The sequence below is a fragment of the Marinobacter halotolerans genome, assembly GCF_008795985.1.
Classification (GTDB): domain Bacteria; phylum Pseudomonadota; class Gammaproteobacteria; order Pseudomonadales; family Oleiphilaceae; genus Marinobacter; species Marinobacter halotolerans.
This window is the reverse complement of record NZ_VMHP01000001.1, coordinates 172,654-230,324: the sequence shown is the minus strand read 5'-3', so window position 1 is coordinate 230,324 and position 57,671 is coordinate 172,654. Positions and strand designations below refer to the sequence as shown.

47 protein-coding genes and 1 pseudogene (1 of these 48 running past the window's edge) are annotated in these 57,671 nt (G+C 51.5%); 41 read left to right on the top strand and 7 right to left on the bottom strand.

The annotated features are described in order from the left end of the window. Window positions 1-300: the 5' portion of a type IV-A pilus assembly ATPase PilB gene (pilB, locus tag FPL19_RS00990; protein ID WP_150909753.1), read on the bottom strand. The gene continues 1,419 nt to the left of window position 1, outside the view; the window shows 300 of its 1,719 coding nt (coding positions 1-300); the start codon lies at window positions 298-300; the stop codon falls past the left edge of the window. A 367-nt stretch (window positions 301-667) separates the two neighbouring features. On the opposite strand from pilB, the gene FPL19_RS00985 reads away from it, so the two are divergent. From FPL19_RS00985 to FPL19_RS00965, 5 genes are all read left to right on the top strand, one after another. Then, the gene (locus FPL19_RS00985; protein WP_150909751.1) at window positions 668-1,105 is read left to right on the top strand and encodes a pilin; all 438 of its coding nucleotides are present in this window, start codon (window positions 668-670) and stop codon (window positions 1,103-1,105) included. A gap of 218 nt (window positions 1,106-1,323) precedes the next feature. Further along, window positions 1,324-1,758 (top strand): pilin, encoded by a 435-nt coding sequence (locus FPL19_RS00980; RefSeq protein WP_150909749.1) that lies wholly within the window; start codon window positions 1,324-1,326, stop codon window positions 1,756-1,758. Between the two features lie 99 nt (window positions 1,759-1,857). Beyond that, on the top strand, window positions 1,858-3,753 hold the full coding sequence (locus FPL19_RS00975) for a tetratricopeptide repeat protein (RefSeq protein ID WP_150909747.1): 1,896 nt from the start codon (window positions 1,858-1,860) through the stop codon (window positions 3,751-3,753). Window positions 3,754-3,794: 41 nt separating this feature from the next. Further along, complete coding sequence (locus tag FPL19_RS00970) at window positions 3,795-4,667, top strand: glycosyltransferase family 2 protein (RefSeq protein WP_150909745.1); 873 nt, start codon at window positions 3,795-3,797, stop codon at window positions 4,665-4,667. A 58-nt stretch (window positions 4,668-4,725) separates the two neighbouring features. Then, a complete protein-coding gene (locus tag FPL19_RS00965) occupies window positions 4,726-5,799 on the top strand; it encodes a UDP-N-acetylglucosamine 2-epimerase (protein ID WP_150909743.1) in 1,074 nt (357 codons plus the stop codon). On the opposite strand, the gene FPL19_RS00960 is transcribed toward FPL19_RS00965, so the two are convergent. Together FPL19_RS00960 and FPL19_RS17805 are read right to left on the bottom strand one after the other, a co-directional pair. After that, the gene (locus FPL19_RS00960) at window positions 5,768-6,919 is read right to left on the bottom strand and encodes a glycosyltransferase family protein (RefSeq protein WP_150909741.1); all 1,152 of its coding nucleotides are present in this window, start codon (window positions 6,917-6,919) and stop codon (window positions 5,768-5,770) included. The genes FPL19_RS00965 and FPL19_RS00960 overlap by 32 nt on opposite strands. 147 nt (window positions 6,920-7,066) lie before the next feature. After that, a pseudogene (locus FPL19_RS17805) lies at window positions 7,067-7,267 on the bottom strand (pilin); the annotation flags it as partial. Between the two features lie 87 nt (window positions 7,268-7,354). Here FPL19_RS17805 and cysQ point away from each other — a divergent pair. The 33 genes from cysQ (at window position 7,355) to FPL19_RS00795 (ending at window position 47,691) form a co-directional block, all read left to right on the top strand. Next, window positions 7,355-8,137, top strand: a complete 783-nt coding sequence (gene cysQ / locus FPL19_RS00955; RefSeq protein WP_150909739.1) for a 3'(2'),5'-bisphosphate nucleotidase CysQ — start codon at window positions 7,355-7,357, stop codon at window positions 8,135-8,137. 129 nt (window positions 8,138-8,266) lie between these two features. Then, window positions 8,267-10,357 (top strand): type VI secretion system Vgr family protein, encoded by a 2,091-nt coding sequence (locus FPL19_RS00950; RefSeq protein WP_150909737.1) that lies wholly within the window; start codon window positions 8,267-8,269, stop codon window positions 10,355-10,357. Next, window positions 10,357-11,223: a DUF4123 domain-containing protein gene (locus tag FPL19_RS00945; RefSeq protein WP_150909735.1), complete on the top strand. Its 867-nt coding sequence runs from the start codon at window positions 10,357-10,359 to the stop codon at window positions 11,221-11,223. The genes FPL19_RS00950 and FPL19_RS00945 overlap by 1 nt, the downstream gene beginning before the upstream one ends. Continuing rightward, on the top strand, window positions 11,216-14,086 hold the full coding sequence (locus FPL19_RS00940; protein ID WP_150909733.1) for a toxin VasX: 2,871 nt from the start codon (window positions 11,216-11,218) through the stop codon (window positions 14,084-14,086). Before FPL19_RS00945 ends, FPL19_RS00940 begins: the two co-directional genes overlap by 8 nt. Beyond that, on the top strand, window positions 14,061-14,936 hold the full coding sequence (locus FPL19_RS00935; protein WP_150912344.1) for an AbrB family transcriptional regulator: 876 nt from the start codon (window positions 14,061-14,063) through the stop codon (window positions 14,934-14,936). Before FPL19_RS00940 ends, FPL19_RS00935 begins: the two co-directional genes overlap by 26 nt. Window positions 14,937-14,946: 10 nt before the next feature. Then, the gene (locus FPL19_RS00930) at window positions 14,947-15,798 is read left to right on the top strand and encodes a DNA ligase (protein ID WP_150909731.1); all 852 of its coding nucleotides are present in this window, start codon (window positions 14,947-14,949) and stop codon (window positions 15,796-15,798) included. 62 nt (window positions 15,799-15,860) lie between these two features. Further along, window positions 15,861-16,349, top strand: coding sequence for a transcription/translation regulatory transformer protein RfaH (rfaH, locus tag FPL19_RS00925; RefSeq protein ID WP_150909729.1), 489 nt, complete (start codon window positions 15,861-15,863; stop codon window positions 16,347-16,349). Between the two features lie 251 nt (window positions 16,350-16,600). Further along, the gene (locus FPL19_RS00920; RefSeq protein ID WP_150909727.1) at window positions 16,601-18,097 is read left to right on the top strand and encodes a capsule assembly Wzi family protein; all 1,497 of its coding nucleotides are present in this window, start codon (window positions 16,601-16,603) and stop codon (window positions 18,095-18,097) included. Between the two features lie 30 nt (window positions 18,098-18,127). After that, window positions 18,128-20,755 (top strand): SLBB domain-containing protein, encoded by a 2,628-nt coding sequence (locus FPL19_RS00915; RefSeq protein ID WP_225314242.1) that lies wholly within the window; start codon window positions 18,128-18,130, stop codon window positions 20,753-20,755. Next, a complete protein-coding gene (locus FPL19_RS00910) occupies window positions 20,755-21,678 on the top strand; it encodes a Wzz/FepE/Etk N-terminal domain-containing protein (protein ID WP_150909725.1) in 924 nt (307 codons plus the stop codon). Before FPL19_RS00915 ends, FPL19_RS00910 begins: the two co-directional genes overlap by 1 nt. 302 nt (window positions 21,679-21,980) lie before the next feature. Then, window positions 21,981-23,276, top strand: a complete 1,296-nt coding sequence (locus FPL19_RS00905) for a glycosyltransferase family protein (protein WP_150909723.1) — start codon at window positions 21,981-21,983, stop codon at window positions 23,274-23,276. Between the two features lie 3 nt (window positions 23,277-23,279). Next, window positions 23,280-24,443 (top strand): hypothetical protein, encoded by a 1,164-nt coding sequence (locus tag FPL19_RS00900; protein ID WP_150909721.1) that lies wholly within the window; start codon window positions 23,280-23,282, stop codon window positions 24,441-24,443. A 107-nt stretch (window positions 24,444-24,550) separates the two neighbouring features. Then, window positions 24,551-25,651 carry a glycosyltransferase family 4 protein gene (locus FPL19_RS00895; protein WP_150909719.1) on the top strand — a complete coding sequence of 367 codons (1,101 nt, stop codon included), beginning with the start codon at window positions 24,551-24,553 and terminating at the stop codon, window positions 25,649-25,651. A gap of 121 nt (window positions 25,652-25,772) precedes the next feature. After that, window positions 25,773-26,834, top strand: coding sequence for a UDP-N-acetylglucosamine--undecaprenyl-phosphate N-acetylglucosaminephosphotransferase (gene wecA / locus FPL19_RS00890; protein WP_225314241.1), 1,062 nt, complete (start codon window positions 25,773-25,775; stop codon window positions 26,832-26,834). A gap of 17 nt (window positions 26,835-26,851) precedes the next feature. Further along, entirely contained in the window at window positions 26,852-27,802 is a 951-nt protein-coding gene (locus FPL19_RS00885; RefSeq protein ID WP_150909717.1) for a Gfo/Idh/MocA family protein, read from the top strand. 2 nt (window positions 27,803-27,804) lie between these two features. Next, entirely contained in the window at window positions 27,805-28,380 is a 576-nt protein-coding gene (wbpD, locus tag FPL19_RS00880; protein WP_150909715.1) for a UDP-2-acetamido-3-amino-2,3-dideoxy-D-glucuronate N-acetyltransferase, read from the top strand. 30 nt (window positions 28,381-28,410) lie between these two features. Next, window positions 28,411-29,493, top strand: a complete 1,083-nt coding sequence (locus FPL19_RS00875; RefSeq protein ID WP_150909713.1) for a DegT/DnrJ/EryC1/StrS family aminotransferase — start codon at window positions 28,411-28,413, stop codon at window positions 29,491-29,493. Window positions 29,494-29,499: 6 nt separating this feature from the next. Further along, window positions 29,500-30,693 (top strand): glycosyltransferase, encoded by a 1,194-nt coding sequence (locus FPL19_RS00870; RefSeq protein ID WP_150909711.1) that lies wholly within the window; start codon window positions 29,500-29,502, stop codon window positions 30,691-30,693. A 22-nt stretch (window positions 30,694-30,715) separates the two neighbouring features. Then, window positions 30,716-31,726, top strand: a complete 1,011-nt coding sequence (locus FPL19_RS00865; RefSeq protein WP_150909709.1) for a polysaccharide biosynthesis protein — start codon at window positions 30,716-30,718, stop codon at window positions 31,724-31,726. Continuing rightward, window positions 31,719-32,846, top strand: a complete 1,128-nt coding sequence (gene wecB / locus FPL19_RS00860) for a non-hydrolyzing UDP-N-acetylglucosamine 2-epimerase (RefSeq protein ID WP_150909707.1) — start codon at window positions 31,719-31,721, stop codon at window positions 32,844-32,846. The genes FPL19_RS00865 and wecB (FPL19_RS00860) overlap by 8 nt, the downstream gene beginning before the upstream one ends. 18 nt (window positions 32,847-32,864) lie before the next feature. After that, window positions 32,865-33,800 (top strand): glycosyltransferase, encoded by a 936-nt coding sequence (locus tag FPL19_RS00855; protein ID WP_150909705.1) that lies wholly within the window; start codon window positions 32,865-32,867, stop codon window positions 33,798-33,800. Between the two features lie 34 nt (window positions 33,801-33,834). Further along, entirely contained in the window at window positions 33,835-35,250 is a 1,416-nt protein-coding gene (locus tag FPL19_RS00850; RefSeq protein ID WP_150909703.1) for a lipopolysaccharide biosynthesis protein, read from the top strand. Between the two features lie 58 nt (window positions 35,251-35,308). Continuing rightward, window positions 35,309-36,202 carry a dTDP-4-dehydrorhamnose reductase family protein gene (locus FPL19_RS00845; protein ID WP_150909701.1) on the top strand — a complete coding sequence of 298 codons (894 nt, stop codon included), beginning with the start codon at window positions 35,309-35,311 and terminating at the stop codon, window positions 36,200-36,202. Further along, window positions 36,199-37,311 carry a glycosyltransferase family 4 protein gene (locus FPL19_RS00840; protein ID WP_150909699.1) on the top strand — a complete coding sequence of 371 codons (1,113 nt, stop codon included), beginning with the start codon at window positions 36,199-36,201 and terminating at the stop codon, window positions 37,309-37,311. Before FPL19_RS00845 ends, FPL19_RS00840 begins: the two co-directional genes overlap by 4 nt. Further along, window positions 37,308-38,537 carry a glycosyltransferase family 4 protein gene (locus tag FPL19_RS00835; protein WP_150909697.1) on the top strand — a complete coding sequence of 410 codons (1,230 nt, stop codon included), beginning with the start codon at window positions 37,308-37,310 and terminating at the stop codon, window positions 38,535-38,537. Before FPL19_RS00840 ends, FPL19_RS00835 begins: the two co-directional genes overlap by 4 nt. Further along, complete coding sequence (gene wecB, locus FPL19_RS00830) at window positions 38,534-39,607, top strand: non-hydrolyzing UDP-N-acetylglucosamine 2-epimerase (RefSeq protein WP_150909695.1); 1,074 nt, start codon at window positions 38,534-38,536, stop codon at window positions 39,605-39,607. The genes FPL19_RS00835 and wecB (FPL19_RS00830) overlap by 4 nt, the downstream gene beginning before the upstream one ends. Beyond that, window positions 39,604-40,839 carry a glycosyltransferase family 4 protein gene (locus FPL19_RS00825; protein WP_150909693.1) on the top strand — a complete coding sequence of 412 codons (1,236 nt, stop codon included), beginning with the start codon at window positions 39,604-39,606 and terminating at the stop codon, window positions 40,837-40,839. Before wecB (FPL19_RS00830) ends, FPL19_RS00825 begins: the two co-directional genes overlap by 4 nt. Beyond that, window positions 40,836-41,783, top strand: a complete 948-nt coding sequence (locus tag FPL19_RS00820; RefSeq protein ID WP_150909691.1) for a UDP-glucose 4-epimerase family protein — start codon at window positions 40,836-40,838, stop codon at window positions 41,781-41,783. Before FPL19_RS00825 ends, FPL19_RS00820 begins: the two co-directional genes overlap by 4 nt. After that, window positions 41,780-42,334 (top strand): sugar transferase, encoded by a 555-nt coding sequence (locus tag FPL19_RS00815; RefSeq protein WP_150909689.1) that lies wholly within the window; start codon window positions 41,780-41,782, stop codon window positions 42,332-42,334. Before FPL19_RS00820 ends, FPL19_RS00815 begins: the two co-directional genes overlap by 4 nt. 92 nt (window positions 42,335-42,426) lie before the next feature. Next, a complete protein-coding gene (locus tag FPL19_RS00810) occupies window positions 42,427-44,367 on the top strand; it encodes a polysaccharide biosynthesis protein (RefSeq protein ID WP_150912341.1) in 1,941 nt (646 codons plus the stop codon). A gap of 56 nt (window positions 44,368-44,423) precedes the next feature. After that, a complete protein-coding gene (locus tag FPL19_RS00805) occupies window positions 44,424-45,821 on the top strand; it encodes an MBL fold metallo-hydrolase RNA specificity domain-containing protein (RefSeq protein ID WP_150909687.1) in 1,398 nt (465 codons plus the stop codon). Between the two features lie 35 nt (window positions 45,822-45,856). Then, window positions 45,857-47,119, top strand: coding sequence for a Vi polysaccharide biosynthesis UDP-N-acetylglucosamine C-6 dehydrogenase TviB (gene tviB, locus FPL19_RS00800; RefSeq protein ID WP_150909685.1), 1,263 nt, complete (start codon window positions 45,857-45,859; stop codon window positions 47,117-47,119). A gap of 203 nt (window positions 47,120-47,322) precedes the next feature. Continuing rightward, window positions 47,323-47,691: a histone-like nucleoid-structuring protein, MvaT/MvaU family gene (locus FPL19_RS00795; protein ID WP_150909683.1), complete on the top strand. Its 369-nt coding sequence runs from the start codon at window positions 47,323-47,325 to the stop codon at window positions 47,689-47,691. Between the two features lie 52 nt (window positions 47,692-47,743). Here the strand turns inward: FPL19_RS00795 and FPL19_RS00790 are convergent, their stop codons facing one another. Further along, a complete protein-coding gene (locus FPL19_RS00790) occupies window positions 47,744-48,712 on the bottom strand; it encodes a sensor domain-containing diguanylate cyclase (RefSeq protein ID WP_150909681.1) in 969 nt (322 codons plus the stop codon). A gap of 2 nt (window positions 48,713-48,714) precedes the next feature. Then, entirely contained in the window at window positions 48,715-49,725 is a 1,011-nt protein-coding gene (locus tag FPL19_RS00785) for a response regulator (protein ID WP_150909679.1), read from the bottom strand. Window positions 49,726-50,001: 276 nt separating this feature from the next. On the opposite strand from FPL19_RS00785, the gene FPL19_RS00780 reads away from it, so the two are divergent. Both FPL19_RS00780 and sbcB read left to right on the top strand, forming a co-directional pair. Continuing rightward, window positions 50,002-50,748, top strand: coding sequence for a hypothetical protein (locus tag FPL19_RS00780; protein ID WP_225314240.1), 747 nt, complete (start codon window positions 50,002-50,004; stop codon window positions 50,746-50,748). Window positions 50,749-50,794: 46 nt separating this feature from the next. Then, window positions 50,795-52,240: an exodeoxyribonuclease I gene (gene sbcB, locus FPL19_RS00775; protein WP_150909677.1), complete on the top strand. Its 1,446-nt coding sequence runs from the start codon at window positions 50,795-50,797 to the stop codon at window positions 52,238-52,240. Between the two features lie 109 nt (window positions 52,241-52,349). Here the strand turns inward: sbcB and FPL19_RS00770 are convergent, their stop codons facing one another. Next, entirely contained in the window at window positions 52,350-54,350 is a 2,001-nt protein-coding gene (locus FPL19_RS00770) for a tetratricopeptide repeat protein (RefSeq protein ID WP_150909675.1), read from the bottom strand. Window positions 54,351-54,445: 95 nt separating this feature from the next. After that, on the bottom strand, window positions 54,446-55,864 hold the full coding sequence (locus FPL19_RS00765) for a flagellin N-terminal helical domain-containing protein (RefSeq protein ID WP_150909673.1): 1,419 nt from the start codon (window positions 55,862-55,864) through the stop codon (window positions 54,446-54,448). Between the two features lie 384 nt (window positions 55,865-56,248). Between FPL19_RS00765 and FPL19_RS00760 the strand changes: the two genes are divergently transcribed. Further along, window positions 56,249-57,655 (top strand): flagellin N-terminal helical domain-containing protein, encoded by a 1,407-nt coding sequence (locus tag FPL19_RS00760; RefSeq protein ID WP_150909671.1) that lies wholly within the window; start codon window positions 56,249-56,251, stop codon window positions 57,653-57,655. Window positions 57,656-57,671: the final 16 nt, after the last annotated feature.

Sequence of the window (57,671 nt, the reverse complement as noted above, 5' to 3'; positions counted from 1 at the left end):
TTTGTAGAGAGGAAGCGCGTTGTGTTTGCGGATCAGTTTCTCGTCTACCGCCTTTTCCGGCATCATTTCCGGCATGAACGAGCTCAGGTCGAGCACTGAAACGCCGAACTCCATCGCCGCTGAAAAAGCCAGCCCACTGCTGTTGGCCAGATTGTTCTGAACCAGATAAGTAATCAGCGGAATGCGGTTCTGGGATGCCTGGATGAAGGCGTCTTTTGCGGTGGCCTCTTCCAGCAACCCGTCGTCGACAAATCGCCGGGCCAGGCCGGTGAGCGTTACGTTGTTCTTGTCAGTAGCCATAGGTGTTTAACAATGCTGCCTAAGTTGCTGAAATCGTGTTTTGAAATATTACCAGAGTTTAGATGGAAGGCCTGCGTTTGGAAAGCGATCAGGATTTTCGTTCACTGCAGAAAAAACTATTGAAGCAGGGAGGCGCGAGAACCTGTGACCGTTAAGAAGGGGTAGAGGGTGACAAAAAACGTCACCGGCTGACCATCATCGGCACATTTGTCCGGCGCAATGTAAGTCTTGTTCATAGGCGCGTCCATGGTATGTGGTTGATAATACGATGTAAGTTAGTGGAGGGTCCGAGTTGGCACGGCAGATGCTTTAGTCCATGCAGGCTGCTCCTTCAGGAGTATGACTTACAAGAATCTGGAGATAACACATGAAAAAAGTTCAACAGGGTTTTACTCTTATCGAACTGATGATCGTTGTTGCGATCATTGGTATTCTTGCGGCGGTTGCTATTCCGGCTTATCAGGACTATACGATTCGTGCGCAGGTATCTGAAGGTCTGAGTCTCGCTTCAGGCGCCAAAACAGCTTTGGCAGAGTTTTACAACCAAACTGGTCGTTTCCCCAGTGCTAACGGTTCGTTGGGACTCTCTGCAGCCGCTAATATTGACGGTTCGTATGTCAGTTCGGTTGATGCCGGAAGCGCCGGTGGAAATGGCGTTATTCAAGTCACATACGGCAACAACGTGAACACACAGATCCTCAATGACGTGTTGGAAGTCTCTGCTGTCACTTCTGCGGGAAGCATCCAGTGGGTATGCCGTTCAACTTCTCTAGAAGATAAGTACCTGCCTACAAACTGCCGGTAATCAAATCGGAGTCTGAACAGAAGGCCCGCTCAGCGGGCCTTTTTTTTGCTCAAAGTTGAAGTTCTCGGCGATGTCGTCGAGAGGTAAATCCGCCGATCAGGCCGCCACACACCGAAACAGCTGTGGATCTTGGAGCATAAAAAAATAGCCCCTATAAGATCTCTATGTAGCTCTTCTTGTGCTGTTTCATGATTTGAGATTTCGAGAGAGTAGAGATTATGAAGACATCCAAAGGTTTTACTTTGATTGAGCTTATGATCGTGGTTGCAATCATTGGTATTCTCACCGCAGTTGCAGTCCCAGTTTACCAGGAATTCACTATCCGATCTCAGGTGTCTGAGGGGCTTAGCCTTGCTGCTGGGGCGAAAGTTGCAATGTCTGAGTATTATGAGCAGCGTGGTAACTTTCCGGCTTCTAATGCTTCGCTGGGTTTGCCCATTGCTTCTGAAATTGACGGCACTTACGTGTCATCGGTGGATGCCGGGAGCGCGGGTGGAACTGGAGTAGTTCTAGTAACGTACGGAAACAACGTTAATTCCCAGGTTTTAGGTGATACTCTTGAAGTGTCAGCGGTTACATCTGTTGGAAGTATTAAGTGGGTTTGCCGGTCGAGTTCTTTGCCGGCCAAATATTTGCCCACGAATTGCAGATGAGCGGCTAGGTAATTTTTGACTCGTATTTATATGTAGAGCAACATGCAACACTTTTTCAACAAGAGAAATTTGACGGCTTCCGTATGTTGGATACTCGTCTTGATCATTGGTTACACAGTATACTATCCGGGGCTATCTGGCCCATTTCTATTTGATGATTTTCCGAACCTTCGAGCGCTTGGCCTTAATGGTGGTGTGGCCGATTGGGAAACCCTTCAGTCCTATGTTTTCGGTGGATTTTCAGGCCCCACCGGCCGCCCAATATCCCTTCTTACGTTCTTGCTGAATTCGAATGTTTGGCCAGCCGACCCATCGGGGTTTAAGTACACCAACGTCCTGCTTCATCTTTTGAACGGCACGCTCCTTTTCGCTCTTACCCTGAAAATTATGCAAGTCGGTGTTTGCGTCACTTACCAGCGAGGTGTCTGGGTGGCCTTGCTGACCGCCGGATTGTGGCTGCTCCATCCTTATCTCACCTCAACAACGCTTTACGTGATTCAGCGCATGGCAATGCTTGCAACCACGTTCTGTTTTACCGGAATGTTGGTCTACCTCTATGGTCGTACAAGGATATGCGTCAATCCTTTAAAAGCTTATAGTTGCATGACGTTGGGGATCGGCGTGGGAACTGTATTGGCAACTTTCTCGAAAGAGAATGGCGCAGTTCTTGTGCTATTAATTTTGTGTCTTGAAGTAACGATAGTTTCTGCAAATCCTGAAATGCCGAGGCTTAACCGTCTATGGAAATGGGTTGCGCTGATCCTACCTTCTGTCGCGCTTGCAGTGCTGCTTTTAAAAGGTCCGTTTTTGGGAAATTGGTTTAACGATTACAGCAACAGAGATTTTTCACCATATGAACGGGTGATGACGCAATTCAGGGTGGTACTTTCTTATCTGCACAATTGGTTTGCACCGAGTTCGGCTGGCGGTCAGATTTTTTATGATGAGCTATCTGTCAGTCGCGGTTTTTTTTCCCCAATAACGACGTTTTTATCTGCTATAACGGTGATTGGATCGATAAGCTTCGCAGTCTTTATGCGTAAAAGCCGGCCAGTCGTGTCTTTTGTCATTCTCTTCTATTTTGCGTCTCTTTGTGTTGAGTCGACCACAATTGGCCTCGAAATGAAATTTGATCATCGTATTTACCTTGGGAGCGCGTTTCTTTTTCTCCCGCTTATTCTTTGGGGCGCTGACTATTTGCGACCTCCTTTTAAAACCATATTGAGCCTTATTCTGGTTGGAGTAATGGCTGCATTTACATACTCCGCATCCAATTTGTGGGGTGACTATCAGAAACTTACGATGGTTTGGGCTGTTAAAAAACCCGATTCAGTGCGCTCCCAGACCGAAGCCGCAAGTATGTTGTTCTCAAGCGGTCAAGGTTTAGAGGCGCGAAAATTGCTGGACGATGCCGCCGAGCGTATTCCAGGAGATTTTCGTTTAAGACTGACTCAGGTCCTGGTTCAGTGCATGACGGGCAGTGTCAAAGCGGAGGACATGGCTGAAGTTATGTCGCTCTCGGAGTCGGGACCTTATCGTTACACAGATTTTGGCCTCCTGAACAGCCTCTTGACCAGTGCGTCCTCAAATGAATGCAACGGGATATCAGATGATGATGTCGTTGCGATTACGCAAAAACTATTGAACAGCTCGTCCCACAAATCCCCTGAGTCGCTGGCATACGCTCACCTTCATTACTATCATGGATTAGCCCTACTACGGGTCGGTGCGAAAGAGAAGGCACTGGCAATGCTCAATAAGGCCCTGGAATCTCGGTCCTCGCTACACATGAGGATGAATATTGCTGCCTATAAGGCGAATGCAGGGCTTTACAAGCAGGCACTTGAAGACGCTCGTTATGTAAGGGAGCGGTTGCGTTTCGACGATCTGACTGGTCGAGCGGCCATAGAGTCGCCACCACTTGAACAAGTGGAGCACTTTATTCATGTGGTAAGAAGTGACATCTCAGTCAGCGAAGGTGCAGTCAAAGACTAAAGCTGCAGGTCCATACAAAAACATAAAAGGTGAATCTGCATATGGAAGTATCGATAGTTATACCGGCAAAAAATGAATCTGCGTCAATAAAGTTATTAGTAGAGGGGTTGCTGGCTCTACCTAACCTCAAAGAAATTATTGTTGTTGATGATGGCTCATCTGATGGCACAGGTGATATCGCTGAAAACCTTGGGGCGAGAGTGATTCGTCATCCGTACTCTAAAGGAAACGGTGCGGCTATCAAAAGTGGTGCGAGAGCCGCAGCAGGAGATGTAATCCTTTTCATGGATGGAGATGGACAGCACTCCCCAAATGATGCCTTTCGGTTATTGCAGAAGGTTGACCAAGGTTTCGATATGGTTGTGGGCGCCAGGCAAGCTGGATCACAGGCAAGTGTGGGGAGAGGTATTGCCAATAAACTTTACAACCGTATTGCAAGCTATATGACCGGACACAAAATCGAGGATTTGACTTCCGGATTTCGTGCCGTAAGGCGAGAAAAGTTTCTCGAGTTTCTCTACCTACTGCCAAATGGTTTTTCCTATCCCACAACTTCAACTATGGCGTTTTTCAGAGCAGGTTATACAGTAGGCTACGTGCCAATTGATGCCGCTAAGCGTGTCGGCAAGAGTCATATTAAACCGGTGCGGGATGGTGCTCGATTTCTTTTGATTATATTCAAAATTGGAACGCTTTATTCCCCCTTGAAAATGTTTGTGCCGATTGCGCTTTTCTTGTTTCTTTTAGGCGTTGGATATTATGGGTATACCTTCCATAATTTTGGAACTTTTACTAACATGAGTGCATTGCTATTTACTACATCACTTACTATTTTTTTGGTTGGGTTGGTCTCAGAGCAGATAACAGCATTGATGTATGCTGGAACTAATAAACCTTCAGGTAAACGCCGTTGAATAAAATGACGGATATTTTTGCAGCTGCCAGATTTTAACTATTTGATTAGGTAGTCTAATGATCCACGTTTTTCTTGGTACTAAAGCGCAGCTCATTAAAATGGCCCCTATTATGAAGATGCTTCAGGATCAAGGTGTCTCCTATAATTTTATACACTCAGGTCAACACCAGGAAACGATGAATGATATTCTTAATGATTTCTCGCTACCTGAGCCCGATTCATACGTTACTACCGGTTCAGATATAAAAGAAAAAATACAAGTTCCCAAATGGGCCTACCTTTGCGAGAAACGCACGCGTCGCTCGTCGGAGTGCTGGGCTGGCCGTGCGAAAGGCAGTAAAGATATAGTTTTAGTGCATGGCGACACTTTCTCGACTCTGATCGGGGCATTGGCCGCAAAACGGATGGGTTTTAAGTGCGGTCATATCGAGAGTGGACTCAGATCCTTTAATCTATTTCATCCATTTCCCGAGGAGCTTGTACGGCTTTCCACCTTCAGGTTGGCGGACATATTTTATTGTCCTGATGATGCTTCTGTCGCTAACCTAAAAGGTTATGATAAGAAGATTGTTCATACTCATGGAAATACCATGCTAGATGCAACAAAACTGGCAGCAAGGATGGCAAGTAAAAGTGCACGCTCAGATTTTGGAATTGTGTCAATTCATCGATACGAGAACATTTTCCGTTCTGCCCGTCTTGAATGGATCGTAGATCAAGTTATTCAGATTTCGCGTAAGCAGAAGATCTTATTCATAATGCACCCACCGACGGAACATCGCTTACGAAATGCCGGGCTTTTTAAACGTCTCCAAGCAGAACAAGGAATCGAGCTTCGGAAACGATTAAGCTATTTCGAGTTTACAGGCATTCTCGCGCAGGCGCAGTTTTTGGTCACTGATGGCGGCAGCAATCAAGAAGAAAGCAGTTACATCGGTTTGCCCTGCTTAGTTATGAGAAAGAGCACTGAGCGTCAGGAGGGCATTGGCAGAAATGTCGTCCTCTCCAATTATTCGGAGGAAAGAATTCGTGGTTTTTTTGATAACCTGGAAAGATATCGATCTGCGCCTTCTAATTCTCATATAAGCCCAGCAAAAATCATTGTTGATGATTTAAAGCCGTTTTACTAGCCCGTTTTGTCATATCGTTACAGACTGAAGCTGCTCGGCTCGTCCAACTATGATTCTTTCGAATCTCAATTAAACGTTTTTTCTTATCTTCTATCAATTTAGGGTTGTCTGAAAGCTCTTGCAGAAAATTAGAGATCTCCTCAGGATCTACGACCCAACCTAGCCCCTCTGAAGCAACTCTGCGCGCAGTTTCGTCGCCCGGACAGCACAATATCGGGAGCGCGAAACCAACAGACTCATAGACTTTTGTGGGAACTGCGAAGTCAAGGTAGCTGTGCTGATTGCGTACGAGTGCGAACAGGTCACTGTTTTTGTAGAGTCTGATGAGCTCTTTGCCTGAGTGATGAACGACTTGGACCCGATCATTTATATAGCTTCGGTACAGATCGCTCAATTTGATCCATTCTTTTTCTCGACAGCACACTGTCAATGAGACAGATGACTTCATGTTTTTCACTGCTGTTAAAAGCGGTCTGAGATCATACATGGGCGGCTCTATGCCACCTACATAGAAAAGGTTGATTTGGTCAGAACCGCCTGACTTGACTCCTGTGGCGTCATCAAAAATCTCGGATCCGGGTGGCAAGCCTTCCACCCGACTAAATTTATTGGTCCATGGCAGTTTCAGGCCCATCGCTTTTGATGGCAAGTACAGCAAGCTTAGATACTTCATTTGCCATAGCCAATCAAACCAATAAAGTGGAACTGTAATGGCACGTCCAAACCAGGGGAGCATTTCCCGGTACGAACCGTCTCTCCAGTATGCATCGCGGTAGAACATTGAAACTGGAATTTTGCTTTTGTTGCAGAATGTCAGGAAGCGGTGATCAAGCAGTGGATTCAGTGGCAGGCGATGACTCTCAGACATTGCGAATGGGATGGTCAGGTTTTCCGAATAAACGAAGTCGAATTTTTCACCAGCCTTTATGCGCGCCTTTGTATCTCGCATGATTGCGGACCGGGTCCTTTTATCCCCGGTAACCTCAGTGACCTTGACTCCCAACTGCCGAAAGGCTGTTAGCATCTTATAGGGACGAACCTGACTGCCGGAACTGCCGTTTTCAGTAATTGCGCGGGGGTGATGAAAGATGATGCTGAGGTGTGAAAAATCTGCTGCCATGAATGACCTTAGTTACGGTATTGCCTGTCCAGCTGTCCATATTAGTTATTGTTACACCAAGAGTCACCCCGATGGGAGCGCCCGGACGACCACTTGGGCTTGCGCCGATTACACTGGGTAGTCCGTTTAAATTGCTGCCTAGTGTTACTAGGAATGGAATTTCGTAGGTCGCATTAACGTCCCTTCGTTGGCGTAATGTTCCGATATCGCTGGTTTTGCTGAAGCTATTATCCCTAAAGGTTCGCTAAGCTTTTCGCGAATGACGTAAGATCGATAAGAGGGGATGGCGATCGCTGCCAATATTCCTACGCTGGCGATAAAAATCATTACTTCAATCAAGGTAAAGCCCTTGTTCTAATGGGGGGGGCATTTCTACTTTTGGTTTGAGGCTCAATCTGTCCTCCCAGTTTTTGACGCAAAACATGGAAATCAGCAATGCAATACAAATCGCTTCTTACGGAAGTCTCGGCAATCGCCGATAACGCTAGTGAAAAAGCGCATGAAATCTACATCACGGATTTTCAGATTGATTTTAAAGCCGACGAATCCCCAATCACTGCAGCAGACCTTGCTAGCCACAAAATCATCGTCGACGCCCTACGTGAGTTGACCCCAGACATCCCGGTCCTCTCCGAAGAAGACGCAGACATTCCCTGGGAACAACGCAAACAATGGCGCCGGTTCTGGCTCATTGACCCCATCGACGGCACCAAGGACTTCACTCAGCGAACCGGCGAATTCACCGTCAACATTGCATTGATTGAAGATGGTCAGCCAGTGCTTGGAGTGGTCACGGCTCCGGCACTGAATGAAGCCTACTGGGGCGCTATCGGCGCGGGCGCTTTTAAAAGGGATTCTGACGGCGAAATCCACCGGATTTCTGTGACAGAGCCAAAAGATACGGTTCTGGTTGTGGCCAGCAAAAACCATCTGAACGACGATACCAAGGCTTTCATCAATAAACTCGGCTCCCATGAACTTGTCCAGGCAGGCAGTTCCCTCAAATTCTGCCGGATTGCAGAAGGTCAGGCGCATATTTACCCGAGGCTGGGCCCAACCTGCGAGTGGGATACCGGCGCAGCACATGCGGTGCTCGCCGCAGCGGGTGGCAAGGTCGAAACTCTGGACGGCACTCCGTTGAAATACGGAAAGGAGGATGTCCTGAATCCGTTTTTCGTTGCCTCGGGTAGCTGGTATCGGCAGGACAGCCAGAAATAAAGGCCGCAAGGCGTGATCCATGTCTCCTCGGTTTGGGGTTACATCTTTGCCCCGGGTCGTTATACTTTGCATTGCTCAGGAAGGGCGCCCAATAAGTAAAAGCCATCAGGATCTTCAAGGACCGAAGACATGCCCCAGGCAAGTGGACTGCAGTTCACCGCCACCATTGGCGGACTCCCCCGGGATTTTTTCACCGTTGTCGGCTTCGAGCTGACGGAAAGTCTGTCGAGCCTGTTCCACGGCCGGCTGGACCTGGCCAGCACCTTTTCGCACATGTCAGCGTCTGACGTACTGGAACAACCGGTCGATCTGGTGGTGTGGCAGAACGGCGAGCCTATGCGCCGCTTCACCGGCGTGGTCAACGAATTCGCCCGGGGCGACATCGGCCACCGCCGCACCCGCTACGAAATCATCATCCAGCCGCCCTTATGGCGATTGGGCCTGATGCACAACAGCCGCATCTTCCAGACCCAGGCCACCGACGCCATCGTGCGCACCCTGCTGGAAGAACGGGGCATCATCGACACCACCTTCGACCTGAAACGCCCCCCCATCGAGCGGGAATACTGCGTTCAGCATCGGGAAAGCGACTTATCCTTTATCGAACGCCTCTCTGCCGAAGAGGGCTGGCACTATCGCTACAGCCACGGCGATGTAAATGGCGAAGAACAGCCCCAGTTGATCATCGCCGACCACCACGGCGACGCCCCCAAACTGGCGCCTTCCGAATACAACGCCAAAGCCGGCGGCAGCACCAGACAACCAGCCATCTTCCGATTCAGTTACCAGGAACGGGTAAGAGCCGCTTCCGTCGCCATGAAGGACTACACCTTCAAAAACCCCGCCTACGCCCTGATGCACGAACACCAGGCCGATAAACTGGATAGCCAGCGGGAAGACTACCAGCACTACGACTACCCCGGCCGCTTCAAGGCCGACGCCAGCGGCCAGCCCTTTACCGAATCGAGACTGGACGGACTAAGAAACGACGCGAGCACCGCCACCGGCAAAAGCAACCGCCCGGACTTCACCGTCGGCGCCAAAACGGAACTGACCGAACACGACAACCAACCCCTGAACCGGGAATGGCTGTTCACTGCTGTGACCCATAAGGGCGAACAGCCCCAGGCCCTGGAAGAAGAGGGCGGCAGTGGCCTCACCACTTACCACAACGACTTCCAGGCCATCCCCGCTGACCGTACCTGGCGACCCAGCCCGAATACCATAAACCGCCCACTCATGGATGGCCCCCAGATCGCCATCGTCACCGGTCCGGAGGGTGAAGAAATCCACTGCGACGAACACGGGCGAGTCAAAGTAAGGTTCCCGTGGGACCGCTACTCAAAGAATGATGAACACAGCAGCGTCTGGCTCAGAGTCAGCCAGGGCTGGGCCGGCGGCCAGTATGGCTTTATGGCTCTGCCCAGAATCGGCCACGAAGTCATCGTGTCTTTCCTGGACGGCGATCCCGATCAGCCGATCATCACGGGCAGAACCTACCACGGCACCAACACTCCGCCTTATGGACTGCCGGAACACAAGACTCGCACCACGCTGAAGACCCAGACCCACAAGGGCGAGGGCAGCAACGAACTGCGGTTTGAAGATGAAGCCGGCAAAGAACAGATCTACATCCACGCCCAGAAAGACCTGGACCTGCTGACGGAAAACAACCGCACCGAAGTTATCGGGAACGACAGCCACCGTACCGTCGAAAACAACGACTTCAGCCATATCAAGGGAAACCAGCACAGCACCGTGGATGGCGAGAAGCGCGAACTAACCGGCAAGGACCAAAGCTTCAGTGTTACCGGCACACTGCACTTGAAGGCCGGCAGTGCCTGGCTCAGTGACTCCGGCACCGAACTGCATATCAAGGCCGGCCAGAAGGCCGTTATTGAAGCGGGTGCAGAAATTACACTAAAGGCGGGTGGCAGCTTCGTGAAAATTGATCCCAGCGGCGTCGCCATGGGTGGCGCAGCAATCAAACTGAATGCGGGTGGTTCGCCGGGCAAGGGGAGTGGCCAGAAGGTTCAGGTGCCGGAGATGCCTGGGCTGGTAGAAAAAACGGGCGTTGTAAGCGTTCCGCCTGAAAAGTTACCGGACGCGCCCAAAAGGCTGATTGCAAAGGCGGATCAGATACGCGCTATCAAGAATGGAGCGAATCAGGGTAAGGGGATCTGCCAGGTTTGCTCAACAGAATCACGAGGTTCGGTCTGATGGGTAAGTTTGCCGATCTTCCCGGCACGGGGAATACGTTCATTCTTATTGACGGCGCGAAAGTAAATAACTTGCCCCAGGTTATTTATCGCGAAATTGAAGTGCCTAAGTGTGATGCGCTTTACCGGGGAACGGAACTCGCTGACCTATTGGAAATCTCGCCGTGGCTTGTCGAAGCAGGGGTGGGGAGCTGTCTCGCGATCAAATGTTTTGAAGAGTGGAAATCTCAGGGTGTGGCCATCGCAATGCAGTCTGACTGCCACTTTTCAGAGGTCATAGACCACCTGCGTGGACTGATTTTGGCGAGGGTGGTCACAGGGGATAAGGTTGTTTTCCGGTTCTATGATCCTGAGGTTTCGCGACACCTTTTGAAGCTGGATTCATCGGGTGAAGATGTGCGGCGGTTGATGGGGCCGTGCAATCTTTTTGTCATCCAGGATCGCCGTAGCGGGGAGTGGGAGTACTTCCACAATGATCAACCCCAGAGTGGGCGGCAGACAGAACTGTTCAATATTCGTGAGGAACATCAAGGCGCGATGGAGCGAGCCGCAGAAAAAACAGCCCTCAGAAAGCTTGAGCTTCATGCATGGAACTATTTTCCCCATTTAATTCAGCAAACTGATGCAAACGAGCAGCAGTGGGACGTCGTTGCCGCGTTAGTCAAAGCGGCGAAGGAGCGGGGGTTGAACAGCACCCGTGATATAGCTCTTTATATCAATACGATTGGCTGGCTTGGACAGCAGGCCTTTGATGACGGTGATGTGCAGAGCCTCTGGGAGGAAGACTCCTCAGCGCCAGGTAAAGCCATAGCTCGAATTGCAGAATTCGCCGAGAAAAAGTCAACGGAGGGACTGGTTCATGGGTAGTGCTAACAGCTCAGCGTTTCTGCAGGGTGATCAAGACATCGATTCAGCGGCGCAGGTTTGCCCGCTCCAGACCAAGACTGTCGCGCTATATCCTGTGCGCTGGGCGATCAGTCAGGAAGAGGTTGTTTTACCCTCCAATTTCCGTCCACCTAACGTTGCGCTTGGTCAAACTCATTACTGTGTTCGAAAACTGACGCCCGGTTGGGTTTACATGTTTTCCGAAATTTTCGAAACGCTGCTTGAATACCAAGTGAATGAGCAAGGCCTGATAACCGAAGTGCAGCCTGTTGTAAATTCGGTACTGCTCCCGGATGTTGATGCGCAAAGTGCGCTGCCGGCCATACATCATCCTGCAGAAGGGAAGGTGCTTCTGAAGTTTGTGCAACATCGATGGACTGCGCGTTTGCAAGAGCTTGTGCGAACAGATGCACAAGTCCGTGAAGAGCAAATGCAGCCGTTTAACTTGAGTGGCCTCCCGGAGAATCGCGAAGGTGTCAATCTCTGCGAAACGGAAGCCCTGAATGGCGTGGTTGAAGACTTTAGGCCAGAGCCAATGGATTTCGAGTGGAGCCGGACCGCCTTTGCAATAGGAATCAGTGAGTCGGACTTGCAGGGGCAGTGTAAAAAAGAAACTGAATTCTCTTACTGCGTTGCACTTGATGATGAAATCGGTATTACTTCCGAGTTAGGCCAGCTGCATGCCCTTCATGTAAACCTGATGATGAATTATGCGGAGGAGAACGCATATGCCTATACGACCTCCCAGATGGTGGACGCGCTTATCGCTCGTGAGGCCAGCAAGAAAGAATCAGATGAGGACCGAAAGGAAGTTACTGAAGAATTGAAAGAGCGAATACGTTCAGAGGAAAAAGACGCATTCGTTGAAAACTATCACAATCAGCTTGAAGAATATGACCAGTCTCGTGGATTGGTATTCATTGACTGGAAGCGCTGGATTGACTCCGAAAGGTTGGCGAGGAAATTGGAGTTCAACGACTGCTACTGCGCGGAAGGGTTCAAGGCAGTTGAGCAGGAACTGGCAGATATACTGGATGGCTATATCGGAGCGGAAAAGGGCAAGGAAGACGCCGAAAACTGGCTGGCTGCGGACGAAGGCGAAGCCGGCACGGTCGGCAACATGGTAAAAACCGCACTATTCCTGGCAGCTGCCACCAACGGTATCGCTCACAAACTGAGAGACCTGCCTGGCTTTGACTACGGCAGTCAGAAAATCGTGGATAGTATCTACGACATGCCTGCCTATGTGCGCGTGAGCACCGCAACGGAAACGCTTATGTTGGAGTTTGCTGCACCAGCCGCAAAAATGGGTGTGTGGGCAAAAGATCCCCAAACCTGGCCGCAGTGGAAAAAGTGGATCAATGCCGTCCAGAAACGCTATGGAATCGATCTTTATCGCCGGGAAGGTGTCACGCTTGATACCGCTGCGGATCTGCTTGTGGCAGTCAACCGCAAATCACTGGAGGACGCGTCCGGCCATAATCTTTCTGGACTTGCAATGACCCCTCTCGCCGCTGGCATGGCAGACGCAAGAATCCGGTCTCATCTGCGTGAGACTATGATCGACATGTTTCACCTGGCCCCGGACTTCAAGGACAACCCCTTTGGCTGGCTACACACTCGGCTGGACCCTATGGTCGAGCATATCAAACAGAACCGGGGCAAATTTATCGGCGCCGTGACCTTTTTCCACGCCGTCAATGTAGCGAGTCTTTTTTCCGGTCTGGATAAAACCCATCAGGACGTCATGCTCGGTGATAGAACAGTTGTTGATCGGTGGGGAGGCGTACTGTCAGGTCTATGGAACATTGGTGAAGGCGTAGTTAACCTCAGTGGGTTGCTGATAAAAGAAGAATACGCTAAAGCCTTGGGGGCAAACCTGTCGAATGCCGGGACCAAGCTATCGGTGGTTTTTAATGGATTCAGGTTTGTTAGTAAGGTTGCAGACGTTACAGCGGGTCTTGCGAGAGTCACCGTAAAGACTCTCCCTTATTTGGGCGTTTTAGTTTCAATAGGTCTGGAAGGTTGGGTAGGCTATAAAGCGCTAGGTACAGGGCATCACACAATGGTGGCTTTATCAGGCGTCCAGATTGGGCTGAGTATAGGCATCACCTACCTTGCTACTCTGGCGGTTGCTGGTGCCGTCAGTGGGGCTGGGGTGGCTGTTGTGCTTGTGTTAGGCGCGGTTCTGGTTGCAGTCTCCTTCATCATCAGCATAGTGCAGCTCTACATTGCCCGATCTCGTATCGAGGATTTCCTCTCACTGTCATTCTGGGGCAACGCGCCTGTGTTGCGTTACTGGGATGGGCAGACAAGGCCGTCAGGTGCGGAATTGCTGGAGTCGAGCAAGACCCTTGCCTCCCCGGGCGAGGGGAGAGAAGTCCGGGAGTATTTTGAAGCGGAACTGGATGCGTTCTACTACATGCTGTTTTCGCCTATTGTGCGGATAACCGAGCATATCGGAGTTCACTGGGATACAAACCGGGGCGAACATCAGATCATGTCGGAAATGACCTCTTTTGTGGTGTTTTTGCCGGGTTATAGCGAAGGAACTTGCAGGTATTCCATCAAGTTGTTCGAGGTGGAAACCAACTGGTTTGAGATAGATGACCCGAATGACATAACAGCCCTGTTCGATAGCATGACGAAGTTAGACGCTTCCACTGAGGGTGTTCTATTTAGGTTTGACCACTACAACCACAACAAGTGTGATCAGCTTGAGCTGCTCATCGAGTACGAGAAGGACGACCGGAAAGTCACGGGTGACACCGGGCTCCGTATCATTCTGAACGGTAACGATGTGGAGGAACTGGGTGTCGATGAAAGACTCGCCTTTGAAGTGTGATTTTCCGGAAACCGACCTCGAACAACAGCTGGAAAAGAAGTTATACCGCACTCATGGTGCACGACTCGCCAGCCCTCCAGCCCGGAAGGTGGAGGGGGTGTCCGATTCCTCCGAAAAAATGGAACACGGTTTCGCCTACATCGGTGAGCGGTTCATGGACACTCGAACGGCATTCTTATCACTTCGTTCGGGATTACCGGCCATCATCAATCTGTTCATGATTATTGCCATGGCATTGGGCTGGCTTATTAATCTGTTTTATTCAAAGGCACTGCTGGCTGTCTTGGTTGCTTTTGGGCCAGTTTGGGTGGCCGTCTATCTGTTCGAAATTTTCTTCCCGCTCACGTTGCCGGTACGGATCGACCGGAAAGAGGGATTCGTGTACGTCGGGCACCGGGGTACGTTCTACCGGATTCCTTGGAACGAGCTGGAAGTGACCTTTTCCTACAACTGGCAGTATCTAGGCTCTGGCGTCGTTTGGGAGCGACAGTATTACTGCCACCTCTTCATGCGGGATAAACACTATTTTTGTGGGAAGCCCCCTAAAATGCCTCTGCAGCGTAAGAAAATTTCTTCAGGGTTTAATGAAGAGCGGATGTACCAAAAATGGAATTTCATCGTCAGGTATTTTAGCGAAGGGGTCATTGAAGAGGACCTTAAGCATCTGGCTTGGATTAATTATGATTCATACAAAGAAGACCTGAGAAAAAAACCAATAGTAGTTTCAATTATTGAGTGTTTAGGGGTGGTTCTGTTTATTCCGAGTATTATTTGGTGGGAGTTTACTCCGTTCAAGTTTAAGTGGCCGAAGGAGATTGAGGCTATCTTCGGGAAAGCTAATTACTACTGACCTACCTATCATGCCCCGTCTCGCAGCCTTTCTTACCCTTTTGGCAGTACTAGCCCTCGCGCCTACCGCCCATTCTGAACAACCAAGCTTGGCGCTGGCCGACGTTTATGAAGAAGGCGTTGATCTCAAAGACTACTGGTTAAGCGAAAAATTGGACGGCGTGCGCGCCTACTGGGATGGCCAAAAGCTCTGGTCCCGTGGTGGCAACATCTATCAGGCACCGGCCTGGTTCACGGAAAACTTCCCGAATACGAAAATGGACGGCGAACTCTGGATGGGTCGTGGCCGATTCGCTGAGCTCTCCGGCGCCGTGCGACGCCGGGTGCCAGAGGACAACAATTGGCGCAGAATCCGCTTTATGGTGTTTGATCTGCCTGGAATGAATAAGCCTTTCACGGAGCGCATATCAGCTCTGAAGAATCTTCTGATTCCATCCCCATCCCCGTTCCTGCAGATGGTGGAACAACGACGAGTCGCCAGTCATGTCGAATTGATGGCGGCGCTGGATCAAGTGGCGGAAGCAGGTGGGGAAGGCCTGATGCTGAAACGAGGCGCCAGCTACCCCACAGTTGGCCGCTCCGACGACCTGTTGAAAGTAAAAAAATATCAGGATGCAGAAGCCGTCATCGTTGCCCACTTGCCAGGCGACGGTAAATTTGAGGGCTTGCTCGGATCCGTCCGCGTTGAATTGCCCGATGGACGGGAATTTCACATAGGCACTGGCTTCAGCGATGCCGAGCGGAAATCACCGCCGCCCATTGGGACAGTCATCACCTACAAGCACTACGGCTTCACCTCAACCGGCCTGCCGCGATTTGCCAGTTTCATGCGGGTTCGAAATGATGAGCCGGAAAACTACTAACCCAATGCCCCTTTACACCTGTGTTAAGTTAGAAGGTCATGATTGACCAACAAGTGGTGACAATGAACTGGTACGCACTCCAGCACAAACCCGCCCAGGGCGATCGCGCCGTGGCCCACCTCCAGAACCAGGGGGTCGCGTGCTTTTACCCGAAAATCACCGTGGAAAAAATCAGGGCAGGTAAGCGCACCAGAAAGCTCGAGCCCCTGTTTCCCGGCTACCTGTTCGTCAATCTCGAGCAGACCGACCCCATGTGGGCAAAACTCCGCTCAACCCGCGGAATCCTGCGTGTCGTCAGCTTTGCCAACAAACCTGCCGGCATTGCCGACGACATCATCCAGCACATCAAGGATGGCCTGGACACAGTCGCAGAGCAGGGTGGCATCAAACCCGGCCAATCCGTTCATCTGGAAGACGGTCCCTTCCGTGGAATCAGCGCCATATTCGAGGCCTACGACGGCGAAGAACGCGCTATCGTCCTGATCGATTTCATGCAAAAACAACAGAAAGTTACGGTCTCCGTCTCTGCACTCTCCAGTAGGTCGGATTAACAACGCGCAATCCGATATCTCTAAAAACTCAACCAAACAATATGCACCCCTGACTCTTTCACAAAACTTAACCCCGAAAACCACCCCAAAACCACGAACAATCCCTTTTTGTCATTTGCGTGACACCCTCGATGCCGTAGAATCTTCACACTCCTAATACTCGCAACACACTCAACCTGACAGGGATCAAGTCCGGGAACGACCTCGCCGTTGTATTCGTCCCTGCCTTATTCCTTTTGACAAGCAAGCCTATGACCTCAAAACACTGGACCCTGGTCGGTGGGGCGGTAGCGTGCCTGATCGTCTTAACTTTTGCCTCTGCAGCGACGGCCGCCCCGTGGATCGAACCCGGTGATCCCCGTGCACGCTTTGCCATCCAGAAACTGGCAGACCGGGGTCATTTGGACAGAGTTGCAACCACCTGGCCCGTCTCCTGGGCTAATGTTTATGGCGGCGTCGATCAGTCTTCATTGGCGAGGGATGAATCAGTCAACGGTGCCAATGCTTATCTGCGTTTTGAAATGGAGCGCAACGCGACACCGGGTTTTAGGGCAGAAGCTGCCATTTCTGGAACTACGGAACCCGCGTTCTTGCGCAGTTTCGCCGCGAAATCTGAGCACAAAGGGGAATTGGGGTTGGACTTACAATGGCAGGGCCGATACTGGGCCTTCGGCCTCAGCCCCTCGGCCGCTGCAAACCCGGAAGACGATGACACGCTTCGGTTCGATGGCAGCTACCTGGCCGCAACCGTCAATAACTGGGTCGTTGGCGCAGGGGCCATCGACCGCTGGTGGGGACCGGGCTGGCAGCACAGCCTTATTCTTTCAAACAATGCCAGGCCATTGCCCGCCGTCTGGTTGAACCGGAACGAAACAGCGGCCCCTGAAACCCAATGGCTGCAATGGGTCGGCCCCTGGCAGTTCAGCGTTTTTGCCGGCCAGCTCGAAAGCGACAGGGTGGTGCCAGATGCCAAACTGGTAGGCATGCGTTTCGCATTTCGTCCTCTGGAAGGCCTGGATATAGGCTTGTCCAGAATGTTAATGTTTGGCGGCGAGGGCCGCCCGGAGAATTTCTCAACACTCTGGGATATGTTGATCGGACGGGACAATTCCCAGGGTGGCGCGGCGAATGATCCGGGCAATCAGCTCGGCAGTGTTGATGTGCGCTACGGCTTTGCGTTGGGCGACCAGAGCATGGGCCTATACACCCAGATGATGGGTGAGGATGAAGCAGGCGCCTTCCCCGCACGAAAATCCTGGCTATTCGGCACAGACTGGACCAGCGCATTTTTCGCCCAAGACCAGCAGTGGTATCTGGAATACGCCAATACCCTCGCTGACGACATCCTCGGCGACCCCATGCCCAACATCACCTATGACCACTTCCGCTACCAGACAGGCTACCACTATTACGGCCGAAGCATGGGCGCAAGCATCGACGGCGACGCCGAAGCGCTCACTTTCGGGGTGTTCAACTTTTTCCCGGATGGCAGTAATCTAGGCGTCAACATCACAGCCGCACGCTTGAACAAGGATGGCGCCGTTGGAGCAAACGTCACCGATGCCGACGTGTTTGCCTATCTGCCAAAGCGAGACCAGAACATTGCTGTGCTGGAATCCAGCTATGGCACCCAGGTATTCGAAGGATGGTTGGACCTTAACGCCAGCTATACCAATAAAAAGCTTCAATTTGTCGGGGGCGAGAAAGGCCAGTGGGCACTTTCTGCATCCTGGCGTTACCGTTTCTGACATTCAGTAAATCAACCGGACATGTAGACTGTGACTCTGAAACAAAAACTGATCCTGGCATTCGCTTTCCTGCCCGTGCTTGCTGCCCATGCTCAATCCATAACGCCCGCACAGATCGAGCAATTCAGGTCTTTGCCCAAGGCCCAGCAGGAAGCTCTCGCAAGCCAATATGGCGTGGACCTGGAACAAATAACTGGCTCGGCGAGCCAATCCCGCCCGGAACAGCCAGCGCAGGACGTAGTGAAACCTCTGCAGGAGAGCGAGCAGAAGGCCCGCGAGGCGGCGGAGAAACAGGAAAAGAAAGACAAAGCTTTCGCGGAGAAAAATAACGGCCTGGAGCCTTACGGCTACGAGCTGTTTGCCGGTACACCCACCACCTTCGCACCGGTAACCGAAATCCCCGTACCGGCGGAATACACCATGGGGCCGGGCGATGTTTTGAAAGTCCAGCTGTGGGGCAACAAGAACCAGCAACTGGAACTGCCGGTATCCCGCGATGGCACCATTGATTTTCCCGAGCGTGGCCCGGTGTCCGTTGCGGGGCTGACCTTTCAGCAGACCCGGGATTACATTAATCAGCTGGTATCTGAACAATACATCGGTGTAAAAGCCGCCGTCTCGCTGGGGGAGCTGCGCAGTATTCGCGTGTTTGTGCTCGGGCAGGCCAGAACCCCTGGCTCCTATAGCGTAAGCTCACTGTCGACCATTACCAACGCGCTGTACGTTTCCGGGGGTATCAAAAAAACGGGCTCCCTCCGGAACGTGCAACACAAACGTGACGGCAAACTGGTCGGCACGTTGGATCTTTACGACCTGCTGCTTGACGGCGATACCTCGGACGACGCCCGCCTTCAGGCCGGCGACGTTATCTTTGTTCCCTCCGTCGGCCCCCGCGCAGGCATTGATGGAGAGGTCTACCGACCAGCGCTTTATGAGATCGAGCCCGGCACCAGTCTGGACGCGCTTGTTGAACTTGCGGGCGGCCTGACGCCCCAGGCCTACCCGCAGATCACACGCATCGAACGCACCAATGAAAACTTTCTACGCATCATTGCCGAAGCCGATCTGACTGAGAACTCCGGCAAGCAGGTCCGGGTGAAATCCGGGGACAGGGTTTCAGTGGCTTCCATCGCTGACGTAACCGGCCAGTATGTGGAAATCAAAGGCGCTGCTACCCGAACGGGTAAATTCGCCTGGGTGCCGGGCATGCGCGTCAGCTCCATCATCCGGAATCTGGATGCGGATCTGCTGGATTTTGCAGATACCAACTATGCGGCCATTGTGCGCACGGATCCTGAAACCAAAAGAATCTCCGTGGTGAACCTGCAGCTTCGCGAAGCTGTAGCTTCTCCCGGAAGCGCGGAAGACCTGATGCTGCAGGAAAAAGACCAGCTTCTGTTCTTCACAAACACAGGCAAAATTTCATTTAATCTTCCGGGAGGCCAGAAAGAGGGCCGACAGCAGCAAACCCAGGGCAGCCAGACGAACCGGCAGCCGGAAGCACAAAACCGTGACATCAGTCAGGACGAGAAAGAACAGAAAGCCCAGGAAGAGCTAAAGCGCAAAGCGGAGCAGTTCACCAGGGCGGCATTGTTTGATCCGGTGCTCAAGCGCCTGAAAGCGCAAGCGGGCCCTTACGCACCACAACAGACTCTCCGAATTTCCGGGCCCGTTCGTTACCCCGGTGAATATCCCTTGCCCGCGACAGGCACAGTGAAGAACGCAATTTTCGTAGCCGGCGGCCTGAACGATTCCGCCTCGATGCTTTCTGCAGAGCTTGCCCGCCGCTACACCGATGACAATGGTATCGAGCAGACCCGAATCATCCAGATCGACCTTGCCGCAGCCATGCTTGGCAATTCGGATGTGCGCCTTCAGAGCCGGGACAGGCTGCTGATCAAATCCATCCCGGCATTCGGAGCCAACCGCACCATCACGCTGGCAGGCGAAGTGCGCTATCCCGGCCAGTACACCTTCCGTCAGGGTGAGACCCTTCGTGATGTATTAGAGCGCGCCGGTGGCCTGACGGATAACGCCTTCCCCCGCGGCGCAGTATTCACCCGGGAAAAACTCCGCCAATTGGAAGCGCAACGCCTTCGTGAGGCGGAAGAGCGCCTTCAGGGCGATTTGCTCGGTGTGCAGCTCAAAGGCAATTCCTTTGGCGGCGAGAACGCCCAGCGTGTAGAGGAAGTACAGGGCCTGCTTGAAGACGTACAGAGCAGCCGCCCGGTTGGAAGAATGGTCATCGATCTTCAGGCCGTAGTGGCTGAAACGGATTACCAGGCCATACTCCTGCAGGATGGCGATACCTTGAACGTGCCAACCATCCCACAGGCGGTCAGCGTGTTCGGTGAAGTCCAGTTCCCAACCAGCCACCTTCATTCAGCAGGCCTGACCGTGGACGACTACCTGGAACGCAGCGGCGGCCCAACGCGTCAGGCGGATGAAGAACGGGTATACGTTGTGAAGGCAGACGGCTCAGTAATGTTGCCGGAGAAAAGCGCCTGGTTTGGTAGCCGTAGTCAGAAATTGCAGCCGGGCGACACTATCATCGTGCCGATTGATGTTGAGCGGCTGAACCAGCTGGAGCTCTGGAGTAATGTCAGCCAGATTGTCTATCAGATGGCGCTTGGTGCCGCGGCTGTGGGGAACTTGTGATGAACCAAGGTCCAGAACAGAATCATTACTCAGATGACGAGATCGACCTAAGGGCACTCTTTGCAACTCTCTGGAGAGGCAAGTGGACTATTCTTGCTACCACCTTCCTTTTTGCGGTGGCCGGGGTTGCCTACGCTCTCAGTAAACCGAATATCTATCAGGCAAGCGTGCTGCTTGCTCCAGCACAGGATGAAAGCGGCGGCAGCCTCGGCGGCCAGCTTGGCGGCCTGGCAAGTTTGGCTGGCATAAACATCGGTGGCGGCGGCGCTAACCAAACGGTCGTGGCCAAAGAAGTGCTCCAATCCCACGCTTTTCTTGCAAGCTTTATTCGCCGCCACAATCTTAAGATTCCACTTATGGCAGCCAAAGCTTGGGATACCGAAAAACAGAACTGGGTTATCGATAGAAAAATCTATAATCCCAATGCTGACGAATGGCAAACAGGAGAAGATGGTATAAGCTTAGAGCCCACAGCCTGGGATATGGTCAAAAAATTTAAGGAAGACCACTTAGCCATCTCCAATAATATTGAAACCGGTATGGTGACCATAAGCGTCAAAAGTAAGTCTCCACCTGCGGCTAAAAACTGGGCAGAATTGCTAGTAAACGATGTCAATGAACATATGCGCCGGAAAGACGTAAAAAAGGCCCAAGCTCGAATCGCCTATCTGGAAGCCAAACTTAACCAAACGGGTCTAGCCGACATGAAGCAGGTGTTCTACCAACTTATTGAGAGCGAAACTCGCACTGTAATGCTAGCTAGCGCTCATAATGAATACGTTTTTGAAACGATCGATCCACCTGTGGCGCCACAAGATAAGAGTGAGCCTAACCGTGCCTTTATATCGGTCATTTCCACCTTAGTGGGAGGTGTGTTCGGCGTCCTAATTGTATTTCTTCTTCGCGTTTTCAGGCGTAATTGATGATAATTTCCGCGAAAAACACCTTAATCAATAATTCTCACATATTTAAATAGCTGTGAGTGGTCTGTAATTTTAAACATTAAAAATAAGATACTGAATAAAGTGCATTAAATATAGCCAATCTATCGCCATCAAAATAATTAATTTTATTAATTATCGGCTATTAGGTGCTATTATTTTCTCGGTAGATGTAATAAATATTTTATTGGGTTTTAAAATAATTCACTAAATAAATAATGAGATAATTGAATTTTATATTATAATATTAAACAAACATTATTAAGTGTTTTGATGGGCATTCCATGAAAAATTTACGTATCGCAATAATCACTTATAACTGGCCGCCCCGCAATGCTATTGGAACGCATCGTCCCTATGCTTGGGCGCGTTATTGGTCTGAAGCTGGCGCAAGCGTAACTATTTTAACGGCCAATAAACAACTGTATGATGAACCACTTGACTTAGACCTCCCGCCTATCGAGGGAGTCAAAGTAATTGAAGTAATAGGATCTACGCGTCTCAAACTAATAAAAAAAGTCTTAAATTTTGATGCCGTTCGAACTTTAGCAAAAAAGATAAAAAACTGGGTAAATAAAAGAAGTATCATCTCAATTGATCCGCGGTTAAGTTGGCGTTACTCTGCAAGGCCAATAGCGGGGCGCTTGGCCCTTGACGTGGATTTGGTGGTCAGTACCTACGGCCCTGCTGCATCCCATTTGATTGGGTACGACATGAAAGTGGCAAATCCTGAGCTTTTTTGGGTAGCGGATTATCGGGATTTATGGAGTCAAAATCATCTAACGGTCATGTCGAGGCAAAACAAGGAGCTTTCCCGAGATACTGAAATGAATACAGTCGCTACGCGGGCAGATCTTCTTTCAGCAGTTTCTAAAGATATGGGAGTCAAGCTTCGTGACTTGACCGGCAAGGAAGTGCTGTATGTGCCCAATGGGTTTGATGTCAATGAAAATTCGCTTCTTGATAGGTTCTCTACCTTACCGGTAAAGCCCAGTGGCCCAATGCGAATTGTCTATACAGGAATGATATATGAAGGTCACCGAGATCCAACACCGCTTCTTAAAGCCCTCGTCGAACTTCATTCAGATGGTCTAATATCGACAGGTGAAGTCACAATTGATTTTTATGGTTCGAGGGCCGATTTGGCAGCCCGGCTTGCCGAAAACATGCAATACGCACCATTCATACGCTTGAAAGGTCATGTTTCCCGGGAGGAAGCGCTTCTTGCTCAGCGATCAGCTGGGATATTGTTATTGCTGGAAAGCACGGCGCCTGAAGCCCGAGGTGTTCTCACTGGAAAACTGTTCGAGTATATTGCTTCAGGAAAGCCAATTTTATGCATTGGCAGCCAGCCAGACTACGAAATTGGAGGAGTGCTCCGGCAAACGGGCACTGGCAGTGTAGTTGGGCCCAGCCAGTTCCCCTCATTAAAAGCTCTTGTGCTTGACACTTTACAAGGAAACGGACTTTACGATCAGTACAAACCTAATCTAACAGAGATATTAAAATATTCCCGAAGAACTCAAGCTATTGAATTTTTTGAGACTTTGCGTGAAAAATTAAAAGACCGCGAGGTCTAAATTTTGTATCGTTTTACGATAGCAAGCCGCAGCATTGAAGGTTGGCTTCTAGTCATAGGGGTTGCACTGCTGCCTGTCTATGTTTTTGACTCGGGTGGTATTCAGCCATCTCATGCTCTATTGGCAACCTTCTCCGTTGCTGTTCTTTGCAGGAAAGGGGTTCCTTCGAATTCATGGGCGATTCTGTTAGCGGCTATTTCAGTATACTCGTTTTTTGTTGAAAGCTTTTACGCAGTTTTTGATGGAAGTAACTCAATTATAAACGGGGTATATTTTTTCTATAACTTTATTCTTTCATGCGCGGTCTACACTTATTGTAGAGATTACGGGATGTCAATCCTTGTTCCAGGGATTTTAATCTCATGTGCAATAGTTTTAGGATCTACCGTTGCTTCTGGTGTTTCGCTATACTCTGGTGATGCTGGGCGTTCAACTGCGGTTTTTAATAACCCGAATCAGCTAGGTTATTTTTCTGTATGTCTTCTTTCCCTTGGATATTTAATGTACAGAAATTTCATAATCCGATATTTTTTTGCGGTTGCCATTTGTTTTATCGCTCTAATGCTCTCTATCTTCTCGCTTTCTAAGGCTGCGATGATTTCAAATTTTTTAGTGATATTTATAGCCCTTAAGCCCGCTTTAGATCCAAATAAAAAATCTTTTCGCGCGAAGCTTTATGTTAGTTTTTTTTGGTTGATTTTTGTGGCTTTTTTGCTGATAGCTGCTATTTACTTCTACGTCACAGGTTTAGCTGGCGACTTCGCTTTCGTCCAGCGCCTACAAGGTATGTTTTCCGAAGCTGATAGTTCACTCCTTGAAAGAGGGTATCTTGCGTTCCTTGACGCGAATGCATGGGCATTTGTGTTCGGCTTAGGTGACAGTCAGGCATCCAATATTGTTGGGCATGAGGTTCATTCGACGCTAGCCAGCGTCCTGAATAACTATGGAATAGTTGGCTTTCTTATATTTGGGTCTGCTCTTTTACTTTGGGCCATTAAGCTTCATTCAATTTACGGGTTTTGGGGCATGGCATGCATTGCTGGCCCGGCGATGCTTTATGGAATGACCCATAATGGAACCCGATTCACTATTTTCTGGATTCTTTTTTCAGCCTCTATGTCGACGGTCTCAAGAAATAAAATACAAAATTATAACTTGTTGTATTGATTCTTATAGTTTAATTTATTTTGTCTTTTATTTGATCGAATATATTTTAGTCCAACTTATTAATTTTTCATTTATTTAAAATAAGGGTTGCATCTATTAAGATAGTAATGCTTGCGAACACCGGCTGGTACATCAATAATTTTCGGCGATCGACAATTGACGCGTTTTTGGCGCGAGGTGACGACGTATTTGTTTTATGTCCTGAAAATAGCGGTGAGGCTTTTCTTAGAGATCTGCCAATAATTTTGGAGACGTTCAAGCTAGACGGTTCTGGCACGGATATATTTTCAGAACTGCGGTCCTTGCTTTCTATACATACTATTTTAAAGGATATATGCCCTGATTTGGTTTTTTCCTTTAATCCTAAAACTAACCTATACGGGCTTCTCGCTTGTATTTTACTTCGCATTCGCTGCATCCCGAATGTATCAGGGACTGGGAGCGCCAGCCAGATACGCGGTTGGAAGGGCTTTTTATATCGCGTTACTGTCGATCTGGCATATAAAAGAGCAAGATCAATTTTTTTTCAAAATGAAGTTGATCTTGACCTATTTGAGAAACGCGGGTTATTGGACAAAGTGCCCCATCTCCTTCTTCCGGGATCTGGGGTAAATCTATCTCTGTTTAGGCCTTCTAACAATTATGAGTCCACTCCTTTCAGGTTTTTGTTGGCATGCCGGCTGATACGGGAAAAAGGAGTTCTTGAGTATCTTTCGGCGGCTGAGCAAGTGATTTCTAAGACCGACAGTCCGGTTGAGTTTTGGCTCGCGGGGGTGCCAGATCGGTCTGATAGATCAATAAAGGATTCGGAAATTAAGGAGTATGTAGATAAAAGAGTTGTTCGTTTTTTGGGCCAAATAAATGATATGCCAGTGACTATTTCGGAGGTAGATTGCGTAGTTTTGCCCACTTATTATCCAGAGGGTGTTCCGCGCTTTCTGTTGGAGGGGGCGGCAGCAGGAAAAGTTTTGATTACAACTGACCGTCCAGGCTGTCGGACTACAGTTTTGGAGGGTAAGAATGGGTTTTTTGTTTTACCGAGGTCTGTCACTTCTCTGGTTCATGTGATGGAAAAGGTTTTGGCACTTTCCGATGTCGAAGTTCAACGGATGGGTCATCAGTCTCGACAGCTTGCAGTGGAGAAGTTTGATGAGAGGCTGGTGATCGAGGCTTATGTCAATGCGGCTCAAAGTGAACCGTCGCAGTGAGTGATTGGGTGTGACTTTGTATGGTAGACAGAGAGTTGGAGCCTTCAGCTTGACTTTGGAACGATATGCAATTTGGTTATTTTCATGAATTTCAAAATTTAGACTTGAAGCGGCGATAAACATGGAATCAATAGGTTATATGGGCCTCTACTCAGGTATTATTGCGCTGGTTTCGATTCTCGTTCTAAAGCCGGTTGCCGTCAAGGTGCGTTTACTTGATTTGCCCGACCACCGCAAAGTGCATGTTGGAGACGTACCTCTGACTGGGGGGTTGAGCGTATTTTTTGGGGTGCTAGCGACTTGGGTTACTTTCATGCCTTTTTCGGGAGGGTATGGAATCTATCTGCTTGCGTCGGTGCTATTAGTTTCGCTAGGTGGAATAGACGATGCCCGTGATATTCCTGCTCGGTTCCGGCTATTCGCTCAGATTGGACTGGGTACCTTTTTAACGTACGGTTCTGGCGTTTCTTTGGTGCATATTGGCGACCTGTTTGGCTTGGGCGTGATTGAGTTAGGGTGGCTGGGGCCGATTGTAACTATTGCTGCGATTATTGGGGCTATAAACGCTTTCAATATGGTTGATGGTATCGATGGCCTAGCGGGGAGCATGAGTTTGGTTACGCTTTCCTCTTTATCGCTCTTGTTTTTTATTGCGGGGGGAGGTGGGCTGGAGCTGGCGCTTGCATTTTCGATTGCAGTCGCTCTTTTGCCTTATCTTGCCGCGAACCTCCGAATACCTCCTTTCAGGAGACGAATATTCATGGGGGACGCAGGCTCAATGTTTATAGGTTTTTCTGTGGTTTGGCTGTTGGTAAAAGGCACTCAGCCTGAAATCCAAGCGTTTCGTCCCGTGACCGCACTTTGGGTCATCGCTGTGCCACTTGTGGACATGATTGCTATCATGGTGCGCCGAGCCCGGAAAGGGCAGTCAGTAATGAAGCCGGATAGAGAACATTTGCATCATATCTTCCAGCGAGCTGGATTTTCTGATAGGGAAGCGCTTGTGGTAATTACCCTGTTTTCACTACTGTTCGCAGTCACTGGTCTGGCTGGGGAGTACTTCAAGATACCTGAGTGGATCATGTTTGCTCTTTTTCTCGGGGCATTTACGGTCTATGAGTGGGCTTTGAATCGTGTTTGGCGGTTGTTGGTTCTGTTCCGGAAGATAAAACTTTCTGATTAGTTAATGAGAGATTTTTAATGAGCAAGAAATTTGCACTAATTGGCGCTGCTGGCTACATAGCCCCTCGCCACATGAAAGCCATCAAAGACACTGGCAACGAGTTGGTGGCGGCACTGGATAAAAACGATTCAGTTGGCATTATTGATAGTTTTTTCCCTGATGCAGATTTTTTCACTGAGTTTGAACGCTTTGACCGCCATATCGATAAGCTTCACAGGGCGGGTGACCCCCAGGCAATAGACTTTATTTCCATCTGTTCCCCGAATTACCTCCACGACAGCCATATGCGGTTCGCCCTACGTTCAGGCGCCGACGCGATCTGTGAGAAGCCTTTAGTGCTGAACCCATGGAACATTGATGGTCTTCAGGAAATTGAGAAAGACACGGGGCAAAAGGTGAATACTATTCTCCAGCTCCGGGTGCATCCTTCCATTATTGAATTGCGCGAAAAAGTCCAGCGCGAACAGAAGTCAACCAAGCATGAGGTTGATTTGACCTACATAACCTCCCGCGGTCACTGGTACATGCAGTCCTGGAAGGGCGACGAGAAGAAGTCCGGCGGTATTGCGACGAATATTGGTGTTCACTTCTACGACATGCTGCACTTTATATTCGGCGAACTGCAGGAAAATGTAGTCCATCACAGTAGCGATACGATGGCCGCTGGTTACCTGGAGTATGAGAAGGCCAGGGTTCGCTGGTTCCTGTCTGTGGACTATAGGTTTGTTCCAGACAGTGCAAAAGCCGAGGGGCAGCGCACGTATCGTTCGATTACGGTGGATGGTGAAGAATTGGAATTCTCCGGTGGCTTTGCCGATCTTCACACGCGTAGTTATGAAGAGATTCTGGCTGGCCGCGGGTATGGGCTTGAGGCGAACCGCGTTGCTATCGAGACGGTTGCCAATATTCGCAATGCCACGCCGGTTGGCCCAGTCGGGAATTATCATCCGTTCCTGAAGAAGGTTTGATTATGCCGGTAACTATTCATCCCAGTGCCATTGTAGATGACGGAGCCCAGATTGGCGAAGGGTCCCGGGTGTGGCACTTTGTTCACGTTTGCAGTGGCGCCCGGATAGGCAAGAACGTTTCGATGGGGCAGGGTGTTTTTGTCGGGAACCGGGTGACCGTGGGCGACAACTGCAAGATTCAGAACAACGTTTCGGTATACGATAATGTGCATCTGGAAGAGGGTGTGTTCTGTGGCCCCAGCATGGTGTTTACCAATGTCTATAACCCCAGGTCACTGATTGAACGTAAAGATGAGTACCGGGATACGCTGGTTAAACGCGGTGCTACGCTGGGTGCCAACTGCACGATCGTTTGCGGTGTGACTGTCGGCGAATTCTCCTTTATTGGTGCTGGTGCGGTGGTGAATAAGGATGTACCCGCTTACGCTCTTATGGTTGGTGTTCCTGCGCGGCAGATTGGCTGGATGAGCGAGTTCGGTGAGCAACTGGATCTGCCACTTAAGGGTAAGGGCGAGGCAGTCTGTGCACATACCGGGGCCAGGTACCTGTTGATTGACGGCGAATTGTCGCGTGCCTGATTTAATGTAATTCAGAAAGGTAAAACCTGTATGCAGTTTGTGGATCTGGCGGCCCAGCAGGCCAGAATAAAAGACAGAATCGATACCAATATCCAGAAGGTACTTGCCCATGGCAGGTATATCCTCGGCCCCGAGGTGGCAGAGCTGGAAGAAAAGCTGGCTACCTTCTGCGGTGCCAGACACTGCATTACCGTGGCTAATGGCACCGATGCGCTACAGATTGCCCAGATGGCGATTGGTGTTGGCCCGGGGGATGAGGTGATTGTTCCCGGATTCAGCTACATTGCAACCGCAGAAACCCCTGCCGTATTGGGCGCCAGGCCTGTCTACGTCGACATAGACCCGAAAACCTACAATCTGAACCCGGAAAAGCTCGAGAGCGCCATTACGCCGCGCACGAAAGCCATTATTCCGGTCTCCCTTTATGGCCAATGCGCCGACTTCGACACTATCAACACCATCGCCCAAAAGCACGGCCTTACAGTGATTGAAGATGGCGCCCAGAGTTTCGGTGCCAGCTACAATGGCAGGAAATCCTGCAATCTGAGCACAATCGGCTGCACTAGCTTCTTTCCCAGTAAACCTCTGGGATGTTACGGGGATGGCGGCGCAATTTTTACCAACGATGACGAGCTGGCCACTATTCTGCGACAAATCGCCCGCCATGGTCAGGACAGGCGGTATCACCATGTCCGTGTTGGGGTGAACAGTCGGCTGGACACATTGCAGGCCGCCATTATGCTGCCCAAACTGGATATTCTGGAAGAAGAAGTTCAGTTGCGTAACCGGGTCGCTGATACCTACGCGCAGTTGCTGAAAGACGCCGGTGTTGATACGGCGCCCTATGTTGCAGCCCACAATGTCTCGGCTTGGGCGCAATATACGATGCGGGTAAGCAACCGGGATGAGGTTCAGGAAAGGCTGAGTAAAGCAGGAGTTCCGACGGCGGTGCACTATCCCATTCCGCTGAACAAACAGCCAGCGGTTGAGGATGCTTCAGTGAATCTGCCAGTTGGTGACGAGATGGCGGAAACCGTGATTAGTTTGCCAATGCACCCCTATCTTGCTGAAAGTGATCTGGCCAGAGTTGTTGAAGCTCTTCGCGGGCTTTAGGCTTAAATGCACATTCTTTTTCTTCCTTCCTGGTATCCCGCTAGCCCTGAAGACGTTCAGGGCGTGTTTTTCCGCGATCAGGCTTTGGCGCTGTCCAATTACGGCCACCAGGTTGGTGTGGTTGCGCCGAAATTCCGCTCTCTGAAAACGTTGTTTGGAAAGGCTGAACCGTTGGCACAATCAACACCATCCTACGAATTGGATGCAGGCATTCCAACGTACCGGAAAAGCCTGCTTGCGGCATTGCCACGCGTGCCTTACGGCAATTACTGGCTGTTCAGGCGTGCCGCGCGCCAGTTGTTGAAGCGCTACATTGATCAGCACGGTAAACCGGATGTTTTGCATGCCCATTGTGTGATTTTTGGCGGGGCAGTAGCCGTAGTCCTGGGGCGGGAGCATGGTATCCCGGTGGTGCTGACGGAGCACAGCAGTGGGTTTGCGCGAAACCGTTACGCCCATTGGCAATTAGATCTGGCGCAAAAGGGGTTTGCAGGCGCGTGCCCGCTGATCGCGGTGAGCCCGGCGCTGGGTGATGTACTCGGTGAGTGTTTTCCTCTCAGTCAAGGGCAATGGCATTGGGTACCTAACGTCGTTTCAGATCGCTTCAATACTCGCAAAAGCCGCAGCGAAAAGAAAAGCTCGACCATTTTTCTTAATCTTGCCCTGATGACAGAAAACAAGGGCCAGTCCGATCTGGTAGAAGCCTTTCAGGACGTTGCCCGGAGCAATCCTGGTGCGGAGCTTTGGCTTGCAGGTGATGGACCTTCCCGTGCAGCGCTTGAAAAGCAGGCGGGTGAGCTTGGCATTTCCGGGAGCGTGCGCTTTTTAGGAATGATCCAGCCAGAGAAGGTCCCCGCACTACTCGAACAGGCTGATGTGATGGTGATTTCCAGTCACTACGAGACGTTCGGTGTGGTCGCTGCAGAAGCCTTGATGGCAGGATTACCCGTGATCGCAACCCGATGCGGTGGGCCGGAATGTATCCTTGAACGGGGAGACGGACTGCTGGTGCCCGTTAAAGATCCCGGCGCACTGGCTGCTGCCATGCTGCAAATGTCGGAGACCATTGATGCGTTCGATTCTGGCACGATTGCTACCCGCGCACATGTCCGGTTTTCTGGTGCTGCCGTGGCGCGGCAGCTTACTGATAAATACAGTCAGGCGATAAACTCCTTTCAAGATAAACTCGAGAGCGCGTAAGCGCTTTAACCTGGTGTCTATAATGTTTGAAGATAAAGTTCTTATGATCACTGGCGGCACGGGATCATTCGGTCAGACAGTGCTTAAACGGTTTCTGGATACGAATATCCGTGAAATACGAATTTTCAGTCGGGACGAAAAAAAACAAGAGGACATGAGGCTTGCCTTATCAAACGACAAGGTCAAGTTTTACATTGGTGACGTAAGGTCACATGACAGCATTAAACAGGCGATGGTAGGTGTTGATTACGTTTTCCACGCAGCCGCTCTCAAACAGGTGCCCTCCTGTGAGTTCCACCCAATGGAAGCTGTGAGGACTAACGTTCTTGGCACTGAGAATGTCCTCAATGCGGCCATTGAAAGCAATGTAAAGCGGGTTGTCGTTTTGAGTACCGACAAGGCGGTTTACCCGATCAATGCGATGGGTATTTCCAAAGCCATGGCCGAGAAGCTGATGGTGGCTAAGTCACGCCTTGTGCCTGAGGGCGGGCCGGTTCTGTGTGCCACCAGATACGGGAATGTTATGGCGTCGAGGGGGTCCGTTATTCCTTTGTTCCTGAAGCAGATCAAGAACGATGAGCCTTTAACTGTAACAGATCCCGGTATGACCCGGTTTCTGATGTCGCTGGAAGATTCGCTGGATCTGGTTTTGCATGCGTTTGAGAACGCGGCGCAGGGGGATATTTTTGTACAGAAAGCGCCGGCGTCGACAGTTCAGGACCTTGCGCAGGCACTGAAAGAGCTGTTTGGTGCAGACAATGCCATCAAGATCATTGGCACCAGGCATGGTGAGAAGCTTTATGAGTCGCTCATTTCCAGAGAGGAAATGGCAAAATCAGAGGATATGGGGCGATATTACCGGATCCTGGCCGATAACCGTGATTTGAACTACCGGAAGTATTTTGTGGAGGGCGAGGAAAAAATATCCCAGTCGGAAGATTATACATCTCATAACACAACTCGTCTGACCGTTCCTGAGGTAAAAAGCCTGGTTGGTAAGCTGGAGTATGTTAAGGAGCAACTCCATGCTTAAGGTTATGACGCTGGTTGGCACACGCCCTGAACTGATCAAAATGAGCCGCGTGATCGCCGAACTGGATAAACAGGTTAACCATATCCTGGTACATTCGGGGCAAAATTATGATTTTGAACTGAACCAGGTATTTTTTGACGACCTGGAGATCCGCAAACCGGATTACTTTCTGGGGGCTGCCGGCGATACTGCTGCCAAAACCATTGCAGAGGTGATTGCAAAGGCGGATGAAGTTTTTGCAGCTGAAAAGCCGGATGCGCTGTTGCTATATGGTGACACCAATTCCTGTATGGCCGTGATCGCGGCGAAACGCAGGAAAATACCTGTTTTCCATATGGAGGCTGGCAACCGGTGCTTTGATGAGCGGGTGCCCGAGGAGCTGAACCGAAAAGTCTTAGACCATTTGAGTGATATCAATATGGTTTTGACAGAGCATGCCCGCCGATATCTGATTGCTGAGGGAATTCGTCCTGAAACAATTCTGAAAACCGGCTCCCACATGCACGAAGTTCTCAATTACTACATGCCCAAGATTCAGCAATCGGACGTGTTGGAGCGAAGTGGCCTTGAGGCTGGAAGATTTTTTATCGTAAGCGCTCACAGGGAGGAGAATGTTGACTCTCAGGATAACTTGAAGGAGCTGATCGAGTCACTTAGAGCACTTGCCGACAAGTACCAATTGCCGGTAATTGTGTCCACGCACCCCAGGACCAGGCAACGCCTGGATGCCCTCGGCGTTGACCTGACCCATTCATTGATTCGATTTGTTAAACCTTTTGGCTTTCTTGATTATCTGCGGTTACAGATGGGGGCGTTCTGTGTGTTGTCGGACAGTGGCACCATCACGGAGGAAGCCTCTTTACTTAATCTGCCAGCGATAACGATACGCAACACTCACGAGCGGCCGGAAGGAATGGATGAAGGCACGCTGATTATGAGCGGTTTGAGTAAAGGCTCGATTCTTGATGCGGTGAAAGTGGTTACCAGCCAGCATGATCCGTCAGAAAGGGCTTTTCGATTGGTGAGCGATTACGAGGGTGGTGCTGTTTCTAAACAGGTTGTGCGGGTGGTCTTGAGCTATACGGATTACGTCAACCGTACAGTATGGCGCAAGTGTTGATTCAGGTGGCCGAATTTTATGGAATTTAATCCAAAGGTGTCGATTGTCATACCGGTATATAACGGGGCCAATTTTCTGGCAGAGGCCATCGAGTCTGCGCTCGGTCAGACCTACGATAATCTCGAAGTACTGGTTATCAATGATGGTTCTGACGACGAGGGTAAAACCGAGAGTATCGCCAGGAGTTATGGCGATTCTATTCAATACTTCAGCAAGGAAAATGGGGGGGTCTCAACCGCACTCAATATGGCCATTGAGAAGATGAGCGGTGATTATCTTTCCTGGCTAAGCCACGACGACCTGTATTCACCCGATAAGGTCGCCAGGCAGGTCGAGGTCTTGCGTAATCTTGACCAATCATCCAGGCATGTCGTCTATAGTGATTACAGTCTTTTTAACGTCGATACGAATGTAGATCAAAGGGTAAAGCTGGAGGGAACGAATCCGCTGGGGTTTCGGTGTCGTCTGTTGGTGAACAGCGATATTCACGGTTGTACCATGCTGATCCCGGCGGAGGCCTTCCGTGCTTGTGGTGTATTTAATCCACAGTTAAAAGCCACTCAGGACTACGACATGTGGTTCAGGCTGGGTGGGACATACACTGCGGTCCACGTACCGGAAAGTCTTGTGACGGGGCGAGTGCATAGCGAGCAGTTAGGCACGCGTATCCCTTGGCGCGTCTCAGAGAATATCACGATGAGAAAGCAATGGATTGATGAAATAGAGCCTGCTGAGGTAATGGCGTTTTTTGGAAAATCAGAGCCTGTTGCTTTTGCGGAAATAGGAAAAGTGTTTGCGAAAAAGGGCTATTTCAGCCTGGCGGCCAGATGTCTGGGAAGGTCTGTTGCTGTGCTGAAAGTTTTGGACGCTCCGCGGATTACGGCTTGTTTTGTGTCAGGCTATTCATATGGTGCAGCGGTTTTGGTCTACCGGTCATTGAAACGGCTAGTTTGAGAAATCTGCCGAACATAACAGGTGATCAACTCTTTTGAATATTAAAGATATTATCGGATTTGCGATTGGGCCAATCGGCGCTGCCATTCTGGGCCTTGCAACCACGCCACTGATCACCTGGGCTTTCTCTCCTGAGGACGTTGGAAGGTTTGGTGTTTTCCAGACGGTGTTGTCTCTGGTGTTGGTCGTTTCCGTTTTTGGCCTCGATCAGGCCTATACCCGAGAGTATCACCTGGAGGATGACAAGGCCCGCCTCTTCAAAAACAGTGTGCTTCCCGGTTTCTGGTTGCTGTTGATTCTATCCGCAGGCGTCATGTCATTCAGTGAACTCATTTCCGAATTCCTGTTTGGTATTGAAAGCGATGTTGTGATTTTTCTGACTGTCGGCGCTGTTGTTCTCAATTATTTTTCGCGTTTTCTATCTTTGATTCTGAGAATGCAGGAAAGGGGGCTGGCATTCTCGATGAGCCAGATAATACCCAAGCTCGTTCTGCTTGCGATTGTATTGGCTTTTATCGCGTTACCATTTAAAAAAACGTTAATTCATCTTTTTTCTGCGTCAGTGTTCTCGATGGTTGTCGTTCTGCTCGTTTTTGGCTGGAATACACGCAGAGAGTTGAAAGAGAGTCTTAAGGCTTCGCTGGACAGCGCTCTTCTGAGGCGATTGTTCCGCTATGGCCTGCCGCTGGTGGTGGCTGGCCTGGCATTTCAGGCAATAAGCGCCGTTACCATATTTTCTCTTAGAACCCTGTCGACGTTTTCGGAGTTGGCAACCTATTCTGTCGCCCTGCGATTTTCTGCTGCAGCGGTCCTGGTTCAATCGATATTTTCCATCATATGGGCCCCGCTGGTTTTCAAGTGGGATTCCAGTAATGTTGATATGAGCCGCGTGGGTTATGTCGCTCAGTCTGTGCTTGCGGCCATATGCCTGTTTGCGGCCGTAACCGGTTGTCTGTCGTGGCTGGTGGATTATCTGCTTCCTGAAGATTATCTGCAGGTAAAATATCTCATCGTCTGCGCCATGGTACAGCCTCTTTTGTACACACTATCGATTGTGACCAGTGTGGGCATAGGTTTACGGAGAAAGAATTCCTTATCTCTGGGTACTGCTGTCATCGCCCTTGTAGCAAATGTCTTGCTTTGCTGGCTTTTAACTCCCCGATTTGGTGCGACAGGTGCTGTAATTTCAAATACTCTGTCCTTTTCACTTCTGTTTGTTTTGAATACGGAGGCTTCGGCGTTTATCTGGAGAGGGTTTCCGAGAACGAAGATGTATATCTGTCTTTCAATGATGGTTGGAGTGGCGATCCTGACCGCGGTTATCGGGCCCGAGTTGGGGGCTGTCATCTGGATCGTCTGGTTACTGCTGGGCATTGCGAGCATGGTTCTGTTCAGAAAAGAGATCACAAATGTTTATGTCCAGGCTCGTATGCGCATGATCAAGGCGTAGGCGGGCCAGACGTTTTTCTTTAGTTTTTGGTTTACATTGGGATTTGAGAGGTTTGGTTATGCGTGTTCTCGTGCTTGGAGCCACCGGCATGCTTGGGAGTGCAGTGCTGAAGGTGCTGTCTGATGACGCTCGTTACGAAGCCTGGGGTTCGGCGCGCGATTCCCGGAAAACGTCTCTATTACCGGTTGAAACCACTAAGAAAGTTATAGCTGGCATAAATGTTCTGGACGCAGACAGCCTGGCCTTTGTATTCCGAAAAGTTAAGCCTGATGCCGTTATCAACTGCATTGGATTGATCAAGCAGGTGTCTGACGCGAATAACCCGCTGGTTGCGTTGCCAATCAATTCAATGTTGCCTCACCGAATTGCAGACCTTTGCGAGTTGAGCGGAAGCCGGCTGATTCATGTGAGCACAGACTGCGTATTTTCCGGGAAGAGGGGAAACTACAGCGAGTCAGACATTTCAGATGCTGGAGATCTTTACGGTAAATCCAAATACATCGGTGAAGTGACAGAGAGGGCAAGTGCCGTCACGCTTCGCACGTCGATTATTGGCCATGAACTGGATTCCAGATATGCTCTTCTGGAATGGTTTTTGGCGCAGACTGGCTCTGTCAAAGGGTTTTCAAAAGCTATTTTCTCCGGCTTGCCGACCGATGAAATGGCTAGAGTCATCAAGGATTTCGTTTTGCCAAGACCTGAATTAAGTGGTCTCTACCACGTTTCTTCAGAGCCGATCTCGAAATATGATCTGCTAGAACTTGTTGCCGAGCAGTACGGGAAAAACATCCAGATTATTAAAGATGACGATGTGGTTATAGATCGTTCTTTGTCCAGCGACAGGTTTTATGGTGCAACGGGTTATAGAGCCCCAGAGTGGAAACATCTGATTGAAAACATGCGGCATTTCCATTCTACGTCGGGCGCGGCACTTCATTCAGCCACGCTATGAAGATAGCCTATCTGATTGGTGAAGATCTGGAAGGTCATCCCGGGCTCAAGCAAAAGATTCTTGGGCAGATTGAGTCCTGGCGCTCGTTAGGGCACGAAGTTATTCCCGTCTATCATGCCATTAATCATCATGAGTCGGATGGGGGGGCGAAGTCTGAATTTCGTGGCCTCAGGATTCCGGGGGCGCGGCATTTCGAGATTTTTCAGCGCCTTGCCCGTCAATACCGTAGCGCTTTCAGTCAGTTGCATTCGATACAGCCGGATCTTGTCTACACTCGTTACCTTTTCCCGGCCCCTGGCGTTCGAAAGCTTCTGACGTTTGCGAAAACCACAGTGGTTGAAATTAATTCTGATGATAAATCGGAGTACCTGGGCAGGGGGCGCCTAACGGGCATATACAACGCCTTTGCGCGAAGGTTCTCCCTTGGTTGTGCCGATGGATTTGTGTTTGTCTCTGGCGAATTGGCTGTTTCGCATAGTTTCAGTTTTCTTGATAAGCCGCACATTATTCTGGCAAATGGTATTGATCCGTCAGTGATACCGTTTGTGCGGGAAACCAGTAATAAGGTGCCAAATCTGGTATTCGTTGGTTCACCGAGCCAGTCCTGGCATGGCGTGGACAAAATACGGCAGATGGCGATGCGCCGCAGGGATGTGGTTTTCCACATCGTCGGCCCATCGGTGGACGAGTGCGCAAGGTTTTTTGGAAGAGATCTGAAGAATGTCGTCAGTCATGGATACCTGGATAGCGAGAGTTTGAGCGATCTCTTATGTGGAATGGATTTCGGCATTGGGACACTGGCTCTTCACAGAAATAAAATGAACGAGGCTTGCCCGCTGAAAGTAAGGCAATACCTGGCTCACGGGCTTCCTGTTATCGCCGGCTACACAGATACCGATATCGGTGACGGTGCCTCGTTTTTTCTGAATCTTGGGAATTATGAGAAGAACGTTGAAGAGGGTATGGATTCGATTGGCGATTTTATTGATTCCGGATTTCAAAATGCTGAATTGCGTTTGAAGGCGAGGGCGTTTGCGGAAGAACATCTGGCGAACAGGAATAAAGAGCTGGATCGCTTGAAATTCCTTGAGTCATTTGTTGGATCATGAGGATTCTGATCGCAACGAGTTCCGCGCCATTCGGCCGGGGTGAGAGCTTTGTGATCGCTGAAGCCAATGAGATGGCTCGTTCCGGAAATGATGTTTCCATCTTCCCCACCGTGGTAAGGCGCGGTAGCCCGAATAACTTCCGGCTTCATGATCGCTGTAGGCTGATTTCAGCAAGGGGTTTGACGGCACGAACCATTCTTGTGTTTCTGAAATATGTTCTGTTCCGTCCCTTTCTTACGCTCAGGATACTTCGCGGGGTAATCTCTAAAAGCCGCACTAACACGCTAAAAAATTGGGTCATTGTTCCCAGGGCATTTTGGCTGGCTGATTATATTTCTGCTAATACCGTCGACCACATCCACGCCCACTGGCTGACGACGCCTGCAACCCTTGCAATGATCGTGAGTGATATCACCGGTATTGGGTGGAGTGCCTCTGCGCATCGGGGTGATATTGTTGCCGGAAACCTTCTGGCAGAAAAATTTGAGAAGGCCACTTTTATCAGGTTTATATCGGAAAGTGGCAAAGGTTTGGCGAAAGAACGTGCGCCCCTTGATTCAGGCAAAGCACGGGTTCTTCATCTGGGCGTAGGTGTTCCGTCCGCGGAGACGCGAAGCCTGAAAGCGGACCGTAAAGAAAACGAGGGGCTGAAGATTCTGTGTCCCGCGAATCTGGTGCCGGTAAAGGGCCATGAGTTTCTATTCAGATCATTGGCGAGATTGAGAGCTCAATCCGGGTTCGAGGTGATTATTGCGGGTGAAGGGGAGTTGAAGGATTCTCTTCAGTCCATGGCTGCTGAACTGGGTATCAACCATTTTGTTCGGTTTGCAGGTCATGTTCCCCACGACACTCTGCTTCGCTGGTATGCCGATTCGGAGATCGATATCGTTGTGCTACCCAGCCAGGATCTGGGTGGTGGCGTGCATGAGGGTATCCCCGTGAGCCTGATGGAAGCAATGTCTTTCCGGATCCCCGTAATTTCGACGAACACCGGCGGAATTCCCGAGCTTCTTGTCGGTGAACAGGGTGAGGCGTTTGGGGGGATGGTGGATCCGCAGGATGTGGGGGCTCTCGCAGAGCTGCTAGATGAGCTCATCGAATCACCCGAGCAGCGTTTTCGCCTTGGCCAAAAGGGGTTTGAGAGAGTCGCTGTGGCATTTAACCGTGAAGAGTCGGTTGCCAGTTTAATAAAGCTTATACAACTTCAGGATCGTTGTGCTCTATGAAAATATTGACCGTTGTCGGTGCCCGTCCTCAGTTTATCAAGGCAAGTGTGGTCTCGCGTGCCATACAACAGAGCGATCAGGTTGAAGAGACCATTCTCCACACCGGTCAGCATTTTGACGAGAATATGTCCGACATTTTCTTCAATCAACTGGGGATTCCAAAGCCGGATATTCGACTGGACATCCATGGCAGCAGCCACGGAGAGATGACCGGTCGTATGCTGATCGAGATCGAGCAGGCCCTGATCGCAAACCGGCCGGACCGGGTGATGGTCTACGGGGATACCAACTCCACTCTGGCCGGCGCTCTTGCTGCGGCAAAGATGCATATCCCGGTGGCGCATGTTGAGGCAGGCCTGCGAAGCTTCAATATGCGGATGCCGGAGGAAATTAACCGTATTCTGACGGATCAGGTCAGTGACCTTCTGTTCTGTCCGACTTCGACTGCAATCCAGAATCTGCGCAATGAAGGGTTTGATCAGAAAAACGTTGACTGTATTCAGGTCGGCGATGTGATGCAGGACGCTGCGCTGATGTTTGCCAGGAAATCCATGTGCCCCCAGTCGTCCGAAGGATGGCCAGAAAAGTTTGTATTGGGCACGCTTCATCGTGCGGAGAATACCGATGACCGGGCACGGCTTGCCGGCATCGTGCAGGCACTGAATCGCATTCATTCGGAAATTGCCCCTGTCGTCCTGCCACTACATCCCCGGACGCGCAAACTGATCCAGCAACAGGGGCTGGAGCTTAACGTGCGTGTAATTGACCCGGTGGGTTACCTGGAGATGATCTGGCTTATTCGCCACAGCGAGCTGGTCATGACTGATAGTGGCGGCTTGCAGAAGGAAGCTTTTTTCTTTGGTAAAGCCTGTGTGACACTTCGCGATCAGACGGAATGGGTCGAATTGATAGAAGCGGGCGCAAACGAACTGGTCGGCGCAGACCAGCGGGGAATTTTCGATGCCGTTGCGCGTAATCTTGGCCGTGAAGTCAGGGATACTGAGCATCTGTACGGGGGTGGGGAAGCCTCTCAGAGGATCGTGGAAGAGCTGGTTAAGGCCCATTTGTGAGCAGAACGGTCTGGATTATTAATCAGTACGCGTCTACTCCTCAGTATGGTTATGCGGGACGCCACTACTATCTGGGCCAGGAACTGGCAAAGCAGGGCTACAGGGTATATCTGATCACCTCCTCTTCTCATCATTTGCTGCGGGAGAAACCTTCTTTTGATTCGGCGTTCCGATTTGAGGGAGAAGGGGGATTTACCGTTGTCTGGGTAAACATGCCAGATTATTCAGAAGCGCACAGTAAAATAAGGGCACTGGGTTGGCTTCTTTTCTCCTGGCGCATCATCAAGCTCTCAAAGTTTATTAAAGATTCCCCGGACGTAATTGTATGCTCGTCCCCCTCCCTTCTGTCTTTCCTGGGTGCAAAGAAACTGTCAAAAAGGTTTAAAGCCCGGCTGGTTTTTGAAGTGCGAGATATCTGGCCGCTTACGTTGACTGAAATAGGGGGGCATCGGCCATCCCATCCATTTATTCGTCTTATGCAATGGGTTGAGGATAAGGCTTATCGAGATTCGGACGTAGTAATATCGAATCTGAAGAACTCTGTGCACCACATGATCAGCAGAGGGATGGATCCCAGAAAGTTTTTCTGGATCCCGAACGGATTTTCTCTCCTGGAAGTGAGTCAAAAAGCGGCACTTAATTCCCTGGCCCTTGAACAGATTCCCTCAGGCAAATTTCTTGTGGGTTATACTGGCGCAATCGGGACTGCCAATGCACTGGATACGTTAATCGCGGCAGCAGAACGACTGAAAGAATATTCTGAGATTGCTTTCGTGCTTGTTGGCGCGGGTAAGGAAAAGCGCGTTCTAAAGCAACTGGTTATCCGCAAAAATCTCAAAAACGTCTACTTTGTTGATCCCATCCCCAAGATAGAAATTCAGGCAATGCTTGCGAAATTTGATGCCTGTTATATTGGCCTGACAAAAGACCCGATATTCAGGTTTGGGGTGTCACCAAACAAGCTTTTCGACTATCTATACTCCGGCAAGCCGATTATCTATGCCGTCGATTCCGACGATTATAAGCCGGTCGAAGAGGCGGAAGCGGGTTTGCAGGTGCCGGCTCAGGACGAGGCAAAGTTGTCAGAAGCCGTGTTGAAACTGTATGAAATGTCCGCTGAGCAAAGGCAGACACTGGGCAACAACGGGCGAAAGTTAGCACTGGATCAATATGAATACAGTCAGCTAGCTCACCAGTTTGCCGATGTTTTATTTCCTGAGGATCCGTTATGAAAGTTCTGTTAACAGGAGCTACAGGATTTGTTGGTAGAGAGTTGGCTTCCGCTCTTATGGAAGAACCGGGCGTCGCTCTGACGAGTGCTGTCCGAAGGTCAACCTCCTCAGTACCGGGGACCATTTTTCTAGCGGGCGAACTGAATGAACAGACCGACTGGGCCTCTGCGCTTGTGGGCCAGGATGTTGTGATTCATGCAGCGGCTAGGGCCCATGTCATGAAGGATGAAGTGGCCGACCCTTTAGCTGAGTACCGGCGGGTTAATGTTCAGGGCACTCTGAACCTGGCGAAGCAGTCTGTAGCTGCAGGCGTGAAGCGATTCATTTTTGTTAGCTCTATAAAAGTTAATGGTGAGCAGACGCTGCCTGGGAGGCGGTTTACCGCTGACGACCAGCCAGCACCTGAGGATGCCTATGGCTTATCAAAACTGGAAGCAGAAAAAGCACTTCAGGCGCTCGTAGAAGAAAACAGTATGGAGCTTGTGATTATTCGTCCTCCCCTTGTTTATGGGCCCGGCGTGAAAGGCAACTTCGCAACTTTAGTTAAGCTCGTTGATAGAGGTATACCTTTGCCTTTTGGGTCTGTTCATAACAAGCGGTCTCTTATTGCATTAACGAACCTTGTGGATCTGGTTATTACCTGTCTGGATCACCCCGCCGCCGCCAATCAGGTTTTTCTGGCGAGCGATGGGCAGGACCTGTCAACGACCGAACTATTGAGAGGCGTCGCGTACGCAATGGGCAAACCCGCGCGACTGGTGTCCATTCCTTCAAAACTGCTGATGATCGGTGCAGGCATTTTAGGAAAAAAAGAAATGGCACAACGTGTTCTGGGATCTTTGCAGGTAGACATAACCAAGACATGTGATCTTCTTGGTTGGCGCCCTCCGCTCGGGTCTCAGGATGGGCTCAGGCGTTGTTTTGCTGAGGAGAGGCGTGAGTGATTCGATTGCTGGACGTTTTATTTTCGTTAGCGGGATTACTGCTTGGGTTTCCTGTGCTGATGGTTCTTTTTTTGGTCGGACTTTTTGACACTGGCTCTCCGGTTTTTAGTCAGGAGCGGGTAGGGCGAAGCAAAAAGCCATTTACTCTGGTTAAATTCCGGACCATGAGAAAAGACACCGCTTCAGTCGCCAGCCATCTAGCGAGCGGAGATGCTATTACACCTTTCGGGCGTTTTCTGCGAAAAACCAAACTGGATGAGTTGCCCCAGCTATGGAATGTTCTGAAGGGCGAGATGAGCCTGGTAGGGCCGCGGCCTTGCCTTTTCAGTCAGGAAGATCTGATTTCCGAGAGGGAGAAGCGCGGGGTATTGACCGCTCGGCCTGGGATTACCGGCCTGGCCCAGGTTAACGATATCGACATGTCGACGCCGCTACTTCTGGCGGAGACTGACCAGAAAATGCTGGAAAACCTGACGGTGGCTGCTTACTTTAAATACATTCTGATGACAGTTTTTGGCAAGGGTCGTGGTGACAGGGTGCCCGGCAAATAATGCGGGGGAGATGACCGTTGTCCGGACTCTATTTCCAACATTAACGTGGAGGTTTGTTCTTGAGCGACGATCGACGCGGGAGCAATAATTACATTATTAGAAAGTTCCTGGACCTGCCCCGTTATCAGAAGCGGCTGGTGTCCGTGCTTTCGGACGCTTTTTTCCTGTTTTTTGCGATCTGGGCCGCTTATGCGCTTCGCCTGGAGCAATACCTCTGGGCGCCTTCGCAGAAGCAACTGATGGTTGCGGTTGTGACCGTCGTTTTCACTATCTTTCTATTTATTCGATTGGGTCTCTATCGTGCGGTGATCCGGTTTCTTGGGGATAGGGCCTTCCTTACCATCATATATGGTGTCATTGCTTCCAGTGTTTCTTTTATTGTTTTGGGCTACCTGTTCCAGGCGTTTCTTCCTCGTTCCGTACCTGTAATTTATGGCGCCATAGCGTTCCTGTTTGTTAGCGGCAGCCGCCTTGGCGTGCGAATGATTGTGAACCGTCCCAAGCATCTAGCAAAAGAGGCGGTAGCCATTGTAGGAGCCGGTGAAACGGGTATGCAGTTGGCTTCAGCGCTGGAGCAGGGGGCGGATTTTCGGCCCGTGGTTTTTGTGACCCTGGATCCTGCAGGTCACAAGTCAATGATCAATGGACTGCCGGTGGTCAGTATTGATCGAATTGCCTCGCACATGCAGAAGCACCACGTGCAAAGGATACTGCTGGCGCTGGATGAGACTTCGCAGGTTGACCGAAAGAAACTGATGAAGAACCTCGAGCCGCTTGCCCTCCCCGTGCAAACTGTTCCGTCCATGTCGGAATTGGTGGCTGGCCAGGCGCGAATTATCGATATCCGTGATCTGGAGCTTGAGGATCTTCTGGGACGGGATCCGGTCCGGCCAGACTCCGCAGTGGTTGCCGAAAGCCTATATCAGAAGTCAGTCATGGTGACCGGTTCCGGAGGGTCAATTGGTTCTGAACTGTCCCGCCAGATTATTCGGCATCGCCCGCATACCCTGGTCTTGTTTGATCAGTCTGAGTTTTCGCTCTACGCCATTGAGCGGGAGCTGAGTTCCATAAATCAGGCGGAAGGGCTTGGGGTAAAGCTTCATCCATTACTTGGTAATGTTTGCAATCGTCAGCGTTGCGAGGCTGCCATGGTTGCCTTCGGTGTGGACACGGTATACCACGCTGCCGCCTACAAACACGTGCCGCTGGTAGAACACAATGTGATAGAAGGTGTTCAGAATAACGTGTTCGGCACCTGGCACGCAGCTGAGGCTGCCATTGCCGCTGGCGTCGAGCGCTTTGTGTTGATTTCCACGGACAAGGCGGTGCGCCCCACAAGCGTGATGGGTGCCAGTAAGCGGATGGCCGAGTTGGTATTGCAGGCCTTGGCGCAGCGACAGGAAAAGACGGTTTTTTCCATGGTGCGCTTCGGGAATGTACTGGGGTCTTCCGGTTCTGTGGTGCCGTTGTTCCGTGACCAGATCCGTGCAGGCGGCCCGGTCACTGTGACCCATCCTGAAATCATCCGGTATTTTATGACCATTCCGGAGGCAAGCCAGTTAGTGCTTCAGGCAGGCAGTATTGGCCTTGGGGGTGAGGTGTTTGTGCTGGACATGGGCGAGCCCGTAAAAATCGCGGATTTGGCACGTAAGATGATTCATCTCATGGGGCTGGCTGAAAAAACGGCGGATGATTCCGATGGCGATATCGAAGTGGTTTTTACTGGCTTGCGTCCAGGTGAGAAGCTTTTTGAAGAATTATTGATTGGCGACGACCCTCGGGGCACCTCCCACCCCCGCATTATGATGGCGCGTGAGGCCTCGCTGCCATGGGATCGGGTTGAGGAGCTACTCAATCAGCTACAAGGCGCCAGCGAATCTTTTGATTGCGATACCATTATCGAAGTACTGAAAAAGGCCAACACCGGCTACGCCCCCAGCGGCGACCTTGAAGACCTGGTCTGGCGCAACGGGCAGTCGGCAGCGGTGCTGGAAGAAAGCCAGGACGAGAAGGTGCGGCGGTTGTCGGTGTAGGCGCAGTTGGCGCTTTCTCAGGTAGCGACGGAGTGAACAACACAAGGATGTACTCAGTGATCAACATAAAACACCACGGAGCGGTGTCAGGCGTAACCGGTTCCTGCCATGAACTGGTGGCCGGCGATGCCGGTATCCTTATCGATTGCGGCCTGTTCCAGGGCGAAGAAGCCGGGCAGGGCGCAAGCGCATCCGACCTTTCCATTGATTTCCCGATTGGCCATATCGAGGCCCTGGTCGTTACCCATGTGCACATCGACCATGTGGGGCGGATTCCCTATCTTCTGGCGGCGGGGTTTGAAGGGCCGATTATCTGTTCGGAGCCCTCGGCTATTATGCTGCCGGAAATTCTTGAGGATGCCCTGAAGATCGGCTTCACACGGGATCGTGAACTGATCGAGCGGGTGTTGGGGCTGATTCGCTCCCGCCTGGTGCCGATACCCTATGGCCAGTGGCATCGGGTGTTTGATCATGGGGATGCGTCCCTTTCCGTACGTCTACAGCGGGCCGGGCACATCCTGGGTTCCGCTTACGTGGAGTGCGAGGCGGAAAGCACCGGGGAGTTCGAGCGGGTTGTGTTCAGCGGCGATCTCGGGGCGCCGCATTCGCCCTTGTTGCCTGCGCCGGTGTCGCCAGAAAGGGCTGATCGGGTGGTTATAGAAAGCACCTACGGTGACAAGGATCATGAAAGCCGGGAAGACAGGCGTTACCGGTTGAAGGCCATTCTGGAGAATGCGCTGGCGGACGGCGGTACGGTCTTGATCCCGGCGTTCAGTATCGGGCGGACTCAGGAATTGCTGTATGAGATTGAGAGTCTGATTCATGAATTCGGCAGCGAGGACGTTGCCCCGGATTTGCCCTGGCAGGATCTCGAGATTGTTGTGGACTCCCCACTGGCCGCCACCTTCACCAGAATCTACCGCGACCTGAAACCCTTCTGGGATGCGGAGGCGACGGAGTTGGTAAAGCGGGGCAGGCACCCCTTATCGTTTGAGCAACTCACGGTGATCAACAGCCATGAGGATCACCTGAACGCTGTGGATTACCTGACGCGTTCCCATCGCCCCTGTGTGGTATTGGCCGGCTCCGGCATGTGTGCCGGCGGCCGGGTGGTGAACTACCTGAAAGCGATGCTGGGGGATAAGCGCAACGATGTGCTGTTTGTGGGCTACCAGGCCAAAGGCACGCCGGGCCGGGATATTCTGAACTACGGGCCCCGTGGCGGCTGGGTGGAGCTGGGTGGCGAGCGATATGACATCCGCGCCCGTGTTCACAAGGTCGGTGGCTATTCCGCCCATGCGGGGCAATCGGATCTGATCCGGTTTGTAACCGGTATAAAGCCAACCCCGTCGGAAATTCGGATTGTGCATGGTGATTCTGATGCCAAAGAATCCCTCAAGAGCCAATTTCATTCTGTCGGGCTTACAGGGATAATGATTCCCGGTATAGCCTGAACCCGTTTATTTGCCTGTAAAGGATTGTGTGAATCATGAAAAAGATCGCCGTAGTCGGCCTCGGATATGTCGGTTTGCCCCTGGCCGCGGCATTCGGGGAAAAGCGCGAGATTGTCGGCTTTGATATTAATGCGAAGCGAATTGCCGAACTGAAGGACGGTTTTGATTTTACCCGTGAGGTTTCCCGGGAGGAATTGTCTGTTTCAAAGGGGCTTTCTTTTACGGATTCGCTGGAAGGCATACGGGATTGCCAGATTTATATCATTACCGTGCCGACACCCATTGATGAATTCAAATCCCCGGACCTTACCCCGTTGGTGAAAGCCAGTGAGAGTGTGGGCAAAGTTCTCATGTCTGGCGATATCGTTATTTATGAGTCCACGGTTTACCCCGGGGCAACAGAAGAGGTGTGTATTCCTGTTCTGGAAAAAGTGTCGGGCCTGACGTTCAATAAAGATTTTTATGCGGGCTACAGCCCGGAGCGAATTAATCCGGGTGATAAAGAGCACCGGGTGACGTCTATTAAAAAAGTGACTTCGGGTTCGACGCCGGAGATTGCGGATGAAGTGGATGCACTTTATGCCAGCGTGATTACCGCCGGCACCCACAAGGCCAGTTCTATTAAAGTGGCGGAAGCGGCCAAAGTGATTGAGAACACCCAGCGCGATCTGAACATTGCGTTGATGAACGAGCTTTCAATGATTTTCTCGCGATTGAAGATCGATACTCATGAAGTCATCGCGGCGGCGTCTACCAAATGGAATTTCCTGCCGTTTAAACCCGGGCTGGTGGGTGGTCACTGTATCGGTGTTGATCCTTATTACCTTACTCACAAGGCCCAGGCCATCGGCTACCATCCTGAAATTATTCTGGCGGGCCGCCGGGTGAATGATGGCATGGGGCCTTACGCTGCATCCGAACTTGTGAAAGCCATGATCAAAGCGGGCCATACCGTGGCCAATGCCAAAGTGCTTATTATGGGGTTCACATTTAAAGAGAATTGTCCGGATCTTCGTAATACCCGTGTGATTGATGTGGTTAAAGAACTGAAGGAGTTCGGATGCCATGTCGATATTACCGATTGCTGGGCAAGTAGCGAAGAAGCGGAAGAGGAATATGGTATATCCCTTGACCAGGATCCGAAGGCCGGTTTTTATGATGCGCTATTGCTGGCGGTTCCACATCGTGAATATGCCGCGAAGACGTCTGCAGAGTTGCGTTCGTTTATGAAGCCCGAGGGCGTTCTGTTTGATCTGAAAGGTGTGCTGCCATTAGGCGAGGCGGATCTCCGATTGTAAATAATCTGCCCTGGATTTAAGAAAGGCCGGCTTTTTAAAGTCGGCCTTTTTTTATGGATTAAACAGCATTAAGTCGAAATTTTTGCTATAGATACATCGTTACATTATGATTGTTTTCGACTTCCGGTCATTTTCATCAAGCAGTGATTTATCACGCACTTATTTCATAAAATGTAAAACGTAAATAAAGGGTTTTGTTATCCATGGCAAAGATCAACGACTATTATCAGAAAAAGCAGCTTATGGAAAAGCTCTCGGAAGAACTGGCGCAGTTGGAGCAGGATCAGGCGCTGAAAAGTGAACTGGAGTTCGAAAACAAAGTTCGCGATTTGATGAAAGAATACAAAAAGGCGCCGAAGGATGTGCTGCAGATTCTGTCTGCCATCGATCCTACGATTGCCGGTACAAAGGCGAACTCGGCTGGCGGAAGCCGCGCGAAGCGTCCGATGAAGACGTACAAGAACCCGCACACCGGTGAAGTGGTTCAGACCCGTGGTGGCAACCATAAGACGCTGAACGAGTGGCGCAAGAAGCACGGCAAGGAAGCGGTTCAGGGTTGGCAGCAGGATTGATCGCCCGTCGTTGACCTGGTGTCGGATTACGGCCCTTTGGGCCTAATCCGACCTACATATACTCTTCCCCGAATACCACCACCCGGTTCCTGCCTCCTGCCTTGCCCGCGTACAACGCCTGATCCGCTTGCTGTAACCACTGCATATAGTTTTCAGGCCCATCGGTCAGCGGTGCGATGCCGATGCTGACGGTGTACTGGATATCCGCCACAGTGGTTTTGACCGTACTTTTCTCGATGGTTTCGCGGATGCGTTCGCAGATGGTTTTTGCGCCTTCGGCGTCGGTCTCCGGGAGGATGATGCCGAATTCCTCGCCGCCGTAGCGGCCGGGTATGTCCGATTGCCTCAGGCTTTTTCTGACCACATCAGCGGTGTATTTGATGACTTCATCGCCGGCCAGGTGCCCGTGGGTATCGTTCACGGGTTTGAAGTGGTCTATGTCGAACATCACCAGGCAGGTGGGGTGGCCGTAGCGTCGGTTGCGCTCGTATTCGGCATCAATCAGGTTTTCCCAGGTGCCGCGGTTCAACAGGCCGGTCAGGCGGTCGGTCATACTGAGTTTTTCCAGCTGCTCGTTGGCTTTCTCTAGGGCCCGTTTGCTGGTGGCGATGTCGGTGACGTCGTAAACCATCAGGCAGACTTTTTCCACCTGGCCATTGGTGCCGGAAAGCGGGCTGATGGTCAGGTTCTGGAACATGAATTCTTCAGTGTCGGTGATTGGCCGTGTATTGCGGAATTTAAACAGGTAAGGCCGCTGCTCCCAGGAGGTAAACGCCCGGGTGTTGAGCATTGCCACTGAATCCACCTTGCGGGTCAGCCAGGCCCGGGGGATGTCGGGGAACACATCGAACAGTACCCGGTCCCGGATCTTGCTGGCGGAGATACCGCTGTGGTGTTCCATGAACCCGTTCCAGGCCTGCACGCGGAAGTCCAGGTCGATGATGACCAGGCCCACTTCCACGGATTCCAGCATGTCCACCAGCCAGTGGAAGGACGTTGCGTCTGTTTCGTCAATGGTCATGATCAGTCCACCAGGTAGTGCAGTCGTTGTTCCAGGAAGGGCACCGAGTCTTCGGTGAGCAGAATCAGCATGTCGCAACTGATATCGGTATTTTCCAGCTCATAGCTGATCTCGATGCACAGTAATTTCTCCTGCCTGGTGCGGTGGTACTCCAGCAGATCCCCGACCTTGCGGTGCTGGCCAAGGACGGTGGGGTGGCCCAGGCGAAGCTTGATGTCCAGCTGGTCGCTGATGCCGTTGATGAAGGCGCCGAACAGGATGCTGGACATGTCCATCAGCACTTCTACCTCAAGGTTCCCGGTGTTGCTCTCGTCGTAAAGAAGCAGTTTGGCCATTTCCTCGAAGTTGGCGTCGGCGAACAGCAGCATGGCCTCGCCGGCAATACCGGCGCCGATAAAGCCCTGGCACACCGCAGAGTACGGGGTGTCGGTATCCGCAGCTGAGATGGCCATGCTTAGCTCGCTGGTGGTGATCATTTCCACCCTTGGAATGGGCTGTTTGACGAAGACCTTTAACAGCCGTGCCAACAGGTCCGAGGAGCGCCCCATGGCAACGTTGGAGATTTCCTGAAGATAGTCTGGCAGGTTGATCTGGGCGGAGACCGCTTCGCCTGCGGGCTGGGTGCCTTCCTTTTCAAACTCTTCGGGCTGCAGAAAGCCGTATTCGCGCAGTATGCGGGCAACCTCGTCCATGTCAGTTGGTTTCTTGATGAAGTCGATGGCGCCAAGTTTCTTAACGCGTTCCCGGGCTTCCGGCTGAATGTCTCCTGAAACCACGATGGTCAGCACGGGCAGATCCTGTTCGCGGATGACCTTGAGCACCTCGTAACCGTCCATTTCCGGCATGTTCAGGTCAAGGAACAGCAGTTCGGATTGTGTATCCCGGAGTTTTTCCAGACCATTGAGGCCATCAAAGGCAAAGGTGACGTCAGCTTTCCAGTTTTTTGGCAGGGCGCGAGCCATCTGTTTGCGCGCCATGGAGGAGTCATCGCAGATGAGAACGCGGATGGTCATGGGTGCTCCGTTTATTATTTTCTTCAGTATAGCAGTGAGATACCGGAATTCTATGGCCTGTGAACTGCCTCACTCTATTGGCCGGTCTGCTCGAGTTACTATGACAATGCGGCAATAACAAGATGTTACAAACAGAGACACAATACGATGAGACAGGATGCACATTGGTATGTTGTCCCCTTGACCCTCTGCCTGGGAATGCTTTCCACCTGGGCAACGGCTGAGCTGAAGCCTATCACCGACGGTGAGATGAGGCAGGTTCAGGGGCAGGCGCTCATGACCGTAAACAACATAGATGGCGTTACCCATGATTTCACGCGCGTGACCATGGGCATGGATGTAAAAACCCGTCTCAATGTTGATAACGCCATTATCGGTGGTGATGATGCGGGCGCGGATCTGGACGTGTCTGATCTGGCGCTGGGCCATTACGTTCGTGATGAAAACCGCACCCAGATTGATGGCCAGACCTACAACGTGGATGACGTCGTGCGTTTTCAGGGCGCGCAGCCGTATTTCGAGCTGGCAAGGCGCGACGGTGAACTGTCTGGCTTCCGTATGGGGTTTGGTGAAGCGCGGGGCACGCTCTCCGGTAATTTCGCCAGCTTCAGCGGTAACCTGGGTATCAAGCTTGAACAGGCCGATGGCACTGTCGTAGACGCCACCCTGTTTGACGATGCGGGTGTTGCCACCAACCATCGTGCCTCCCAGATTGGCATCGCTGGCGCCGATGGCACTTCCTGCGCCAGTGCGGATCAGTGCGTTCCCCTTACCAACATCCGGTCCATGGATATCGGTGTTGATAACGACGATGGCACAGTGGGTTTCACCAACGACCTGTTCATGGCGTTCCAGCAGGAATCGGTGGATTGGCAGCAGCTCAATGGTACCGGCTCGATTCGGGGCCCGCAGGGCGTGTTCATGAACCTGCCCACCAGCATGACCCTGGATATGACGACCTTGCAGAACGGCGTTGACCGCGAGCGCACCCATTACGTGGATCGCGGTACAGGCATGTTCTGATAGACTGCGCAGCAATCCAATTGATTCTGCGCAGGAGTCCTGAACGGTGATCCGCTCTTTTTACTGGCACGACTACGAAACCTTCGGGGTCGACCCCATCCACGATCGGCCCTGTCAGTTTGCCGGCGTTCGCACCGATGCCGACCTGAACATTATTGAAGACCCCCTCATTATCTATTGCCGCCCTGCGGACGACTACCTGCCATCTCCCGAGGCCTGCCTGATCACCGGAATCACCCCTCAGAAAGCGCTGGCGGAAGGCTTTCCGGAGGCGGAATTTATTGCCCAGATCAACGAAGCTTTCAGTCAGCCCGGCACATGTGCCGTGGGTTACAACAGCCTGCGGTTTGACGATGAAGTGACCCGCCATACCTTGTACCGCAATTTGCGGGACCCCTACGCACGGGAATGGCAGAACGGCAATTCCCGCTGGGATATTATCGACATGGTGCGGCTGACCTACGCGCTTCGGCCTGAAGGTATCAACTGGCCCACGAAAGAAGACGGCAGCCCCAGTTTTCGTCTGGAAGAGCTGACGGCGGCCAACGGCATCGCCCATGAAAGCGCCCACGATGCCATGTCGGATGTGGAAGCCACCATCGCCATGGCGCGGCTGATCAAGGAAAAGCAGCCAAAGCTGTTTGATTTCGTGCTGCAGAACAAGGACAAGCATTCCGCCCGGGCGATGCTGGATACCGCGACTATGAAACCGGTATTCCACGTATCAGCGAAATACCCTGCAACACGGGGCTGCTGCGCCATGGTGGCGCCGGTAGCCGAGCACCCTACCAATAAGAACCTGGTGATTGTTTACGACCTGCGGGAAGACCCAACCGAACTGATCCAGGCTACACCGGAGCAGATCCGGGAGCGGGTATTTACCTCCCAGGCAGAGCTGGGGGAAGGCACAAGCCGATTTGCGCTCAAGGGCATACAGCTGAACAAGTGCCCGGTACTGGCGCCGTCTGCCATGCTCAAATCCATACCGGAACAACGTTTGACGTCACTTGAGTTGGACGGCGAGCGCCTGCGCCGCAACCTTTCACTGTTGCGGGAGGCAGCGGATCTTCCTGCCCGAATAGCTCAAGCCTTTGATCAGCCCCATGAGGGCGACCTCACTGACCCGGACGAGCAGCTGTACGCCGGTGGTTTTATCAGCAAATCGGACCGGGAAACACTGAATTGGCTGCTACAGCAACCCCTGGAAACGCTGGGCGAGCAAGAGGTTCAGTTTGAGGACGACCGCCTTGCTGAACTGGTGTTCCGCTACCGGGCCCGGAATTATCCCGATACTCTGATGGGTGAGGAAATGGAGCGCTGGGAACAGTTCCGCAGCCAGCGGCTGATGAATCCGAAGAAGGGGTGGCGCTCACTTGAGGCCTATGCCCAGGAGTTGCAGCGATTGGCGGCTGATCCGGAGCTTACGGCGGAGAAGCGGCATATTCTGGAGGAGTTGCATTTGTATGGGGAGTCTTTGATTCCATACGTGTGACGGGGAGTTGGGTTTGTCGGATTACGGCCCGTTGGGCCTAATCCGACCTACATGCAGCATTCATGGCACCCGTAGGTCGGATTAGCAAAGCGTAATCCGACAACATCCCCTATCTCCGCTTCTGAAAATAAACCGACAACCCCTGCCCCATCAGACTCTGCACCTCGCTCCCCAGCGCCTCTGCCTGTATTTGCTTCTGCACCGGCCCGATGGCCAGACTGTGGCCATCGGTGTCCCGGGCTTTCACCAGCTTCCAATCCACTTCATTGCTGACCATGGCCATCAGTTCCTGCAATTGGCCGGTATCCTGGGGGCGGAACCAACGGTCGCGGCAGCCGCCCAGGCTGTAGAAATCCGGGTCGGCAACCAGCTCCTGCCAGGTGGTCTCATTGCGGTTGGTCAGAACCATGCGGCGCAGTTGGCGAAGCGTCTGGCGATTCGGGGCCAGCTTGTGTTCAGCAATCAGCCGGCGAATCTGTTTGTCAGCGGAGGACTGTTCGGCGATGGCGGTGTGCATATGCACAACAGCACCGGAGACAGAGGCTTCATTGACCAGCGCGGCGAGGGACAGATCCGTCATTGCCGGCGAGGGCAGGCGGCCGATCTCGATCCAGTGTACCTGGTGGCCATCTGCGACAAACTGCTGGGCGATGGACCAGGGCCAGAATACGATATTGGCAACGTCCAGGTCCTCTGCCATGCGGGCGGCGCTGGCGATATTGGCGAGGGATTCATCCACTGCAATGACTTCAACATCGCTCAGATAATGGGCAAGCTCCAGAGCCCTTTGGCCGGACTGGGCACCGCATACCATAATTCGCAGGGTGTCCGGGCAGTGGTCCGCGGACAGTCCAAGCTCCTGGGTAAATGCATCCTTAAGGCTGCTCTGGGAGCGGTAGGAAAGCGTTGACCAGCTGGGCCAGGCCTGCGGCACGTCGGCTTTATCCAGGCTCAGTTCTTCGGCTTTTTCACTGAAGTTCTGTTTGATGGCTTCTTCCGAGGCGCGATTGTAGTAGCTGGCGGCCATTACCGGTTGCAGGCCAACGGGCCAGTCAACCATGTTCCAACGCCCGAGCTGAACCGCGAATGTCTGCTGAAAGAGTGCACCGTACATGGCACTGATGATCAGCGAGCCGATCATTTCATCCTGCCCCTCTCCCAGGGCCAGTTGCGCGGTGATGCTGCTGTTGATGGCCGACACCAGCCTTTCTTCATCGTCCTCCGCATCCAGGGCATAGCCGGTGCGGTCCGCGTAAAGCGCGAGTGCCAGGGCCAGAGGCTGGAGTTCATCACGAAGCTCGACGGTCTGTGCAACCTCCGCCACGATAGCGCGGCGAAGCAGGGTGGCCAGCTCTTCCACTGCCGGATCCGGCATCAGGGTTTTTCCCAGGGCCAGAATCAGTAGTTCGTCCTCGCTGGCGGCGTCCAGGGCAATCTGGGCGTCGGGATTATCGAGGTCATATTGCTGGCGAATGATGGCGCCGGCGAACCGTGCAATGTCCTGGTGGGGCAGGCCATCATGACGCAGCAGAGCGATGGCATCCCGCGCCAGAGTCTCGTCGGCCTTGTGCACCTCAAGGTGCCCGGCGCAGGCCAGCATGCCGCTGTAGACGGACGGCCATTCCAGGCCGGTTTCCAGCAGTTTGCGATAATGCAGATAAGCAACGTCGAACTGACCCTGCAGGCGTCGGGAGTGGGCAATGCCGCAGAAAGCGGCGGCGGATTGCCGGTCGACTTCCAGAGCCTGAATGAAGTACTGCTCCGCCAGAGCCGGCCGTTCGGTTTTCAGCGCCCAGTAGCCCAGGTTGCAGTACTGCTGTGTCTGGCCCGGCTGATGATTGAGGCTGGCCGTGAACAGGGCATGGGCCCGCTCAAGCTGGCCGTTGTCCATCTCGACCCGGCCAAGCAATCCTAGTGCACCAGCGTTATCTGGCTCAAGCGCCAGCGCCTGGGTCAGGTATGACTGGCATTCACGCCGGGACTTCAGCCGTTGTATATGGCTTAGCCCGTTGCTGTTGGATTCTCCGTAGGCCAGATGGGCCTGAAGAATCAGTCGGGCAGCGGGAGCCTCTGCGGATTCGGATACCTGGAACTGATGCTTGGCTTGCATGGAACACCTCTTAAAACCTGCCGCGGCAGTCACTGCGATCAAAAAGTAGGTCGGATTCGCCAAAGGCGTAATCCGACATCACCCTGTCTGCCTTATTAACCCTGCAGTAGCTGCAGCACCTGCTGAGGCCTGGCATTCGCCTGGGCAAGAACCGAGAGCCCGGCCTGCTGGAGCACCTGGGTGCGGGCGAGTTCAGCGGATTCTTTCGCAAAGTCTGCGTCACGGATTCGCGAGCGTGCTGCAGAGAGATTTTCTGAAGCAGTGCTCAAGTTAGCAATTGTGGTTTCAAAGCGGTTCTGGACCGCACCAAGTTCAGAGCGAAGGCTGTTTATCTTCTCAAGTGCGTAATCGACGGTAGTTATTGTATTGGCCGATTCCTCACGGGTAAGCACGTTCATATCATTAACCACTGAGTCAATTTGAGCCTGAGGACCTGCAGTCAAACCCAGCTCTGTAAAATCGGTGTTGGTTCCACCTGTACCTGCGATGGTTATCGTGTTGCCAATGTCAGTAATTAACTCAATACCCGGCTCGTATGTTGTTGTGCCGCTGCCGAGAATTGCGCCATCTCCCAAGACATTGGTGGTGGCGTCATCCTGAACATCTATAGCTCCTCCGTTGGAGTCAGTCAGAACAATATTGGAGTCCGTTGAATCGGGCGATGCGGTAATACCTGTTTGGCCAGCGCGTTCATTTATTTTCGCGATTGCTGTTGTCAGGGTGTCGGTGTCGGTTATTTCCACGCCTGTTCCATTAATGGTGATTGTCGCGGGACTATTTGCTGTTGTTGGCGCAATGAAGGCGCCAGTGTCTACAACAGTTTCGCCGGCTTTTTCGGCGGTTACTTCAGAATCAGGACTGACCAGGTTTATCTGGTTGATCACATCTTGGCCGGAGGTAGCGTTGGAAAGGTCAACTTCGATACCGTTGATCGTAAGCGAACCACCGGCTGTAAAATTGGCGATATTGCCCTGGTTGAATGTTGAACCGGACGCAACTGAGGCGCCGAGTTGCGCACCGCGCGAATCAACTCCGTCGACTAAAATCGTCTGATTGGCGTTCGCGCCCACCTGGAAGCTGAAATCAGCCAGACTTCCGTCAAGAATGTTTCGGCCGTTGAACTGTGTTGTGCTGGCTATCCGATTGATTTCGGCGATGAGCGCCGAGACTTCCTGATTCAGTGCTTTTCGGTCTGAAGCGGAATTAGTGTCGTTGGCAGACTGCACGGCCAGCTCGCGGATGCGTTGAAGGGCGTTGGTTGATTCCCCAAGCGCACCCTCCGCAACTTGCGAAAAGGAAATACCGTCATTTGCGTTTCGTACTGCCTGATTGAGGCCGTTGATTTGTGCAGTAAATCGCTCAGATATTGCCAAGCCGGCCGCGTCATCTTTGGCGGAATTGATTCGTAAGCCGGAAGACAATCGCTCGAGCGCAACGTTAGCGTCCCCTTGCGAGGCATTGAGATTCCGCTGGGCGTTCAGTGATGCAATGTTGGTGTTGATGATCTGGGGCATGTCTATTCTCCCTACTCAGAGGCGCCGAAAGCCCGGTATCCGAAATTCAATGGAAACCTTTGCCGGCAGAAATTCGTTAATTTGCCGTTTTGCAGAGAGCGAAGCGAAGGGCGTGCCAGCTTTCCAAACTATGGTTTAGGGTGTTGTTTTAAAATGAAAATGCGTTCGACGGTTTGAGTCAGTGCGGACGCGACGGGCAAATAACCGTCGTTCAGAAAGGCACCGAATTGCCGGTTTTACATTCCTTTACAAAAACGACAGATATTTTTCTAAAGGAACAGGATGTGGGGCCGTTACTTGGACTAACAGGGCGGCGCTCCCAAACAGAAAACGGGCGCCTGACCTTTTCCATGAAATAACGACATAAGTCGAAGGAGAAGCAATATGGCTCTCGGTATCAACACTAACGTTGCGTCACTGTCTGCTCAGAATCAGCTGCAGAAATCCCAGGATCTGAGCAATCAGGCGCTTGAGCGCCTGTCATCCGGTCTTCGCATAAACTCCGCCAAAGACGACGCGGCTGGCCTTGCGATTTCTACTCGTTTTCAGTCTCAGATTCGTGGTTTGGATGTTGCTCAACGCAACGCTAATGACGGTATTTCCTTGGCGCAAACTGCGGAAGGCGCCTTGGACGAAATTACGAATATCGCTCAGCGAATCCGAGATTTGTCTGTTCAATCTGCCAACGACACAAACTCAGCATCAGATCGGTCGGCGCTCAATGCTGAAGTTCAGGAGCTTATTTCAGAGGCTGACAGAATTGCCGAAACCACTCAATTTAACAACCTGAATATTTTGAATGGCGATCTCACGTCATTGAGCTTTCAGGTAGGCGCAAATGCCAATCAGACAATTTCAGTATCCGGGATTGATGTGCGTGGTACTTCGCTGGGGCAAACTACGTTAACCAGCGATGTGACAAATTTCGGTGATGCTGTTCGCCAAGAGGCTATCGCTACAACGTCTCTTACCGTAAATGGAGCAACGTTCGTTGGAGGCACGAATTTTGACTCCGTTGAAGAGCTTGCAGCGGAGATCAATAAAGCCGATTTCGCTGGCAATGCGCAAGTCACAGCAACACAAGCTGATACTACCTCAGCAGACTTGGGCGCTTACGCTGCCGCAGCTGCAGGTTCCATTACCATTAACGGCACTGCGATAGCTCTTAATGACGGAGTAACCGGGTTTGCGCTAGGTGCTGCTATAAGCGCCATAAATGATAAGTCGCTGGCGACAGGAGTAGTCGCTGTTGAAAACGAAGCTGGCACCGGAATTTTGCTTGAGGACACGAGTGGTAATTCGTTTACTGTGGCTGTTGATGACGCGGCTCGGTTCGGAAGCATTACTGATGCGGCTAACAACACGTTTGAAGCTGGTCTGGTTTTGAGCGTAGAAGGCGGGGACGAGTCATTGCTGAACGTTAGTGGCACGGCCTCTGCTGCAGGTGTGCTTGGTCTCGCAGGATCGTCGGTTGGAAGGAGTCTTGATGGTGTTGATATTAGTGATCGGCCGGGCGCCAACCAAGCTATCCAAACGATCGATGGTGTTTTGAACCAAATAAATAGTATCAGAGGCGAGCTTGGTGCAGTTCAAAACCGCTTCGAGTCAACCATTGCCAACCTGGCAACAACCTCAGAAAATCTGAGCGCCGCCAACAGCCGGATCCTGGATGCAGACTTCGCGGCCGAAACAGCCAAGCTGTCCAAGGCACAGGTTCTGCAGCAGGCAGGTATCTCGGTACTGGCCCAGGCGAATGCACGCCCACAGCAGGTTCTTTCCCTCCTGCAGTAATTGGGGAAAGCGGCTG

Excerpts from the sequence above, each read along its gene's own strand:
- FPL19_RS00820 (WP_150909691.1), top strand. The coding sequence starts at position 40,836 with ATGAAAGTTCTGTTAACAGGAGCTACAGGATTTGTTGGTAGAGAGTTG.
- cysQ (WP_150909739.1), top strand. The coding sequence starts at position 7,355 with ATGCAATACAAATCGCTTCTTACGGAAGTCTCGGCAATCGCCGATAAC.
- FPL19_RS00835 (WP_150909697.1), top strand. The coding sequence starts at position 37,308 with ATGAGGATTCTGATCGCAACGAGTTCCGCGCCATTCGGCCGGGGTGAG.
- rfaH (WP_150909729.1), top strand. The coding sequence starts at position 15,861 with ATGAACTGGTACGCACTCCAGCACAAACCCGCCCAGGGCGATCGCGCC.
- wbpD (WP_150909715.1), top strand. The coding sequence starts at position 27,805 with ATGCCGGTAACTATTCATCCCAGTGCCATTGTAGATGACGGAGCCCAG.
- FPL19_RS00920 (WP_150909727.1), top strand. The coding sequence starts at position 16,601 with ATGACCTCAAAACACTGGACCCTGGTCGGTGGGGCGGTAGCGTGCCTG.
- FPL19_RS00780 (WP_225314240.1), top strand. The coding sequence starts at position 50,002 with ATGACCGTAAACAACATAGATGGCGTTACCCATGATTTCACGCGCGTG.
- FPL19_RS00865 (WP_150909709.1), top strand. The coding sequence starts at position 30,716 with ATGTTTGAAGATAAAGTTCTTATGATCACTGGCGGCACGGGATCATTC.
- FPL19_RS00885 (WP_150909717.1), top strand. The coding sequence starts at position 26,852 with ATGAGCAAGAAATTTGCACTAATTGGCGCTGCTGGCTACATAGCCCCT.
- FPL19_RS00760 (WP_150909671.1), top strand. The coding sequence starts at position 56,249 with ATGGCTCTCGGTATCAACACTAACGTTGCGTCACTGTCTGCTCAGAAT.
- FPL19_RS00965 (WP_150909743.1), top strand. The coding sequence starts at position 4,726 with ATGATCCACGTTTTTCTTGGTACTAAAGCGCAGCTCATTAAAATGGCC.
- FPL19_RS00960 (WP_150909741.1), bottom strand. The coding sequence starts at position 6,919 with ATGGCAGCAGATTTTTCACACCTCAGCATCATCTTTCATCACCCCCGC.
- FPL19_RS00970 (WP_150909745.1), top strand. The coding sequence starts at position 3,795 with ATGGAAGTATCGATAGTTATACCGGCAAAAAATGAATCTGCGTCAATA.
- FPL19_RS00985 (WP_150909751.1), top strand. The coding sequence starts at position 668 with ATGAAAAAAGTTCAACAGGGTTTTACTCTTATCGAACTGATGATCGTT.
- FPL19_RS00905 (WP_150909723.1), top strand. The coding sequence starts at position 21,981 with ATGAAAAATTTACGTATCGCAATAATCACTTATAACTGGCCGCCCCGC.
- FPL19_RS00855 (WP_150909705.1), top strand. The coding sequence starts at position 32,865 with ATGGAATTTAATCCAAAGGTGTCGATTGTCATACCGGTATATAACGGG.
- FPL19_RS00875 (WP_150909713.1), top strand. The coding sequence starts at position 28,411 with ATGCAGTTTGTGGATCTGGCGGCCCAGCAGGCCAGAATAAAAGACAGA.
- FPL19_RS00945 (WP_150909735.1), top strand. The coding sequence starts at position 10,357 with ATGGGTAAGTTTGCCGATCTTCCCGGCACGGGGAATACGTTCATTCTT.
- FPL19_RS00950 (WP_150909737.1), top strand. The coding sequence starts at position 8,267 with ATGCCCCAGGCAAGTGGACTGCAGTTCACCGCCACCATTGGCGGACTC.
- FPL19_RS00795 (WP_150909683.1), top strand. The coding sequence starts at position 47,323 with ATGGCAAAGATCAACGACTATTATCAGAAAAAGCAGCTTATGGAAAAG.
- FPL19_RS00940 (WP_150909733.1), top strand. The coding sequence starts at position 11,216 with ATGGGTAGTGCTAACAGCTCAGCGTTTCTGCAGGGTGATCAAGACATC.
- FPL19_RS00785 (WP_150909679.1), bottom strand. The coding sequence starts at position 49,725 with ATGACCATCCGCGTTCTCATCTGCGATGACTCCTCCATGGCGCGCAAA.
- tviB (WP_150909685.1), top strand. The coding sequence starts at position 45,857 with ATGAAAAAGATCGCCGTAGTCGGCCTCGGATATGTCGGTTTGCCCCTG.
- FPL19_RS00980 (WP_150909749.1), top strand. The coding sequence starts at position 1,324 with ATGAAGACATCCAAAGGTTTTACTTTGATTGAGCTTATGATCGTGGTT.
- wecB (WP_150909695.1), top strand. The coding sequence starts at position 38,534 with ATGAAAATATTGACCGTTGTCGGTGCCCGTCCTCAGTTTATCAAGGCA.
- wecB (WP_150909707.1), top strand. The coding sequence starts at position 31,719 with ATGCTTAAGGTTATGACGCTGGTTGGCACACGCCCTGAACTGATCAAA.
- FPL19_RS00845 (WP_150909701.1), top strand. The coding sequence starts at position 35,309 with ATGCGTGTTCTCGTGCTTGGAGCCACCGGCATGCTTGGGAGTGCAGTG.
- FPL19_RS00765 (WP_150909673.1), bottom strand. The coding sequence starts at position 55,864 with ATGCCCCAGATCATCAACACCAACATTGCATCACTGAACGCCCAGCGG.
- FPL19_RS00840 (WP_150909699.1), top strand. The coding sequence starts at position 36,199 with ATGAAGATAGCCTATCTGATTGGTGAAGATCTGGAAGGTCATCCCGGG.
- FPL19_RS00895 (WP_150909719.1), top strand. The coding sequence starts at position 24,551 with ATGCTTGCGAACACCGGCTGGTACATCAATAATTTTCGGCGATCGACA.
- FPL19_RS00935 (WP_150912344.1), top strand. The coding sequence starts at position 14,061 with ATGAAAGACTCGCCTTTGAAGTGTGATTTTCCGGAAACCGACCTCGAA.
- FPL19_RS00910 (WP_150909725.1), top strand. The coding sequence starts at position 20,755 with ATGAACCAAGGTCCAGAACAGAATCATTACTCAGATGACGAGATCGAC.
- FPL19_RS00870 (WP_150909711.1), top strand. The coding sequence starts at position 29,500 with ATGCACATTCTTTTTCTTCCTTCCTGGTATCCCGCTAGCCCTGAAGAC.
- FPL19_RS00790 (WP_150909681.1), bottom strand. The coding sequence starts at position 48,712 with ATGACCATTGACGAAACAGACGCAACGTCCTTCCACTGGCTGGTGGAC.
- FPL19_RS00930 (WP_150909731.1), top strand. The coding sequence starts at position 14,947 with ATGCCCCGTCTCGCAGCCTTTCTTACCCTTTTGGCAGTACTAGCCCTC.
- FPL19_RS00770 (WP_150909675.1), bottom strand. The coding sequence starts at position 54,350 with ATGCAAGCCAAGCATCAGTTCCAGGTATCCGAATCCGCAGAGGCTCCC.
- wecA (WP_225314241.1), top strand. The coding sequence starts at position 25,773 with ATGGAATCAATAGGTTATATGGGCCTCTACTCAGGTATTATTGCGCTG.